Origin of the sequence: Paenibacillus tundrae (assembly GCF_036884255.1) — a bacterium.
Classification (GTDB): domain Bacteria; phylum Bacillota; class Bacilli; order Paenibacillales; family Paenibacillaceae; genus Paenibacillus.
On sequence record NZ_CP145605.1, the window covers coordinates 265,515 to 307,500 of the forward strand.

Below are 41,986 nucleotides of genomic sequence, written 5' to 3' on the forward strand. Positions count from 1 at the left end.
TCAAATTTCATCTTTCCTTTCCAATACAAAAAGTGGAATTTCCAGTCTAATACCTATATCGGCAAGGCATTCCTTTTTTTAAACCATTGTTTAAATATTTGTGGGAAGTTATATTGTAAGCGCAAACAAAAATCTGTAGCCATGAGCAAACATGTCAGGTATACTGGGGTTAATATTCAACTACCACCAAACGAAAAAGCAATCTAATGTATCCATAATCAAGGGGATATCCTACTTGGGTTAAGCGCTATACTTAACGCGTTATTCCCCTAGCATACTTATTATTTTACTCCATGGGAGAGGAAAGTGGCATTTCATGACAACCTATTTCAGTGAACCACAGAGCATGTACTATCGTTTCGGGGATGATCAGGATCAGGTATTGAAAGTGCTGGCTGAGCGATATATCGGAGCCAATGCCCAAGCTGATTTCGTATATCGTTTATTTCAGAAGTCGGGCATTATGCAGAATGATAAAGGCTTGTATGATCTGAATTTAGGTAAACGCTTTCCAGAAGCCGAGAAAGGGCAGACGGTTTACGCTGCAGCGCTCGTCTGGGGGGATGAAGACCGTAACCTGGATGTACTTATCCGGTGTTATGGCCCCGTTCGATTTTATTTTAATGAGCAACTCGTGTACCGCTCTACCGTTATAGATGAGATTACCCCAGACGCAACGGTGAAATTGGGAATTGATATTAAACCAGGCTGGAATACGTTGTTGTTACAAATGAGCTGCACCCCTGCTGGTTTTGGTTGTCAATTCGGATCTGACGAGGGTAAGGTGCGCATTCTGAATGTACTTTCTCCTTTTGAAGAAAGACTGGGGCAGGCAGGCTGGGTATATTCCAATCTCTCTAACCAAGATATCTCGTTAACACTCCATCCATCTGGTGGTGGGCAAACTGCGCTGAATTTAATAGGAAAAGAACAGGATACGGGGCTGACGTGGTTCCCTAACCCAGAATGGTCTGAAGCACAACAAGCCATGCCTGCTCTGGAGCGTATATATGGACATCTCCCTGGTCACCGGGTGTATGCAAGAACTCATCTGAACAATAGCGATGCGACAGGAGCAAAGGTTCAACTATCGGGAGTCTGCTCTGGTCCAATTCAAGTGTGGCACCAAGGTGAGGAAGTGATCCGGCTCTCCGAAGCAGGTTCATTTACGGAGGAAGTGCATGCTTCTTTTGGACGGAGCGAATTGTTGGTGTGCAGTGAATGTAGCGATGCAGAGACGCCATGGCAATTTACATTAACTGCCTCGGTAAATGGCAAAGAATTAAAGTTCGAACTGCCGCAGCGAGTACACGGCGTATCTGGAGAATCATGGTTATATGCTGGGCCGTTCAAGGCTGGGGCTGAACCAGCGGCGCAGGATATGAACCGATTCGATCGGGTATATGTTACGGGAACAACAGAGCCATCCCCATCTCATCCTTCATTAGAAGAGAAAACGTATTGGCGGTTGGATCGACCAGATGCTTGGGTTCGTCCGTACTATGAGAATGCGATGCTTAGCAATAAGTGGACGGTAGGTAGCGTGACCAACTATGGACGTTGGGATTATCCACTTGGTGTAACCGTGTATGGCTTGTTACAAGCTGGCCGTCATTTACAGCGACCGGATATTACGCGGTATGCGGCTGAACATGTGCGGACATGTACTCGGATGTACGAATATTCGTTGTGGGATCGGGAGCAGTACGGATTCCCTTCAGTGAACCAACAGCTGGTGATGCTCAAGATGTTGGACAATTGTGGTTCGTTTGGCTCAGCTATGCTGGAAGCATATTCAGAGCATCAGGAACCGACAGCTTTGCCGATTGCTGCGCGGATTGCTGATTTTATGTTATCTCGATTGGAACGCCAGGAGGATGGTGCTTTTTACCGCGAGTGTACTGGGGAATATGCCGAGAACACGATGTGGGCGGACGATCTGTATATGAGTACACCGTTTCTGGTTCGTTATGCCCGCTTGACGGGAAATACAGCAGCTCTGGATGAGGCGGCTACACAGTTTTTGTTATACCGAAAGTATCTATTTATGTCTGATTACAAAATCATGTCCCATGTATATGACTTCAAATATGGGCAAGCAACACGAGTACCGTGGGGGCGGGGAAATGGTTGGACACTATTCTCGTTAACGGAGGTGCTGGAGGCTCTTCCTGAAGGGCATGCGGATCGCCCAGCTTTGATTGATTTTTATAATGAACTATGTGAGGGGTATGCTGCACTTCAAGACCCGAGCGGGTTATGGCACCAGGTATTGAATGATGCAGATACGTATCTGGAGGCATCGTGTACAGCTATGTTTACCTACGGATTTTCCCGAGGCGTTCGATTTGGATGGTTCCGTCATCCTGAACGTTATATTGTAGCGGCGGAGCAGGCATGGAGTGGGTTAACGAAGTATGCGATTGACCGTCAAGGTAATGTACATGGGGTATGTAGTGGATCGAGATACGCATTCACAGCAGAGTATTACAACAAGGATCTCCTGACAGTCACCAACGACAACCATGGGATTGGAATTATGATGCTGGCGGGTACAGAGTTAGCGCGAATGAAAGAGCATTTGCGTCAATCTGCTGCGAGTCAGACGAAGACCGCACTGCATTCCTAGTTGTTGAAGTGATACGTGGTATGTATCTCTGGGTACTATCTCAGATTATGTGCTCCGTGTAGCTCTATATGTTCTTTCTAGCCTGGTTACGGATTCTCTATTGGAGATCGGTGATCAGGCTATTTTTATAAAATAATTGACAAATTGTTCCATTGGTTGATATGATGCTTCCAACACGATTTAGATTTATAAATCGATTTAAACGCCGATTTAATTACTATATAGATTGACTAGACATTTACACAAGAACGAAGAGGACGGAAACAACGTGAAGAAGCGGAGCATTCGCCTTTATCCCCGGATTTTCCCCTTTGGAAAAGGGAATCAGAAAAATCTGGGGATAACAGCGATCGGAAGGTTGTTCTGTCATCGGAGTGGTCAGTGTGAATCTTTTTAGTTCAATTTATATAGTTTAATTACTGCTTTAATTTTCACATTATGAAGGTTATAGAGGTGAACGACCATGTCAGACGAAGCATTGCAGCCGATGGATATCACATTGGAGCAACAGAAGATTATTTCGCATCCGTTCCGGGTTGAGATCATTATTTTGTTGTCCGAGCAGCCGATGACGTCCAAGCAAGTGGCAGACCGGTTGGATAAAGATCCTGGTACAACGTATTATCACATCCAGCAATTGTTTAAGCATGAGATTTTGGAGTTGGTACATACGGAGGTTTCGAGAGGAATTGTTGAGAAATTTTACAGAGCCAAAGCGACGTTGTTTCGAGTCAATGATTCAGAGCTTAAGGTGAAGCGACAATTTCGAGCTAAGCGTGATAACTACATCATGCTGTCGGAGGCAGAATTGGCTGCTTTAAGTGACGAAATCTCAGAGTTGTTCTACAAATATACACAGCAATCACTCACGTCTAAGCAAGACAGAACGGCGTACCAGATCAGTTTCGAAGCAAAAGAGTATGATGAGGGGGAGATCACTTGAGTACGCGTTTGTTCAATCGGAATTTTAATATTCTATTGTCTGGTATGTTCGTCAAAGGCATTGGAACGGGTGTGTACGAGGTGGCTGGCATGCTGCTTGTCCTTGCAATCAGCGGCAATGTATTTTATTCAGGATTAGCCTATTTTGCGATCAGTGCTGCGGATTGCTTAGGCTTTCTAATTGCCCCCTTTGCCAATTACGTATCGTACAAAAAAAGTCTCGTGTTCTGTGAATTTCTAAAGTCAGCCTTATTGTTCTCGATTCCGCTCTTTGCTGTATTATTTGGATTGAACGTATTTTATTGCATTCTCGTATTGTTCATCGTAGCGATGATCTCACAGTTTACCTACCCCGTAGAATCTACAGTCATCCCCAATATCGTACCTCAAGATCGCCTGGTACAGGCTAACTCTTATCTGAACACACTCCGGGAGAGTATGAATATCGTATTTCTCGCTGTTGCGGGCATTTTGGTTGCAGTCATCGGTCCCGTGCAGGCGATTCTTATCACAGCTATATGCCATTTATGTACGTCCTTAATTTACACCCTGTATCGCTTTAATTTTCAAAATACGGATGGGAATGAACAGCCTCAGATCAGTAAATGGCTGCAAAATTACAAACAAGACTTCATGGCTGGAATCCGTTATATCACAGGTTCATCGATTATCCCTCATCTAGTCGTTGCTTGCTTCTTCGTTAACTTTTTCATTGCTGCGATGTTTGCCACACTTCCGGCATTTGCCCTGATGCAAGGTGGGAGTGAATCCTACTATGGGTATTATATGGCGGCAATGTCCGTAGGGCTGTTATGTGGAGCGATCATTACACCGCGTGTTGGTAAATTCCCTTTTGGCAAGCTCACCGTGCTCTGCGGCGTATCTTCAGGATTATTGTGGATCGGTGCAAGCCTGTTGCCGGTAATCCCATCTATTGCACTCTATGGCGCAGGATTTGTAACGATTGGAATTTTCAATGTACTGATGTTCTCCGCAATTCAAAGACAGATCGAAACTTCAATGATCGGTAGAGTCATTACCGTTGTATCCAGTGCCGCAGCGTTTAGTATGCCGATTGGAGCTTTGGTGGGTGGAGCGATTGGTTCGATAAGCCCTCTGTATTCCATTTTACTTGGTGGCATTGCGATGGTGATCTTTGGCATGTATTGGCTCGTTAGCGGTGTGCTTCGGAAGTTACCATCCATTGATCAGCTAGAATTATCAGAAACAGCAGCTACTCCAACCTCGTATCATGAACCTGTGAAGGATGCACATGCTTAATCAGGTCTAATATCATTTATCTTCATGGTTCGAAAAAACGGGATACTCTGAACACGAATGATAAGTCAATTGCGAGTAAAATGTAAAATTAAGTAATCAATAATATAAATTTGTAATTTTCTATTTCAATTATAGCAAAATATGGTTACAATAGCTTAAAGATATATTTGTATATTATTTCAAATAAATCTTATAGAGTGCATCGTTGATGTTTGATGTACTCTGGTGTGCATATGAAAGTAATTGTGAATGCACTTATGAATGCACAAGGGAATTTTCGATGTTTCTGTAGAGTAGTCGTAGTCTTCGATGCTAAGTAGTCATGAATCACATAACTAGGTATGGTGAAGGGGAGAGATGTTTTTGTACACTCAACGTGAAATGCCAGATAAAACCGCTCAGCACAGAAGACACTATCAGGAAGTCGAATTATGGGAGAACGTCGAAGAGAAGGACTGGAATGATTGGATATGGCAACTGACCAATACAATCAAAACTGTGGATCAACTCAAGAAAGTTATTCGTCTAACACCGGATGAAGAAGAAGGTGTTCGGATTTCCGCGCAGACAATTCCACTCAATATTACGCCTTATTATGCTATGTTAATGGATCCAGACAACCCCGATTGCCCTATTCGTAAGCAGAGTGTTCCGATATCCCAAGAGATGAAGATGATGAGTTACGACCTCGAAGATCCTCTTGCGGAAGATGATGATTCACCGGTTCCAGGGCTAACCCATCGTTATCCTGACCGGGTTCTATTCCTCATTACCAATCAATGCTCGATGTATTGCCGTTATTGCACGCGAAGACGATTCTCTGGTCAGATCGGCATGGGAGTTCCCAAGAAACAGATGGAAGATGCGATCGCTTATATTCGTAATACACCAGCTGTACGCGATGTGCTTCTATCTGGAGGCGACGGATTGCTGGTCAATGACAAAATTCTAGAGTACATCATCAGTGAGCTACGCAAAATTCCACATGTCGAGATCATTCGAATCGGCACGAGAGCCCCAGTTGTATTTCCACAGCGCATTACCGAGAATCTGTGCAACATGCTTAAGAAATACCATCCTATCTGGCTTAACACCCACTTTAATACACCTATTGAAATTACAGAGGAAGCCAGAAGAGCCTGTGAGATGTTAGCAGATGCAGGTGTTCCATTAGGCAATCAGTCGGTATTACTCAAAGGAATCAACGATAGCAGCCATATTATGAAGAAACTAAATCTGGACCTCGTTAAGATGCGAGTTCGTCCTTACTATATGTATCAATGCGACTTATCGGAGGGAATTGGTCATTTTCGGACAACGATCTCCAAAGGAATTGAGATTATGGAATCGCTCAGAGGACATACTTCGGGTTATTCCGTACCTACCTTTGTGGTGGATGCTCCAGGCGGCGGTGGTAAAATTCCGGTTCAGCCTAATTACATCGTTTCTCAATCTCCTGGCAAAACCATTCTACGGAACTTTGAAGGCGTAATTACAGCCTACCCTGAGCCTCGCAACTACGAAGAGGGAACAGCAGATCGTTACTTTGATGCTTATTATGGCAATTCAGTTGCCTATCGAACCACAGGTGTCTCTAACTTTTACCACGGGGATGAACAGGAGAGTCTCGTTCCAGATGAGCTGGAGAGATATTCCAAGAGGGAAGCCTTTAGGAACAGTGGAGCTGAGACCTTGAAGGATAAACGAGAGAATCGTGATCGACTTAAGGAAAAGAAAATGAATAAAGATCTTCGTCCATCAGGCGAACATATCCTTGCTGATTAATGTCGGTAGATTTTAATGCAGATACCTCCATTCGTGTAATGGATCATCATAGTCAAGGGAGCGGATAGAGTTGATTTATTCTGAACGGAGCATCTCCTTTCTGGATGTGGATCATTCATTAATACAAGAGCTGCGGGGGATATGCCGGGCACAGGATACCTCTATGAGCATGATGATACTAGCAGCTGTACAGGTTCTCTTACATCGATATTCCGGTAAGGATGAGGTGGATATCGCCCTCATTTTCCCGCGGGATGAAGCAATGGATTACCCTTCGCTTTCTGGAGAGGATTTGAAGGATGTAATTTCGGTAAACACCGTTTTTACACCTGCGCTTCCCTTTTCGAAGCTATTAACTCAAATTCATGATCAATTTAGAAAGATTGCTGAACAAGCAAGCCTTTGCCTGGAGTCGTGGACAGAGGGGATGGCTACAACGGAGAAGTGTTCAGACAATTGGACGATGCGAGTATTTTTTAACATAGAGGATGCGCTAGGGTTAGTCAGAAAAGAGGAGAAGCAAGAAATTCAAGCTAATACGCTATCATCGCTTGAAGACTCGTTCTCCACTGAGCTGATATGGAGTATGACGGGGGCTTCATGTAACGTCCAGCTATTAAGTCATGGTAACACGGTTGATGAGGACAAGATAAACGGTATGCGTGATCATCTTGTATCGTTGCTTGCTCAGATTGCTGTGCAGCCTGACTTGGATGTAGATACCGTATCTTTTCTGACCCCATACGAGAAAGAACAGCTATTATCGGAGTGGTGTGCGCCGCACCTTGAGTTTCCTCAGGAGCAATGTGTGCATGAGCTTTTCGACCTTCAAGCCCAGAGCACACCGGATGCGATAGCGGTGGAATCACTGGATGCCCGCATGAGCTATCGTGAGCTTGCAGAGGCATCTAACCGGCTAGCGAATTATTTGGAGACCAGGGGTGTGGTTCCCGGCGATCATGTTGGCATATATGTGAGTCGATCCGTACATATGGCTGTGGCCAAGCTGGCTGTTCTGAAATGTGGTGGAGCCTATGTACCACTTGATATCAGTTACCCTGTAAGTCGGCTGGAATATATGGCTGGGCAAGCTGAGCTAGGATTTTTAATTATAGATGAGGCAGACCTCGAACTGGGAAGTGACGTAACCAAGATTCATTTAGGGATAGAACAGGACAGCATTGCTTCTCAAGCTATGACCTACCAACAGAGGGCACACGCTGATCTGCTTGCTTATGTTATTTTCACGTCGGGATCTACCGGATTTCCGAAGGGTGTGGCGATTCGTCACCGCTCATTGACCGGTTATCTGTACTCCATTATTCATGCCTTGGACATATCATCAGCAGATCGAGTTTTACAATTTGCACCGATTAGTTTTGATGCCACGATTGAAGAGATCTTTCCGTTCTGGCTGAGTGGTGCAACGGTTGTATTTGTCCCTGATCCATATCGCTATCCAGATTCAGCCTTTACAACATATATCATCGAACAGCACATCAGCGTATTAAGCTTACCTACTGCGTTCTGGCATAGTTGGGTTGAGGACTGCGGAGAATTCGGATTTCCTTTGCCTGATAACCTGCGCATGGTGCTGCTTAATGCCGAACAACCTTCTATGCTCATTTACGAAAAGTGGCTTCAGCTAGCCGGAGATCAGATCCGGTTGATCAATACGTATGGTCCCACAGAGGCAACGGTTACGACCACATTGTTTGACATGAGCCAGATGAAAGAGGATTATGGCCGCATTCCAGCAGGATACGCTATTCCTAACGCTCGGATGTATGTACTTGATGAGCGTCAGCAACTCATGCCACCTGGGTTTGCCGGGGAGCTTTACATCGGCGGAGAGGGCGTGGCGTATGGTTACTTGCAACAACCTGATCTGAATCGTTCTGTTTTTCTGGACAACCCTTTTGAACCGGGGTCTCGCATGTACAAGACGGGTGATCTAGTACGTTATCATCCCGATGGCTGTCTGGAGATCGTAGGTCGTATCGATAATCAGGTCAAAATTCGGGGATTCCGCATCGAGCTGGGTGAGATCGAAGCTTTATTATCCCAGCATCCTTTATTGAAGAATAATGTAGCGATGGTTCACGAATTTTCGCCGGATGATAAAAGGATTGTGCTCTATTATGTGCCCAGAATGCCCCATACTGGTGCAGTGAGTACAGAGGAACTATATGCTTTTTTGAAAGATCGCTTACCTGAGTATATGATTCCTTCCTTCTGGATTGAGCTAGACAGTATCCCATTGTTGCCTAATGGCAAGCTGGATCGAAAATCACTGCCATGGCCTGAGAGAAAACATGAGGATTCCTTGAAGCTAAACCCCTCGGAATATCGGCCTACGGAGCGACAGGTGCTTGCTATATGGTCTGATGTCCTTGGACTGAGTGAGATTGGGCTACATGATCCGTTTTTCATGCTTGGAGGGCATTCTCTATTAGCTACAAGAATTATTTCTCGTATTCGACAGTCCTATCCTATTGATATGACCATCGCAGAGTTCTTTGAGCGACCAACCATTGCGGGCTTATCAAAGCTTATTGATAGCAGACTGCTGAACGGTAACGAATCGGAGTTACGACCAGCGCTGCTACCCCAATCTAATTTAGCGAAGCCAGAGCCTTCTTTTGCCCAAAAGCGCTTCTGGTTCACACATCAGCTTCATCAGGATTCCTACAGTGATCATATGCCCTATGTATGGGATGTAAAAGGTTCACTGAATCTGGATGCACTGGAACGAGCAATTCATCAGATCCTATCACGGCATCAAATCCTTCGAAGTAAGTATCCGAATATCGGCGGAGAACCTGGTTATGCAACTGTACCTATAGCTGCTGACAATTCAATTCTTACGTATGAAGATAAAGTTATTACTCGTAGTGAATCCCTACAATGGATGGAGCAGGAGGTAATGCGCCCCTTCGATTTGACCTTAGGACAATTAGTTCGTATGCGTTTGTTCCGACTGGGGGAAGAGGAGTACCTGCTGTTCCTCAATATGCATCATATTGTATCTGATGAATGGTCCGTTCAGTTGTTTGTTAGGGAACTAGGTTTGCTGTACGGAGATTACCTGCTGGGCCGTCCTACGTCGCTTGAACCGTTAAAGGTGCAGTATGAAGACTATGCCCAGGTTCAGCGGCAATGGTTAAGTGGCGATGTTCTTCGCAGACATGAGGAATATTGGGTGAAGCAGTTAGCTAATCTGACGCCTTTATCCCTGCCTACAGATAGAAGTAAGTCTAAGCAGCAGAATAAGCGAAGTGGGAAAACACTTGCATTTCATATAGAAGATTCATTAAACAACGATTTGAAGCGTATATGTGAAACGGTAGAAACGACTTTGTATATGACGCTGTTATCTGCTTTCAACGTACTGTTGTATCGCTATACCTATCAGGAAGATATAGCGGTCGGTTCTCCTATTACGAATCGAAACTGGCCTGAGACCGAAGAGCTCATCGGACTTTTTGTGAATACACTTGTTCTCCGCACACATGTCTCGCCAGAGCAGTCATTCTTGGATTTGTTAGCACAGGTGAAGAAGGTATCCATTGAGGCTTATGCCCATCAGGAGTATCCATTCGAGCAACTAGTTGAGAAGCTGCAACCGGAACGGAAGAGAGAGACCTCACCACTCTTTCAAGTGTTTTTTGCACTTCATAACACGCCGGACGAAAAGGTGATTATGCCTAATCTCAATATGGAATTATACGAAATGGATTTTGGCATTGCTCAATTTGATCTATCCCTCACGTTTAAGGAAACCGAGCACGGATTAACGGGGGAATGGGTGTACGATACGGATCTGTTCCATGAAGCAACCATTGTAAGAATGAAGGATCATCTCGTAACACTGCTGGAGGCGGTTGTTGCACAACCTCAGCTCCAATTAAAAGATATTTCAATTCAGTCAGAAGCAGAGCATCAGCTTATGATTCAGGAGTGGAATCAGACGGAACGGAGCTTCCCGGGAAGAGTTGCATTGCCGGAATTGGTCAGTTTGCAGGCTATGCAGACGCCAGCTCAAACGGCGCTTACCTTTGGAGAAGACAGTATATCCTATCAGCAATTAGAGCGCTGGAGTAATCAACTAGCATTTCGATTGCTTGAGCATGTGCAGTCAGGTGACTGTGTCGCTCTGTATATGGAACGTTCCATGGAGATGATGGTTGGCATACTTGGGATTATGAAATCAGGCTGTGCTTATGTTCCTATTGATCCTGCTCTCCCGGCAGATCGGATTAGCTATATGTTAAGCGACAGTGGAGCCAGTCTCGTGTTATGTGATGGTTCGATGCAGGTTCCACAGGATTACGCAGGCCACATCATGTCAGTGCCGCCTATGGAAACGAATCAAAAGGATGAGGAACGTCTTTCATTCACGAACCTGCAGGATTTGGCTTATATCATGTATACCTCGGGTTCGACAGGCAGACCTAAGGGTGTGGAAATCACCCATGAAGCACTTGCTAACTTTGCACATAGCATGATTCGACTGCTTGATTTCAAGGCTGGAGATCGCATTGCTGCGCTAACGACCGTATCATTTGACATATTTGCTCTAGAGGCACTCGTGCCCCTTATTGCTGGAATGGAAGTAGCTCTAGCTTCAGGTAGAGAGCAGACGGATGTTCATGCGCTGAACCAGTTCCTAGCGCGCACGTCACCAGACTGGATGCAGCTTACGCCTTCACGTCTGCAACAGATATGGGTGGATGAGCAGATGGAACAACGGTTAAGTGGAATGACCGGAATTATGCTAGGCGGGGAAGCACTACCGATGGCTCTGCTGCAACAATTACAAAGTCGATTTCAAGGCAAAATCTTCAACCTTTATGGCCCTACAGAAACCACAGTCTGGTCGCTTGCTCGTGATCTGACACATGCAGATACCGTAGATTTGGGTCAGCCGATTGATAATACAGAACTGTATATTCTTGATCCGTATTTGAATCCGGTTCCGATCGGAGTAGCTGGGGAGCTGCATATCGGAGGAAAAGGGCTTGCACGAGGGTATCACAACTTGGAACAGCTCACTTCCGAGAAGTTTATTGCACATCCCTATAGATCGGGAGGACGTGTCTACAAGACGGGTGACCTAGCCAAATATCGTGCAGACGGACATGTGGAATATTTGGGGAGAGCCGATTATCAGGTGAAAGTTAGGGGCTTCCGCATCGAGCTGCATGAGATCGAGCAGTACATGCACCAGCATGCTGCCGTGGATTCCATGGTGGTCACTGTGAACGAAGCGGTGCCTGGAGACAAACAGCTCGTAGGTTATTTTGTAGTCAAAAGTGGATTGCAGGTTACGGTGTCTGAGCTAAGAGAGTTCGCACGCCAATCACTACCTTACTATATGATCCCGACACTTTGGGTCGAGCTGGAGTCTATGCCGCTCTCGCCAAGTGGCAAAATTAATCGTAAAGCATTGCCGGAACCTGATGACTCTCATGTTACGCCTTCGAATGATTATGTTGAACCAACCACAGATTTGGAGGCAATGCTATGCCAGATATGTGCTAATGTGCTGTCACTGGAACAAGTGGGAATCCATGATCACTTTTTTGAGATCGGCGGACATTCGTTGAAGCTTACACAATTCCTGTTCCAGGTAGAGCAGGCTTGCCATATCTCGATTCCGCTGGGTGATATTTTTGACCATCCTACCGTCCATGAACTGGCAACATATATCGAGGAAACGCACCCTGACTGGCAATTGACGTCAAAACCGCTCACAGCAATTCAACGCGAGGAAACTGCGGATATCGTTGTGGATGCATTAACCGAGAAGGAAGTCGAGGAATTACTCGCAGCTCTATTAGAGGAGGATCAGCATCTTGGATAAAATTGAAACCTCAATGGAACAAAAGAGAGAGCTACTCAAAGCGCTTTTGCAAAAGAAAGGGGAGAAGAAGTACTTCCCACTTTCATATACACAGCAGCGAATCTGGTTCATACATCAATTCGACCCTGTGAATGTCGGTTATAACATTTCATTAAACTGGCGTATTCGTGGTTCATTGGATTGGCAGGTGCTTGAGCAGTGTTTTCAGGTGATTGTGGATCGCCATGATTCGCTCCGTGCTACGTTTCACAATATGAATGGTCAAGTCGTTCAATCGATTCAGCCTCAGCTGCAGTTCAAGTTGGAACGATTATCTCTAGATAAGGAACAAGAGATGGAACAGGCTATCATGGAGCGTGTGGAGCAGGAGAAGAATCGTGTCTTCGATCTTGGACAAGGTCCGTTGTTCAGGGCTGCTGTTCTCCCGGTTGGCGAGAATGATTATGTACTACTCGTCAATATGCATCACATCATATCCGATGGCTGGTCGATCCGTCTGTTGTCCGAGGAGTTAACAACGCTGTACTCCGCGATGGCAAAGGGAAGTTCGTATACACTTGCACCGCTCGATATCAAATACAGTGATTATGTGGTCTGGCAACGAGACTGGCTACAGAGTGAGCAGGCAAGTGAACAGCTGCAGTTCTGGAAGGAGCGGTTAGACGGTGTACAGATGTTGCAGCTTCCAACTGACTTCCCTCGCCCTTCTGTGCAGACGTATCGGGGAGATCATGCTAGATTTAGCCTGTCATCTACATTGGAGAGGTCTCTCCAGCACTACAGTCGTGAGCACAAAGTGACACTCTACATGATTTTTCTATCTGCGTTCAAAACCCTAATATACCGTTACAGCCAGCAGGAAGACATTGCTGTAGGTACACCTATTGCCAATCGGGTACGACAGGAAGTCACACCTCTCATTGGATCGTTTGTGAATACACTCGTTATGCGAACGCGGCTTCAGGGAAACACAAGTTTTGCTGAAGTGGTGCAGCAAGTGAAGAACGAGGCAATGTTAGCTTACAAAAATCAGGATTTACCGTTCGAGAAGCTGGTTGAGGAGCTTCATCCCGATCGAGATCCGGGTGTATCTCCACTGTTTCAAGTGTTGTTCACGATGGAAGAGAACGATGATGTCACTCTACAGTTGGATACGCTTGAGGTGGGTGCAATAGAGGTGAATTGGAGAACGTCTTTGTTTGATCTGTCACTGACGATGGAGCAGAATCAGGACGGACTTCGTGGCTTATTCGAATATAATACCGACCTGTTTCATGAGGAAACGGTGGCCCGCATGGTAGGTCATTTCCAGCGACTTCTGGAACAGGCTATGGCTAATCCAGAGCAGACGTTGGATCAGTTTGAGCTATTGTCTGCCCCAGAACGCCAGCAGCTACTGGTCAATTGGAATGAGACGGATCAAGCCTATGACTGGAGCTGTCTTGTGCACCAGCTGGTAGAAGAGCAAGCGGCTAAAGCACCCGAAGCACTCGCTGCAACGGACAAGGATCGGCAGATCACGTATGGTGAGCTAAATGAACGGGCGAATGTCTTGGCGCACACTCTCCGTAATCGGGGTGCACGTCCGGGGAGTTATGTAGGAGTCTGCACGGATCGTTCCGTTGACTGGTTAGTTGGCATGCTTGGGGTGTTCAAATCAGGAGCCTGCTATGTGCCGCTAGATCCGACCTATCCTGAGGAACGACTGGTTTATATGATGGCGGATGCAAACGTCCCGCTGTTGGTGACCCATTCGCAAGTGCTGACCCGGTTAACCGTAGAGCCATCGGTTGAGGTGCTCTGTTTGGATCAGGAATCGGAATGGGGGATATTGGATAGCGGCGAGAACGGTGAAATCAGTGAGAACAGTAAGAACAGTAAGAACAGTGAGTACAGAGCTAATCCGGAGCCGTGGGCAACCGCGCAAGATCCAGCCTATGTGATCTATACGTCGGGTTCTACAGGACAGCCTAAGGGCGCAATCCTTCGTCATCAAGGCTTGCTGAACGTTGTTTTGTGGCACCAGGGTCGGTTTGGGACAAGCCCGGCAGACCGCGGTGCTCAGATCGCGCGGATGGGCTTTGACGCTTCCTTGCTGGAAACCTGGCCGCTGCTCTGCTCCGGAGGCAGTGTGCACCTGATGGAGCAAGAGATCGTGCTGAACCCCGAGGGATTGCAACACTGGTTGCTGGATCACCAGATCACCTTGAGCTGCTTCCTGCCTCCAGTGGTCGCAGAGCAGTTGCTGCCGCTGACCTGGCCGCAGGATAGGGCATTGCGAGCACTGCTCGCAGGGGGTGAACGACTGCAAATGCGTCCACCAGCGCATCTCACCTTTGATTACGTGAATATCTATGGGCCAACGGAATGTACGATTCTCAGCACTGTTTCTACGGTGGAGGCGGAGGATGGTAGCTTCACCCCTCCATCGATTGGTGGAGCACTTCCGAATACACAATTGTACGTATTGGATGCCCACCAGAATCCAGTACCTCGCGGGGTACCAGGAGAGTTGTACATTGGCGGTGTTGGGGTCGCTATCGGGTACTTGAACCGGGAGGAGCTGAATGCCGAGAAGTTTGTGGCACATCCGTTTCGGTCAGGGGAGCGTTTGTATCGAACGGGTGACTTAGTGAAATACAACCCGGATGCCACCTTGAGCTATATCGGTCGTGCGGATCATCAGGTGAAAATCCGGGGATTCCGCATCGAATTAGGTGAGATCGAGTCGGTGTTAGTGGGTCATCCAGCGGTGCATAGCGTCATTGTACAGGCACGGGAGATCGGCGAAACAGGGAAGCAACTGGTCGCCTACATTGCAACTCAGCCGGAAGCCTCCCGTGGCAAAGCCAATGCTGTCCTTGTCAATGAGCTGCGCGAATATATGAAGCCGAAGCTGCCGCAATTCATGTTGCCTGCGGCATGGGTGGTACTAGATCAATTCCCTGTAACACCAAACGGCAAGGTGGATCGGAAAGCCCTGCCTGAACCAACGCCGAGTGAGCTGTATAGTGCACAGGACTATGTGGCTCCGCGTCATCCGGTGGAAGAGATGCTGGCGGGAATCTGGTCGGACGTGCTGGGGTTACAGCGAATTGGTGCGCATGATCATTTCTTCGAGCTCGGGGGTCATTCCCTCTTAGCCACCCAGATCGTATCTAGGGTGAAAAAGCTGTTTGGCATTGAGTATCCACTTGCCCAAGTCTTTCAACGTCCGATGCTCTCTCAGATGGCGAAGTCCATTCGTGAGATTCAGGAAATTCAGGAAGAACGAATTGCTCCTGAAGAGATTGTTAGGGTTTCTCGGGAGCGGGAATTGCCATTGTCCTATGCACAGCAACGGATGTGGTTCTTTGAACAGATGTATCCAGGCAATCGCAGTTATCATATCCCTTCCCTTTGGCGGATTCATGGTCAGTTGCGACCAGATCTGCTTGAGAATAGCTTAGCGAAATTGATACAGCGGCATGAATCGCTCCGTACCTGTTTTTTATCTGGATCAAACGGAGATCCGATGCAGCACATTTTACCGACATTACCTTCTGTGTTTACTTATCTGGATTGGCAGGATCATTCTAACCCGCTTGAACAGGCACTTCACAGGATTGATGAAGATCGCGATCAAGCCTTTTCACTGCAGGCAGGCCCGCTGCTGGGCGCATTGTTAATACAGATTGCACCGCAAGAATATCTGTTTAGTGTGACGATGCACCATATTATATCGGATGGCTGGTCGATGAGTATTTTTGCCCGGGAATTGGGTGAAATATATTCGGCTTTGAATGATTCGGATGTATCCGGTGGGTCGAGTAATGCAGTAGAACGGGTGCTGCCAGAGCTACCTATTCAATATGCTGACTTCGCGGTGTGGCAACGAAAGTGGATTGCGGATGGAATATTAGAACAACAGATGCAGTACTGGAGGCAGCAATTACAGGGGGTATCTGTACTGCAGTTGCCGACAGATTACCCGCGTCCTGCTGTGCAGACATTTGAGGGAGCGGCGGAGCGTTTCACGCTAGCACCTTCTCTACTTCAATCCTTGCAGCAGCTAAGCCGCCGTGAAGGAGTCACGTTATACATGCTGTTGCTGTCAGCGTGGAATGTGCTCTTATACCGTTATAGCCAGCAAGAGGATATTACGGTGGGTACACCGATTGCGAATCGGAACCAGGAGGCAACGGAGGGGTTGATCGGTTTCTTTGCGAATACACTCGTGATGCGTGCACATCTGTCGGATGATTTACGTTTCCGAGAGTTGTTGTCCCAAGTGAAGGAAATGGCACTGGGTGCCTACATGCATCAAGATGTACCGTTTGAGAAGCTCGTAAGCGAACTCCAGCCTGATCGGGAACCGAGCTACACTCCGCTGTTCCAAGTATTTTTTGCATTACAGAATGCCCCTGGAGACGATATCCGACTTCCGGACATGAAGGTAACTTCGGTAGAGCAGGCAAGCACAACTGCATTATTCGACCTGTCTCTGATTATGGAGGAAAGCGGCGAAGGTATATCGGGAGAATTGATCTACAATACAGGATTGTTCGATCAGCAGAGCATCCAGCGGATGGTAGGGCATCTACACATTTTACTGGAAGGTATCTCAAGTGCGCCGGAACAGGTTATTAGCCAGCTACCTTTGTTATCCAAGGAAGAAGAGAATCTTCTGTTAGTGGAATGGAATCAAACTGAGCGGGATTATTCCCTTGAGCAATGTGTACATGAACTATTCGAGATGCATGCGGCGAGTGCACCTGATCAACTGGCAGTAGCTTACTTGAATGACCAGTTAAGTTATGGAGAGATGAACCGTAAAGCGAATCAACTGGCTCATGAGCTTCGTAGACGAGGCGTTGTTCCTGGTACCAATGTAGGTGTCTATATTGATCGTTCTCCCGAATGGCTGACTGCGATGGTTGCTGTATTCAAATCCGGAGGATGTTACGTTCCACTCGATCCGAGTTATCCCGAAGGAAGACTGGAATATATGATGCAGGATGCTCGTGTTCCACTACTGATTACACAGTCTGTTCTGATGGATCGTTTGCAATGGACGGCAGAAACGATCTGTATTGATCAGGAGGAAACGTGGCTCAGGAGTGGTCATGACAACAATCCTTCAATAACGACAACGCCGGATGATGCAGCCTATATCATCTACACATCAGGCTCGACGGGTCTGCCCAAAGGTGTCGTGCTCAAGCATCGCGGTCTCCTCAATGTTGCACGTTGGCATCACGAACGGTATGGCGTAACCCCGCGTGATCGCGCCGCACAAGCTGCGCGGATGGGCTTCGACGCCTCGATTCTAGAGGTCTGGCCATTCCTAAGCGCTGGGGCGAGTATTCATATTTTGGAGCAGGATATCGTAGCGGATGCAGAGGCGATTCGAGAGCGGATTCATGCCGAAGGTATTACCCGTTGCTTCTTATCTCCTATTATTGCAGAACAGCTCTTGGATCAACGCTGGCCGTCCCATGGATCACTGCGCACAATGATGACTGGTGGGGATCGGCTTCAGGTTCAACCGCCAGCCGGTCTGCCCTTTGAATATACGAACCATTATGGCCCAACAGAATATACCATTCTCTGTACAGCAGGAACGGTAGCTCCGAAGAAGGCAGACACGCTGAATGTGGCTCCTTCCATCGGAAGTGTTCTGCCTAATACCGAGTTATACGTGCTGGATCGCCAGCGAAATTTGGTACCGGTGGGTGTACCGGGTGAATTGTATATCGGTGGTGTAGGACTGGCCTTCGGTTATCTCAACCGCGAAGAGCTAACAGCAGAGGCATTTATTCCACATCCGTTCAAGGCTGGAGAGCGTCTGTATCGAACGGGAGATCTGGTTCGTTATCGAACAGATGCTACATTGGAATTTGTTGGACGGGCAGATCACCAGGTGAAGCTTCGTGGCTTTCGAATTGAACTGGGTGAGGTTGAGTCCGTGTTGGCAGGGCATCCAGCCGTGAATTCTGCCATCGTGCAGGTAAGAGAGACTGCAGGTACAGGCAGACAATTGGTCGCTTATTTTACATTACAGGGTGAGCAGGAGCAGATGGTGTCAGAGCTTCGGAACTATATGAAGCAAAAGCTGCCACAGTATATGATCCCAGCCGCTTGGGTTCATCTTGATGAGTTGCCTCTTACACCGAATGGAAAGGTAGACCGCAAAGCATTACCTGAACCGAATACACAAGAGAATGACAATAAGGAGAATCATGTAACGCCTCGTACACCTGTCGAAGAAGTGCTGTGCGAGATCTGGAGTGAGGTTCTGGGAGTTACACAGATCGGTGTGGAAGATAATTTCTTCGAACTGGGCGGTGACTCTATTGTCAGTATCCAGATGATTTTCAAAGCGAATGAGCGTGGCATTGCTCTCAAAAATCAGCAGGTCTTCCTCTACCCTACCATCGCCGAACTTGCTGTTCGAGCTGGGGAGGTACGGAGCTTAAATGAAGATCAGGGATCGGTTACTGGAACAGCGCCGTTAACTCCGATCCAGGAATGGTTTTTTGCACAACAACATGCGAGTCCGAATCACTGGAACCAGTCCGTGGTGATCAAGGTAGGAGAGCCATTGCAGCTGGATATCCTGCACCAGACGCTAGAGCTGCTGGAATCCCATCACGATGCATTGCGTATGACGTTCAGCTTGGATGACCGACAACAAGTATGGACACAGACCTGCCGTGACTCGGGTACCGAGGTACAACTTACGATTCGAGATTTATCTCATGTACAGGATACGGATATTCAAACGACCGTAACGTCTGAATTGAATCAGATTCAGTCCAGCCTGGATATTGAAGCGGGTCCATTGTGGCAGTCCCTTTACATGCGTATGGGTTCCACGCGGTCAGATCTACTGGCAATCGTCATTCACCATCTGGTCGTGGACAGTGTATCGTGGAGAATTTTGATGGAGGATCTGGAGAATATCTACACGAAGCTGGCGTCTCAGCAGAAAGTACGTCTTCCGTTAAAAACGACGTCGTACCTGAAATGGTCAGAGCGATTGGCCGATTATGCAAATCATAACATTCCCGAACATGTTGAGCAGTACTGGGCAAATGTTAGTGAGCAGGTTAAGCGTCATGAATTCCAGCTTAAATTAGACGATGCACAGGGTAGCAATCAGGTAGCAGATACAACAGTTGTCCTCAGAACGTTGAAGATGGAGCCAACTACTGTATTGCGAGAAGAAGTTACTCGGCAGTTGCATGTTCAGGTTAATGAGGTTCTATTTGCTGCTTTTGCCAGCACGTTAGCGAATTGGAGTGCAAGCGACCACGTATGGATTCATCTTGAAGGGCATGGCCGTGAAGAGATCGCCGAGGATCTGAACCTGAACCGTACGATTGGATGGTTTACCAGCATGTATCCTGTGTACGTGAATCTCAGCGGTGTTCATCAAGTAGACGGACTGATCAAGCATGTTCAGGAGCAGCTTCTCGGTATTCCGAACAAAGGCATGGATTATGGCATTTTGCGCTACCTGAAGCGCCATCCGGTGTTAAATCAGAATGCTGTAGCACCTATAGCGAGCTTCAATTATCTGGGTCAATATCAGACGTCCGGCAAATATTCCGGGTTCGAGGAAACGGAAGAATATACGAGTCTTGACTGGGGTTCAGACAATGAACGAGGTCATTTGATTGATGTAGTGTGCTGGATATCAGGTGGAGAACTTCATTTGAAATGGATGTATAGCAGTCGTCAATTTTCAACGAGTAGCGTAGAGAGAGCAGCAGATTATTTTAATGAAGTGATTCAAGAGGCGGTGGCACTTGTCCAACATACCGGAATGGTGAACAAGCTATCCCAAGTGCTCCAAGATAACCAATTATCCGAATTCGAACTGGAGAGTATTGCAAACGAACTAGAGGAGGAGTACTGACCGTGAAGAACAAAGATGTTGTCGATATCTATCCTCTGTCGCCGATCCAACAGGGAATGCTATTCCATTCCCTGTACGATCAGGGTATACAGGCTAACGATACGTACCTTACTCAGATCAATCTTGAAGTGGAGGGTTCACTGAACCTGGGCGTGATGGAGGAAGCTTGGAACATTTTGATTGAGCGGCACTCGGTTTTCAGAACCCGATTTCTATGGAATAGCACAGCAGAACCTTTGCAGGCTGTATATCGCCAGGCACGGATCACACTTGAACGGCATGATTGGCAAGCGCTTGAAACTTCAGACAGAGAAGCTGCTCTGGCACGTTTTCTTACCGAGGATCAGGAGCGAGGTATTGACCTAAAAAAGGTTCCTTTAATGCGTGTATCCCTCATTCAGTGGGAAGAAGAACGCTACAATATGGTGTGGATGTGCCACCATCTGTTATTTGACGGGTGGAGCTTCTCTGTAGTACAGGCAGAGTTGCTTCACATATATCAATCATTGGTACGTGGGCAACATATGCAGTTACCAGAGGTGCGTCCTTATAGAGACTTCATTCAGTGGCTTCGAAATCAGGATGCTGGGGCGGCTGAGACGTTCTGGAAACAGGAGTTACAGGGCTTTGATTCACCGACGCAGCTCGGAATGAACCTTGGCGGAAGTGCGGAAGAAGAGACTTTATCTGCTCAGCATGACTTAACCATTCCAGAGGAGTACACTACTGCGATCAAAAAACTAGCTACAGAGAGCCGTATCACGGTGAACACCGTGCTTCAAGGTGCCTGGGCTCTTATGCTGAGCCGGTACAGTCAGGAATCGGACGTGCTGTTTGGCGTAACCAGCTCAGGACGTGGAGTAGAGCTTGAAGGCGCTGAGCATATGGTAGGCCTCTTCATTAATACGTTACCATTACGTATCCAAGTAGATGGAGAGCAGGTCGTTCGTGAATGGCTTCAATCTGTCCATCGTAGACAGTCGACTATTAGACAGTATGAGCATACCTCTCTCGTAGATATTCGTAACTGGAGCGCCGTACCGCAGGATCAACCGTTATTCGAGACATTGTTTGTTTTTGAGAATTATCCTACACCGATTGACGACCAGCCAGGTGAGGAATTGGTAAGGATTACGGAAATCAAGGCTGCGGAGAAAACGAACTTCCCGATCACCGTATCTCTCTCACCCGCAGAGTCGGAGTTACATATGAAGGTGATGTATAAAAGCGACCGATTTGATGCCGAATGGATCGAGCGTTTATCCGGTCATTTCATGGAACTGCTGCGCCAAATGGCGGCAACGCCGGATCGTTCACTTGCTCAGTTAGGCATGGTGACTGCTGCAGAACGCCAGCAGCTACTGGTCGATTGGAATGAGACGGATCAAGCCTATGATTGGAGCTGTCTTGTGCACCAGCTGGTGGAAGAGCAAGCGGCTAAAGCGCCCGAAGCACTCGCTGCAACGGACAAGGATCGGCAGATCACGTATGGTGAGCTAAATGAACGGGCGAATGTCTTGGCGCACACTCTCCGTAATCGGGGTGCACGTCCGGGGAGTTATGTAGGAGTCTGCACGGAGCGTTCCGTTGACTGGTTAGTTGGCATGCTTGGGGTGTTCAAATCAGGAGCCTGCTATGTGCCGCTAGACCCGACCTATCCTGAGGAACGACTGGCTTATATGATGGCAGATGCAAACGTCCCGCTGTTGGTGACCCATTCGCAAGTGCTGACCCGGTTAACCGTAGAGCCATCGGTAGAGGTGCTCTGTTTGGATCAGGAATCGGAATGGGGTACGTGGAGTAGCGTCGAGAACGGTGAAATCAGTGAATACAGAGCTAATCCAGAGCCATGGGCGACTGCACAAGATCCGGCTTATGTGATCTATACGTCGGGTTCTACAGGACAGCCTAAGGGCGCAATCCTTCGTCATCAAGGCTTGCTGAACGTTGTTCTGTGGCACCAGGGTCGGTTTGGGACAAGCCCCGCAGACCGCGGTGCTCAGATCGCGCGGATGGGCTTCGATGCTTCCTTGCTGGAGACTTGGCCGCTGCTCTGCTCCGGAGGCAGTGTGCATCTGATGGAGCAAGAGATTGTGCTGAACCCCGAGGGATTGCAACACTGGTTGCTGGATCACCAGATTACCTTGAGCTGCTTCCTGCCTCCAGTGGTGGCAGAGCAGCTGCTGCCGCTTACCTGGCCGCAGGATGGGGCATTGCGAGCACTGCTCGCAGGGGGTGAACGACTGCAGATGCGTCCACCAGCGCATCTCACCTTCGATTACGTGAATATCTATGGGCCAACGGAATGTACGATTCTCAGCACCGTGTCTACGGTGGAGGCGGAGGATGGTAGCTTCACCCCTCCATCGATTGGTGGAGCACTTCCGAATACGCAATTGTACGTATTGGATGCCCACCAGAATCCAGTACCTCGCGGGGTACCCGGGGAGTTGTACATTGGCGGTGTTGGGGTCGCTATCGGGTACTTGAACCGGGAGGAGCTGAATGCCGAGAAGTTTGTGGCACATCCGTTTCGGTCAGGGGAGAGTTTGTATCGAACGGGTGACTTAGTGAAATACAACCCGGATGCCACCTTGAGCTACATCGGTCGTGCGGATCATCAGGTGAAAATCCGGGGATTCCGCATCGAATTAGGTGAGATCGAGTCGGTGTTAGTGGGTCATCCAGCGGTGCATAGCGTCATTGTACAGGCACGGGAGATCGGTGAAACAGGGAAGCAACTGGTCGCCTACATTGCAACTCAGCCGGAAGCCTCCCGTGGCAAAGCCAATGCTGTCCTTGTCAATGAGCTGCGCGAATATATGAAGCCGAAGCTGCCACAATTCATGTTGCCTGCGGCATGGGTGGTACTGGATCAATTCCCTGTGACGCCAAACGGCAAGGTGGATCGGAAAGCCCTGCCTGAACCAACGCCGAGTGAGCTGTATAGTGCACAGGACTATGTGGCTCCGCGTCATCCGGTGGAAGAGATGCTGGCGGGAATCTGGTCGGACGTGCTGGGGTTACAGCGAATTGGTGCGCATGATCATTTCTTCGAGCTTGGGGGTCATTCCCTCTTAGCCACCCAGATCGTATCTAGGCTGAAGAAGCTGTTTGGCATTGAGTATCCACTTGCCCAAGTCTTCCAACGTCCGGTGCTTTCCCAGATGGCGAAGCGGATTCAGGAACTTCACAGTACCGAAGGTGGGCAGGATGTTGCTGCGACATCCAGTATGGTGGATGTCACACGTGAACAGAATGTACCGTTATCCTTTGCACAGCAGCGGATGTGGTTCTTCGAGCAAATGTATCCAGGAAACCGAAATTATCATATTCCTTCCCTCTGGCGTCTGAATGGTTCTGTTCAACGGGAGGTACTGGAGCGCAGCATCCATGATCTGATCCAAAGGCATGAGTCACTACGAACGTACTTTCTTTCGGGAGAAGGAAACGAACCGCTACAAGTGGTGCAGCCTGAGATCCCGTCGGTGCTGACCTATATGGATCTGCAAAATCACCCGGATGCTCTCCAACAAGCAATGAATTGGATTACAGATGAAGGAGACCGGGAGTTCTCGCTGCGTCAGGGTCCGTTGCTGCGTGCCGCTTTAATTCAGCTAGCACCTCAAGAGTACGTGCTGGGGGTGACTATGCACCATATCATTTCCGATGGATGGTCTATGGGTGTCTTCATCCGTGAGTTGAGTGCATTATACACAGCTCATTTGCTCGGAGAGGCTGCGCCTCTTGCAGAACTTCCGATTCAATATGCAGATTATGCGATCTGGCAGCGGAAGTGGCTTGGTGAAGGTGTGATGGATCGCCAACTAGACTATTGGAGACAGCAACTACAGGATGTGTCCATTCTTCAATTGCCAACGGATTATCCACGTCCGGCTGCTCAGACATTTGAAGGGGCAACGGAACGATTCCATATTGCAGAGTCCCTTCTGGCTGAATTGAAGAAGCTGACTCGCCGTGAAGGTACGACGTTATATATGACACTTTTATCTGCATGGAAGATTCTACTGCACCGGTATACCCAACAGGAGGATATTGCCGTGGGTACGCCGATTGCCAACCGGAATCAGGAGGAGACCGAAGGGTTGATTGGCTTCTTCGCCAATACACTTGTACTCCGATCTCAATTTGCAGGGAACATGAGCTTCCGCCAATTGCTAAACCAAGTGAAGGAAACAGCGCTACAGGCTTATATGCATCAGGATGTTCCTTTTGAGAAGCTAGTTGAAGAATTGCAGCCTGATCGAGATACCGGTCATACGCCATTATTTCAAGTACTCTTTACTTTGCAAAATACACCTGCAGATGAATTCAGTATTCCTGATGTTCATGTGCATTCCATTGAGCTTCAGGGGAATACAGCACTGTTTGATCTTTCTCTTATTATGGAGGAGAAGGAGCAAGGGCTGGGTGGTGACCTGATCTATAATACGGCTTTGTTTGCTGGCGCAGGAATGAAGCGACTCGTACAGCATTTTCACATTTTGTTAGAAGGAATTGTGGCGAGTCCGGATCAAGCAATGAATGAGCTTCCACTTCTATCCAAGGAAGAACAGCATCAGCTCATTGTTGAATGGAATCAGAACCAACGTGATTATTCCTGGGAACGTTGCGTTCACGAACTGTTTGAAGCACAAGCCGCTACAGCACCTGATGCGATTGCCGTGTCGGACGGAGACGAGCAGCTACGTTATGGGGAATTAAACCATAAGGCGAATCAACTGGCTCATGAGCTGCGTAACAGGGGTGCTAGACGGGGAATGAATGTCGGCGTTTGCATGGAGCGTTCTACAGACTGGCTGATTGCCATGATCGCTGTATTCAAATCTGGTGCATGCTATGTACCGCTGGATCCAACCTATCCAGAGGATCGGCTTCGTTTCATCATGGAGGATGCCCAAGTAGGGATACTGATTACAGGAAAGACCCTTATGCATCAGCCTTCGGCAACTGTATCTGAAGTCATCTACGTAGATCAAAGTGAACCATGGATGCAGGGGAATCACGGAAATCCTGTGCCAGCATCCACTGCCGATGACATTGCTTATATTATTTATACCTCAGGTTCAACGGGCAAACCGAAGGGAGCTATGCTGAAACACAAAGGGTTGCTAAATGTGATCTTCTGGCATCACGAACGCTTCGGTATTACACCTGCGGATCGAAGTGCGCAGGTTTCGCGGATGGGTTTTGATGCTTCGTTGCTGGAGGTGTGGCCGTTCCTCACCGCGGGTGCCAGTGTTCATTTGATGGAGCAGGAAGTTGTTATGGATGCACAGGTATTACAACAGTGGTTTCTGTCCAAAGGCATCACGATAGGGTGTTTTTTGCCACCGGTTATTGCCGAGCAATTGCTTGATTTAACGTGGCGTCAGGACGGTGTATTCCGGTCTATTATGGTTGGTGGAGACCGTCTTCAGCTTCGTCCACCTGCAGATCTTCCGTTCGAATATATCAATATTTATGGGCCAACCGAGTGTACTATCTTTAGTACCGAAGGGCGTGTGGCTAGTCGAGAGACCAATAATCAAGCTCCATCCATTGGGTGGGGATTGCCGAATATCACGTTGTATGTGTTAGATCCACAGCTTCATCCGGTTCCGATTGGTGTTCCAGGAGAGTTGTACATTGGTGGAGTTGGGGTTGCTGCCGGTTATCTGAACCGTGAAGCGTTAACTGCCGAGAAGTTTATCCCGCATCCATTCCAGGTTGGAGAGAGACTGTACCGGACAGGGGATTTGGTGAAATTGAATGAAGATGCTTCCCTTGAATTTGTCAGCCGGGTAGATCATCAGGTGCAGATTCGAGGGTTCCGGATAGAGCTTGGGGAGATTGAGTCTGTTATATCGAGCCATCCATCCGTGCAGGCAGCTCTCGTACTGGTGAAAGAAACCAAGCAGCACGGTTCGCAATTGGTCGCTTATTTGACGGGAAGGGATACTCAGGTTCCTGTTATTGAGGATATAAGAGAACATGTCAAACGCAAGCTTCCGCACTTTATGATTCCATCGGCATGGGTGGTGATGGATGAGTTCCCATTGACTCCGAACCGGAAGTTAGATCGCAAAGCGTTACCTGATCCAGTTGGTGATGAGGCTTATGGCGTGAAGGAATACGTCGCTCCCCAGAGCCAGACGGAACAGGTGATTGCCGAAATTTGGACAGAGGTATTAGGTGTATCCAGAGTAGGGATTCATGATGACTTCTTTGCACTTGGGGGACATTCGCTCCTTGCTGTACAGATGATCTCCAGATTGAATGCCAGACAGGGCACTGACGCCAAGTTAGCCGATTTATTTGGTCAGCCGATTCTACAAGCGTTCGCAGGTAAGGTAGAGCAACAACCTCCTGCCTCCAGCACACTTACTCCGATCAAACGGATATCACGGAAAGCCCAAACTGTTCAGCCTTAAAGTGTACGTTCGAAAAGTCCGCCAAAGCGGACTTTTTGAATAACCTTTTAAACCTAGCGACAGGAGGAACTGTATTGAATACACATCTGAGCGATGAAGTGCATGATGATGTCTACGTTTTTCCACTATCCTTTGCCCAGCAGAGACTATGGTTTATTCAACAGCTTGACCCGGATAGCTCCGCTTATCATATGAATTCGTTATGGAGACTAGAAGGGGAGCTTGACCTAGAGGTGCTCCAACGCAGTGTTCAAGAATTGGTCGATAGGCATGAATCGCTGAGGACGTTTTTTCGAGAAGAAGAAGGAACGGCTGTCCAATGTGTGGCGGAACGTCTACGTGTGTGTGTCGATGTTATTGAATTAGCTCATGCAGATGAGCAGGCTGCTGTGGAGTGGGTATCAAGAAGAGCGGCTGATGCTTACGAGATGTCGGAGGGTCCACTGTTCAGAGCGGTATTAATCCCGTTAGAGCGAAAGCCTAAGAAGTTCGTTTTCTCAATCATGATGCATCATATTATCTCTGATGGCTGGTCCATGAATGTACTCATGAATGAATTGAGGGCTCTTTACAGTGCGTTCCTTCATCATCAGCCTTCACCTCTCCCGGATCTACCCTTACAGTATGTGGATTATACGATGTGGCAACGTGAACTATTAGAAGGAACATTATTAGACACCCAGTTGGACTATTGGAAAAATAAACTCAGGGGAGCCGAAGTGCTTCAGCTTCCAACCGATGCACCTAAACTTCCTTTTCAGTCTGCCCGTGGCGGAAAACTGGAATTTACCGTTGATTCATCTCTGATTCAATCGTTAAGACAAATAGCTCAACAAGAAGGCGCAACGCTATATATGGCTATGTTAACAGCCTTTAAGCTACTACTCCAGCGGTATAGTGGGCAAGTTGATATTTCGGTGGGTACAGTGAATACGAATCGAAATCGAGAGGAACTCGAAGGGGTATTCGGCTTTTTTGCCAATACACTTGTTATTCGTTCGCTGCTTTCTGCGGACACCAGTTTCAGATCGCATTTGCGGCAGGTGAAGCAGAATACGATTGAGGCTTATGCCCATCAGGATGTTCCTTTTGAGAAAATAGTAGAGGCACTGCAGCCGGATCGTTCTATGACCGATAATGCGCTGTTTCAGGTTTTTTTCAGCATGGCATCCTTTGCCGAGGCATCGATCGATATGGCAGGTGTATCGATGGTTGAGCTTGAACCGGAGGTCGATACGGTCTCCTTTGACCTGACGTTAAGCCTGCAGGAGCAGGGCAATTGTGTAAAAGGTACTTTTTTATATCATGCTGATCTATTTAAAGAGGCGACCGTAGGTAGAATGGCTGATAGTTTTGGCGTGTTGTTACAGAGTATTGTTCATTCTCCTAATGAGGCAGTCGGTCATCTCCCTATACTATCTGAGCATGAATTGCATAAGCAGCTTGTGGAATGGAATGATACGGAGCGTGATGTGCCAGAGATCAGCATTCATGAGTTGTGGCAGCAAAAGGTGAACGAAACTCCGGATGCACTAGCCGTGACGTGTGGTGCAGTGCAACTAACCTATATTCAATTGAATCAGCAAGCCAATCAATTGGCGAGGTATATGCAGGAACGTGGTGTGCGTGAACATGATCTTGTAGGAATATGTCTCGACAAATCTGTTCAGATGGTTGTATCCATTCTGGCTGTTCTCAAAGCAGGTGCAGCTTATGTGCCTATAGATCCTAGTTACCCTCCAGAGCGATTGTCTTACATGCTTCAGGACGCTAGTCCACATACGATGGTGATCAACAGTGCTGGTCTGGAGCAGCTATCAATGGATTCAATGAACATCATTTGTCTGGACCGTGAGTACGAGCAGATTAGTCTGGAGTCTACCAAGGATATAGAATCTACGGTGGCTTCCGACAGCATGGCGTATGTGATCTATACCTCAGGTTCAACAGGGAAACCGAAGGGGGTAATGATTGCTCATCGGGGTGTTGTTAATCTAGCGCTCGACAATATCGAAACCTTCGCAGTGACACCTGCGGATCATGTTATGCAGTTTGCATCATTCAGCTTCGACGGATCGGTGTTCGAGACGATGACGGCTCTATTGTCTGGGGCAAGTCTTCATATCTATCAGCGCGGTGAAGATCTGGGGGCATTTTTGCAAAGACAGCATATTACATTCGGGGCATTCCCACCCTCTGTTCTTGCCACATTGGAGGAAGAAGAGGTTGCGAATCTACGTGTGATGATTGTAGCTGGGGAGAAGTGTCCCGCAGAGCTGATTGAAAAATATAACCAACATAACCGGATGTATAATTCATATGGTCCGTCTGAATCAACCGTAGCAGCCACGGTATATCAATACCGAGTGGAACAGCCGGATTCCATCGGACGACCGATTACCAATAGTCGTGTATATATATTGGATCAGTATCTCCAACCTGTACCTGTTGGTGTGCAGGGTGAGATCTACATCGCTGGTCGGGGACTAGCTCTTGGGTATCTGAATAAACCTGATTTAACCGCTGAACGTTTCGTAGAGTCCCGCCTTCATACGACTGAGCGGCTGTACAAGACCGGTGATCTGGGACGTTATTATATGGATGGAAGTATTCAATTCTTAGGAAGAACCGATTATCAGGTGAAAATTCGTGGATTTCGGATTGAACTCGGTGAGGTGGAAGCAACGCTCGCAGAGCATCCCTATGTGGATGAGGTGTTGGTGGATGCGCGAGCCAATCATCTGGGAGATCAGACATTGGTTGCTTACCTGGTGCTTAAAGAAAATTATGCGTGGGATTATGGACCGCTGGAGAAGTATGCACAGGAGCGATTACCTGTTCATATGGTGCCAAGCCATTGGGTGTTTGTTCCAGAATTCCCGCTCACGCCGAATAATAAAATTGACCGTAAAGCATTGGCCGACCCTGTATGGGAAGATGGAGCTACGATGGATACAGAGCTAACCCAAGAAGAGGCGCGGTTACGTGACTTATGGGTGGAGGTACTCGGGTCAGGCAACCCGATTGGGTCGAGTAGCAATTTCTTTAAGTTAGGTGGGCATTCGTTGAAAGCCATGCAGTTGATTAGCAAAATCAATAAATCGTATGGCGTGCAACTGGCAGTGAAGCAGCTGTTCATGTACCCAACATTGTCTCAATTGGCAGTCAGTATTCAGAAAGGGATCATCCACGAGACGAATCAGATTCGTGTTCCTTTGCAGGCAGGAAGAGGGGAGAAAACCCTCTTTGTGATCCACCCCCAAGGTGGGGATGTGCTTGGTTATCTGGATCTGGTACGTCAATTGGAGGATGATGTAACGGTCTATGGCTTACAGGCTCGAGGGTATAACTCGGAAGAGACACCTTTAACGACAATTGAAGATATGGCTCAAGCCTATCTGCAAGAAATGGATCAGGTTCAATCCCATGGACCATATCATATCTTAGGTTGGTCATTCGGCGGTTACATTGCAGTAGAGATCACCCGACTGCTGGAACAACGAGGAGATGAAGTGGCACTATTGGGTATCGTCGATGTCCCTGCTGAAGCGATAAAAGCAGGAGCAGACTCTCGATCCACCTCAGTTCCATCGCTCAGCATGTGTGCGGCAACACAACTTGGATTGACCATGGAAATGCTGGATGGCGAGGTCGAGGAACATGATCTGGCGCAGATCTATGCACTTGCCAAGAAGTGGAACAGGCTTCCGCCAGGTTTGACAATGGAGCAGATGACCCGCAATGCACGCATTATGGTTGTGAACCAGAGAGCGATTGAGAAGTATATATTGAAAGGTAAACTACGGACTGATATTCATCTATGGTATGCTTCGCAACCGACAGACACGCATCAAGTTATTCATCCCTCGGGGTGGCATGGTTTGAGTCTGGGCAAGGTGTATGCACAGGAATTGGCGTGTAATCATTTTACGATTGTAACCACTCCATATGTCCATGTTATCGCGGAAAGGTTGAATCATTTTGTTATGATGGTGCACTCGTGAGCATCAGGTAGATTAGGATACTCAGAATCCTGTAAGGTATCTTAGCTATTATTGAATACACTAGATAAATAGAGAATTTTGAGATAATAGATTCCTAGAACCTATGTAATCCATAGTTATCATTCAATTTCACTAAGTCACCTAAGTCACCTAAATAACCTAAATCACCTGAATTATCTCAATTAATCTCAATTACCAGAGATATTCATAGCCCCTTAGTATTTCCTACGGCGGTTGTGGGTATCTTTGTTTTTCTTTTTCGGTGACCTGTCTCTTGAAAATGCCTTGAACCTATTGATTAAATGAACCTGCTATAATACCATATCCATGAAGATTAACCTCCACCTAAATACACATGCTGATCTTATCAGAGATGCAGAAGCTCATGTGTGATTCAAAATTCCACTTGGTATAACAACCCCTTACTTTTTTGACAGGAAAGCTTACTTTTGTTTATGTCATGTGCGGCAATGGATCGTTACAATAGATTTTGTAAGCGATTTCATAAATGCAAAAGGGGAGGAATTTCATTCATGATGATCACGAAAAAGTGGGTAACCCTGTTCTGCCTGTCCCTGTTATTGTTCGCTACAGCCTGTTCTGGAGGGTCTTCCGGTACAACGGCTTCTTCTAATGAAGGAGGCAAAGGAGATACCTCAGGTAAGATTGAACTTCGTATGACCTGGTGGGGATCACAGACCAGACATGATCTAACAACCAAAGTGATCAAATTGTTTGAAGAGAAGCATCCGGGCATCACCATTAAACCTGAATATTCAGGCTGGGATGGTTATTTTGATAAGTTAACCACACAGGTAGCGGGTTCTAACGCCCCAGATATCGTACAGATGGATTACGCGTTTCTGACGGATTTTGCTCGGCGTGGTGCCTTGCTTGACCTGACTCCGTATGCAGATAGCCAAGAGCTACGGACTAAGGATCATGATCAGAGTATGATCACAGCCGGATCGATTGATGATAAATTGTACGCAATTACCTTAGGAGTCAACGCACCAGGTGTTATTTATGATGCTACCGTATTCCAGGAGTTAGGTATTGAAGAGCCTCAGGAGAGCTGGACATGGAAGGACTTTGAAGATATTGCGACTAAGATTGCTGCAGCCAAAGGGGATGGATTCTACGGTTCTGCAGATATTTCTGGAGCAACGAATATGTTTGAGGTATTTATCCGGCAAACGGGAAAAGGATTGTTTGACGGAGGCACAATCACAGCGACGAATGAGGAGTTACAACAGTGGTTTGAGATGTGGGCTGCCCTACGTGAGAGTGGAGGCGCAACTTCTGCGGAGGTGACGGCTTCCACAACGAATGCACTGGAGACAAGGCCGATTTCACTCGGAACAGCGGCAATGGATTTTGCATGGTCTAACCAATTGCTGACGTTCCAGCAGGTGAACAAAAATCAGGATCACAAGCTCGCCATCCAAGTACTTCCTCACGGCGAGAATGAAAAGCAAATCGGCGAATACCTGAAACCAGGTCAATTTCTCTCCGGTTATGCCAAAACGAAACATCCAAAGGAAGTCGCCATGTTCATTGACTTTATGGTAAATGACCCAGAGGCAACGGCAATTCTAGGCTCAGAACGTGGTGTGCCAGTTAACGCAAGCATTCGTGAGCAGATGCAGCCAACTTTGCCAGAAGCAGAACAAACTATTTTCCAATTCATTGATACCGTATCGAAGCATTCCAGTGAGATTGACCCGCCATACCCGCAAGGATTCGCTGAGGTGGACACAAGCTTCAAGAGCACAAGCGAGCAGATTGCCTTTGGCCAGGGCAGCATGCAGGATGTCATTGCCCAGTTTATCGAAGGTGCCAAAGCTACGCTTGGATCGAGTCAATAACGAGTGAAGCTGATCCAGACTTTCTAATTCTGCGGGGAGGTTGCGATAAGATGACTACATCACAGGTCAGTCAAGCTCGAATCGAGAATGTAGCCACCCGGCGAGTGAAACGAAGATACGCACATAACGGAGCTGCCCTTCTGTTTCTCGCCCCATGGCTTGTTGGATTGTTATTTCTGACCCTAGGTCCCATGCTGGTATCGTTGTATATTTCGTTTACCGATTATAGTATCCTGGCCGCCCCTTCCTGGGTCGGTCTGGACAACTACATTACGATGTTTACATCAGATAAGCTGTTTATCCAGTCGCTCAAGGTCACGTTTACGTATGTTGCCGTATCGGTACCGGTCAAGCTTATTTTCGCATTACTTGTCGCCATGCTGCTCAACAAAGGCATACGTGGACTCGGCATTTACCGAACAGTGTATTACATCCCGACGCTGCTTGGAGGCAGTGTGGCGATTGCCATGTTATGGCGCAAAATGCTAGGCGGCGATGGGTTGCTTAACGGTGTGCTTGCCATGTTGGGCATTAAAGCCCCAGATTGGGTTGCTAATCCGAAGTATGCACTATATTCAATCGTACTGTTATCCGTATGGCAGTTCGGTTCATCCATGATTATTTTCTTAGCAGGCTTGAAGCAGATTCCACCTGAGTATGATGAAGCTTCAGCAGTAGACGGTGCGGGGCCTTTACGGAGATTCTTCTATATAACACTGCCGATCCTATCACCTGTCATCTTCTTCAATCTTGTCATGCAACTCATCACATCCTTTCAGTCATTCACACAGGCCTTCGTTATTAGTAACGGTAGTGGAGGACCGGTGAATTCAACTTTAATGTACTCTCTGTACTTATACAAAAAAGGGTTCTCCTTTTTTCAAATGGGCTATGCCTCCGCAATGGCATGGGTATTGGTTGTTCTGATTGGGATATTTACATTGCTGGTATTCCGCAGCAGCAAGCTGTGGGTGCACTATGAGGATGGTGGGAAATCATGATCGGACAACGTAATTCCGTTACTTGGGTGGTTGCCAAACATGTGCTGATCTCAGGCATCGCTTTTGTTATGTTGTACCCCATCCTCTGGATGCTGGGCAGTTCGTTCAAGCCAGGACATATGATCTTTACGGAAACCTGGTTTTGGCCGAAGGAATGGAACTGGCAAAATTATATGACTGGATGGTCTGGAATCCAGGGCAATCCATTCTCGCGCTTTTTGACCAACTCCATCGTGCTGTCGCTGGGTGCTGTGCTCGGGAATGTGATCTCCTGCTCCATGGCAGCATATGCCTTTGCCCGGCTGAACTTTCGTTTCAAAGCGATCTGCTTCGGCTTGATGCTCATGACGATTATGTTGCCGCATCATGTCACGCTGATCCCACAATATATCCTTTTTAATCACCTAGAGTGGGTGAATACGTATCTACCTCTCGTTGTGCCCAAATGGCTGGCAACGGATGCGTTCTTCATTTTCCTCATGGTTCAGTTCTTTCGGGGGCTTCCCAAAGAACTGGATGAGGCGGCAACTATTGATGGATGTGGCCCAGTGAGAATATACACCAAAATCATTATTCCACTTGCGTTTCCAGCACTGGTTACCACGATGATATTTACATTCTTATGGACATGGGACGACTTCTTCAGTCAGTTGATCTATCTAAGTGATGTAAGTAAATACACGGTGCCGCTAGGTCTGCGTCTGTTCCTGGATTCCAGTTCCCAATCGGATTGGGGCCCGATGTTTGCCATGTCAGTGCTATCACTAGTGCCGTGTTTTATCGTATTTATCGTGTGCCAGAAGTACTTCGTGGAAGGAATCGCAACCTCCGGGCTTAAAGGGTAACTCCAAGACGAAAGAGTGATTCCATGAGGAAACGAGCATTATCCAGATGGTTTAACCAGAAGCTGCAACAAAGCAAGCTCTCCACGTTGATGGTGACTTGCTTTATTGCATTTAACCTGTTGCTGGTGTCTGTCATTGTGTGGTTGGCGTATCAATCCTTCTCCGCAGTCACGTTTACCGAGATTAGCAAGGCGCGGTTAGCGCTTCTTAATGAGAGCACCCGTCGAGGATTTGATTTTATAACAGGAGTGACGGGCACTGCATACTCACTTACCAGCAACAGAGAGCTGTCTGCTCTCTTGGAGACGTCTGGCAAAGGACGATTGACCCAAATTCATCAGCGTCGCGAAGTCTCCAAAATACTGGATCATACGGTTGTCGTTAGCGAGGGAATTACGTCGGTGGAGCTGTACACGGATGCATTTAACGGTGTGGCGATAACAACTGAGGATCGGATCTACCCAGTGAATACAATTGCTGATTCCGAATGGTTTGTGGCGCTGGAGCAAGCTGATGGAGCCTGGGTGCCGCTTAGGGAAAATGAGTCTGGCCACTCGCTGATCGGATATGCTCAGCGGATCTTTAACAGCCGTGGTAACACTGTAGCTTATGTTCTTATTCGGTTAAGTCGTGCCGATATTGTGCGCCGATTCGCAGATATGCCCATGGTGTTGGATGGCCAGGTACTGCTGGTCGATACCGCGGGTAACGTGATTATGCATATGGGTGATTCTGCACCTGAGGACCAGGCTTCTTCCACAGTATCTGCACAGAACGTTATACCGCTAGTCGACAGTGCCTGGATTCAAGAGCATGCCGAGCGTGGAGATGACGGATTCGAAGTTGTATCCGGGCAATCTGGTAGCGCGCAGCTTGTACTGTATTCCCGCCCAGCGATGCTTCAATGGCGTCTGGTACAGACCATCCCTGTTCATATGCTGTTATCTCCAGTTAGAGAGGCAGGGTGGAAAGTGCTTGCGATTGCAGTGACAGGTCTGCTGTGTTCAGCGATACTTGCATGTTTATTCGTGCGGCGAATAGTTCACCCGATTCGCCAATTGATCAAACGAATGCGGCAATTAGAGAAGGGTGACTTTGAGACCCGGGTACAGCTCTCATTTACGGAGGAATATGCTCATTTAGCATATGGTTTTAACCATATGGCATCCCAACTGACAACGCTGATGGAGCAGGTGAGGGAAGAGAGTCGTGCCAAACGGGCAGCACAGACAGGTTTACTTGAAGCACAGATCAAACCTCATTTTCTGTACAATACACTCGATATGATCCATTGGCGTGCACTTGATTATGAAGCGAAGGATATCAGTCGTATGATTGTACAGCTTAGCAAGCTACTGCGAATCGGACTGAGTGGGGGGCGGTTGTTTATTCACGTGCGAGATGAACTAGAACATGCCCGTTGTTATGTTAGCATTCAGTCAGAACGATTACCGTTCTCCATCGATTATCAGGAAAGGATCGACCCGCGGGTTAGAGGGTATTACATTCCGAAGATTATTTTGCAGCCCTTTATTGAGAATGCCGTGATCCACGGACATCCTAAGGAAGACATGCTGCGAATTCGAGTGCATATTCATGAAGAGACTGGAGAGGAAGGAACCCGAGTTCCATCAGGTATCGTAATTCGCATTTTAGATAATGGGCAAGGCTTGCCGGAAGGCTGGAGGATGGAAGATACGTCTGGAATAGGCGTACACAATGTACATCAGCGAATCCAGCTTTACTGCGGGGCGCATTACGGGGTTCGTATAGGTGCTGGTGAGCTCGGTGGAGTCGAAGTGATCATTACGTTGCCGCGCATCGAAACCGAAGAGCAGCTAAATCAGTGGTTGGGTGGTGAAAACAAATGAAGACGATCATGCTCGTAGACGATGACCCTCATATTATCAAAGCCTTAACAGAACACATTCATTGGTCTTCCCTCGGTCTTCGTATTGCCGGAACAGCTTCCAACGGGTTAGATGCGCTGGAACTATTTCATCGTCTGCATCCTGATCTAGTGATGACGGATGTGTATCTGCCTGGAATGACAGGGCTTGAGGTGACGCAAGCATTGCGAAAGGAACATCCTCATCTGCCGATTATCATTCTGAGTGGATACGACGAATTTGAGAATGCCCGAGCAGCTATGCGCTGGGGAGTGAATCACTTTTTGCTAAAGCCTGCAGAGGTAGAGGAGATTGAGTCTGTGCTGCGTGATGTATTGCTGGAGCAGGATGTACGGGAGCGGCATGAGCGGCTAGAGCGGACATACAAACAGGAGATAGGAAGAGTACTTCCCTATTTGCGCAAACACTTTCTGCATGAATTGTTAACGACGCGGTATCGAGCAGACGAGCTGCCAGATGAACGTATAAGTTATGTAGGGATTCGTAAGGGTTCCCCAGTACGCGCCATCAGCCTACAACTTAATCGACCTGGATTTCTAACGCGGATGAAAGAGCGCGATTGGCAGTTGCTACGCTATGGGGCAGCGGACATTATTCAGGAGACGGTTAAGGAGCAGGTTCCGCATATGCCTGACTGTCAGATCGAAATTGTGGACTATTCCGATCGCGTATTTGTGCTGCTGTTATTCGCCGAGAATGGCTACCTTGAACAGGTTCAATCCCTCGTGGAGCGGATGATCGATCAGATTTTCACATATCTCAAGTTAGAATTGAGTGCTGGGATTGGGAGTGTGAAGGGTCACCTGTGCGAGGTGATGGATTCTTATCTAGAGAGTAGGGAAGCGCTGGAAGCGGCAGAATTTCAGGGAGGCAGACGTGTCTATCGTTATCAATCGTCAGAGGGAGTAGAGTCTAGTGTGACAGATTATTCGCTTTTGCTGCGACAATGGAATGAAGCGTGGGTGGATATTCGGCCTGATCTGGCAGAAGAGGTATGTATGGCACCATATTCGTAGTATGCTGGATGGAGGGAGCTGTAATGGGATTCAGGATGTGCAGGTTGTGGCGGTGAGTCTGTTTGATACGCTGATTCATAGTTGGAATCGACATTATCCGATGCTGGCGCCTCCGCTCGCCATGAGTGATTTTTTGCAAGAAATTCAATCGAAGTATGCTCTGCAGAATCTGATAAGCTGGCTAGACGACATTATTCATAATTGGCTGGAGCAGACAAGGAAGGAGATGGGCGAGAAGAAGAGCAATAAACTCGTAGAACAGGTCAAGCGATACGTGGAATTGCATTACGCTGAAGAGATCAGCTTTGAAGCGATCGCTAAGGGTCTGTTTGTGCATCCTAAATATCTGAGCCAGTTATTTAAAAGGGTGAGTGGAGAAAACTTTGTGAGTTATCTGAACGGCTATCGTGTCCAGAAGGCAATGGAACTGTTGCAGTCGGGGAATTACATGGTATATGAAGTGAGTGAGATGACGGGATTCCGGAATGCGACATATTTTAGCCAGGTGTTCAAAATGCTCACAGGTAAGAGTCCATCAGAAGTCGGATAGCGTGTGCAAATGACGAATGTAAATATAGTGGAGAGGAAGGGTTATTTTTTATGATTCTTGAACAGCAGGTATTTAACGTAAAAGGAATGAACTATTCGATCAGATCGGCAGAGGAAAAAGATGCTGGTGAATTATCCTCACTTCGTGTGCAGATTGATGGCGAAACCGAGAATATGGATCGTGAGCAGGGTGAAGCGTACATTGATGAGGCAGAATTTGCGGGTATCATCCGAGTGGATGCACACAAGCCAAGAAACCTATTTCTCGTGGCTGTGGTACAAGATCGAATTGTAGGCTATGCGAGATGTGAGGGAGTGGACTTACAACGTTCTGCTCACAAGGTTGAATTCGGCGTATGTGTTGCGAGAGAATTCTGGGGGTACGGGATAGGGAAGAAGCTATTGGAGATATCTATTCATTGGGCAGATACGACGGGTATCGAGAAAATGGCGTTGAACGTGTTAGGTACAAACGATAAAGCAGTAGAACTTTATAAGAAAGTAGGTTTTGAAGTCGAAGGAATGATGAGGAGAGATCGATTGCATGCAGACGGGAAGTTCTATGACACTATTGTAATGGGTAGGTTTAGATCTCGAGCGTAAGAGTGAGTCTGCTAGAAATGAGAAGGTAACGGGATGTGTGTATTGGAAGTAAGAGAAAGTGAAGTCTAGTAGGGTCTATTATAGTAAGAGTAAAGTGTATTGAAGTAGAGTGGTCTAGTGGGGGGATGATTCGTTCGACCTGGTCTAGCTTAGTTCAGATTAATGTGAGAAAAGTGTGCTTCTTCTATTATTGTCTCTTTTACCTCTATAATGAGGATTATATGGTGAGTATGTAGTGATCATTAGGTAGAGATATATTAGTGGATTAAGTTAATAGGTTTTGTTACGAGGATTATATTAAAATAGAGATTGAGAATGTCATTGAAGGGTAATACGATAGAACACTCTTAAATAACTAGTAGGCGTATATCTATTAATATAGGCTGAACAAGAGATGTTTAGGTACATGTGATCTCGGATCTAGTTGAGAGCAAGCGAAGCGGAACTAGACTCAAAACTCAAAAGATAAATAAATTTAAAAAAAGAGTTGCATTAATTAAATCAGCATGGTATATTCTAATTCCAGCCAAGAAAACACGAGAAACACGGTGCGGCAAGCAAACAAAATAAGCTTCGAAAGAAACTTAAAAAAAGAGCTTGCAAAGTTGGTTCGGATGTGATAAGATATAAAAGTTGCTGACGAGAACGAATGTCGGCGCTGAAATAAGTTTGATCTTTGAAAACTGAACAACGAGTGAGTAACGATCTTGCTTGCAAGATCGACGCTGAGAAATTGGTACATGTCTTCGGACTGGATGATTTCGAAGCACAATTGAGATTTTTAATCTCGTCAGATTCAAAATGAGCTAATCGCTCTTTTCAATACTTTATTGGAGAGTTTGATCCTGGCTCAGGACGAACGCTGGCGGCATGCCTAATACATGCAAGTCGAGCGGACTTGAAGAGAAGCTTGCTTCTCTGATAGTTAGCGGCGGACGGGTGAGTAACACGTAGGCAACCTGCCCTCAAGCTTGGGACAACTACCGGAAACGGTAGCTAATACCGAATACTTGTTTTCTTCGCCTGAAGGAAACTGGAAAGATGGAGCAATCTATCACTTGAGGATGGGCCTGCGGCGCATTAGCTAGTTGGTGAGGTAACGGCTCACCAAGGCGACGATGCGTAGCCGACCTGAGAGGGTGATCGGCCACACTGGGACTGAGACACGGCCCAGACTCCTACGGGAGGCAGCAGTAGGGAATCTTCCGCAATGGGCGAAAGCCTGACGGAGCAATGCCGCGTGAGTGATGAAGGTTTTCGGATCGTAAAGCTCTGTTGCCAGGGAAGAACGCTCAGGAGAGTAACTGCTCCTGAGGTGACGGTACCTGAGAAGAAAGCCCCGGCTAACTACGTGCCAGCAGCCGCGGTAATACGTAGGGGGCAAGCGTTGTCCGGAATTATTGGGCGTAAAGCGCGCGCAGGCGGTCATTTAAGTCTGGTGTTTAATCCCGGGGCTCAACCCCGGATCGCACTGGAAACTGGGTGACTTGAGTGCAGAAGAGGAGAGTGGAATTCCACGTGTAGCGGTGAAATGCGTAGATATGTGGAGGAACACCAGTGGCGAAGGCGACTCTCTGGGCTGTAACTGACGCTGAGGCGCGAAAGCGTGGGGAGCAAACAGGATTAGATACCCTGGTAGTCCACGCCGTAAACGATGAGTGCTAGGTGTTAGGGGTTTCGATACCCTTGGTGCCGAAGTTAACACATTAAGCACTCCGCCTGGGGAGTACGGTCGCAAGACTGAAACTCAAAGGAATTGACGGGGACCCGCACAAGCAGTGGAGTATGTGGTTTAATTCGAAGCAACGCGAAGAACCTTACCAGGTCTTGACATCTGAATGACCGGTGCAGAGATGTACCTTTCCTTCGGGACATTCAAGACAGGTGGTGCATGGTTGTCGTCAGCTCGTGTCGTGAGATGTTGGGTTAAGTCCCGCAACGAGCGCAACCCTTATATTTAGTTGCCAGCATTTCGGATGGGCACTCTAGATAGACTGCCGGTGACAAACCGGAGGAAGGTGGGGATGACGTCAAATCATCATGCCCCTTATGACCTGGGCTACACACGTACTACAATGGCCGGTACAACGGGCTGCGAAACCGCGAGGTGGAGCCAATCCCAACAAAGCCGGTCTCAGTTCGGATTGCAGGCTGCAACTCGCCTGCATGAAGTCGGAATTGCTAGTAATCGCGGATCAGCATGCCGCGGTGAATACGTTCCCGGGTCTTGTACACACCGCCCGTCACACCACGAGAGTTTATAACACCCGAAGTCGGTGGGGTAACCGCAAGGAGCCAGCCGCCGAAGGTGGGATAGATGATTGGGGTGAAGTCGTAACAAGGTAGCCGTATCGGAAGGTGCGGCTGGATCACCTCCTTTCTATGGAGAATCGTTTCCCGAGTGGAAACATTCAAATATGCAGCTTAGCTGCAAACTACTCACTCGTTGCTCAGTTTTGAGAGCTCAAACTCTCAAACAGCTTGCTTTTGCATGGAGCTTGTTCTTTGAAAACTAGATATCGAAACGAACGAAAATGCGAATTAGAACATTCCTTTAAGCTGATCTTGTGTAAACAAGTGAAGTGTTTTATAAGGTAGACTGCTGGAGCGAGTGATCGAAATGGAACGACTTTTGGCTTTGCGCAAGCAAAACAAGGGAAGCGACAGCTCGAACACGAGCGAATGGTTAAGCTACTAAGAGCACACGGAGGATGCCTAGGCGCTAGGAGCCGATGAAGGACGTGGCGAACAACGAAACTGCCTCGGGGAGCTGTAAGCAAGCTTTGATCCGGGGGTGTCCGAATGGGGAAACCCAGCTGGGGTAATTTCCAGTTACTCTTGTCTGAATACATAGGGCAAGTAGAGGCATACCAGGGGAACTGAAACATCTAAGTACCTTGAGGAAGAGAAAACAATAGTGATTCCGTCAGTAGCGGCGAGCGAACGCGGAGAAGCCCAAACCAAAGAGCTTGCTCTTTGGGGTTGTGGGACGTCTCACATGGAGTTACAAAGGAACCGGTTAAACGAAGAGGTCTGGAAAGGCCCGCCAAAGAAGGTAAAAGCCCTGTAATTGAAAGTCTGTTCCCTCCGAGACGGATCCCGAGTAGTGCGGGGCACGTGAAACCCCGTATGAATCCGGCAGGACCATCTGCCAAGGCTAAATACTTCCTAGCGACCGATAGTGAAGCAGTACCGTGAGGGAAAGGTGAAAAGCACCCCGGAAGGGGAGTGAAATAGAACCTGAAACCGTGTGCTTACAAAAAGTCAGAGCCCGTTTTAGGGGTGATGGCGTGCCTTTTGTAGAATGAACCGGCGAGTTACGTTCCCGTGCAAGGTTAAGGTGAAGAGCC

16 protein-coding genes and 2 rRNA genes (2 of these 18 only partly in view) are annotated in these 41,986 nt (G+C 47.6%); 17 read left to right on the top strand and 1 reads right to left on the bottom strand.

Annotation, left to right across the window (positions count from 1 at the left end; translation table 11 throughout):
• Nucleotides 1-4, bottom strand: partial view of a methyl-accepting chemotaxis protein gene (locus V6W81_RS01235; RefSeq protein WP_338541310.1) — the beginning only. It extends 824 nt beyond the left edge of the window; only the first 4 of its 828 coding nucleotides appear in the window; the start codon lies at nt 2-4; its stop codon lies beyond the left edge, outside the window.
• Between the two features lie 312 nt (nt 5-316).
• On the opposite strand from V6W81_RS01235, the gene V6W81_RS01240 reads away from it, so the two are divergent.
• The 17 genes from V6W81_RS01240 to V6W81_RS01320 all read left to right on the top strand — a co-directional run.
• Nucleotides 317-2,629: a glycoside hydrolase family 88/105 protein gene (locus V6W81_RS01240; RefSeq protein ID WP_338541311.1), complete on the top strand. Its 2,313-nt coding sequence runs from the start codon at nt 317-319 to the stop codon at nt 2,627-2,629.
• Nucleotides 2,630-3,092: 463 nt separating this feature from the next.
• Complete coding sequence (locus tag V6W81_RS01245; protein WP_145052117.1) at nt 3,093-3,572, top strand: ArsR/SmtB family transcription factor; 480 nt, start codon at nt 3,093-3,095, stop codon at nt 3,570-3,572.
• Nucleotides 3,569-4,852, top strand: a complete 1,284-nt coding sequence (locus V6W81_RS01250; RefSeq protein ID WP_338541312.1) for an MFS transporter — start codon at nt 3,569-3,571, stop codon at nt 4,850-4,852. The genes V6W81_RS01245 and V6W81_RS01250 overlap by 4 nt, the downstream gene beginning before the upstream one ends.
• Before the next feature lie 381 nt (nt 4,853-5,233).
• Nucleotides 5,234-6,637 (top strand): lysine 2,3-aminomutase, encoded by a 1,404-nt coding sequence (gene ablA, locus V6W81_RS01255; RefSeq protein WP_145052172.1) that lies wholly within the window; start codon nt 5,234-5,236, stop codon nt 6,635-6,637.
• 70 nt (nt 6,638-6,707) lie between these two features.
• Nucleotides 6,708-12,503 carry an amino acid adenylation domain-containing protein gene (locus tag V6W81_RS01260; protein ID WP_338541313.1) on the top strand — a complete coding sequence of 1,932 codons (5,796 nt, stop codon included), beginning with the start codon at nt 6,708-6,710 and terminating at the stop codon, nt 12,501-12,503.
• Complete coding sequence (locus V6W81_RS01265) at nt 12,496-20,406, top strand: amino acid adenylation domain-containing protein (protein WP_338541314.1); 7,911 nt, start codon at nt 12,496-12,498, stop codon at nt 20,404-20,406. Before V6W81_RS01260 ends, V6W81_RS01265 begins: the two co-directional genes overlap by 8 nt.
• A gap of 2 nt (nt 20,407-20,408) precedes the next feature.
• Complete coding sequence (locus tag V6W81_RS01270; RefSeq protein ID WP_338541315.1) at nt 20,409-26,840, top strand: amino acid adenylation domain-containing protein; 6,432 nt, start codon at nt 20,409-20,411, stop codon at nt 26,838-26,840.
• 74 nt (nt 26,841-26,914) lie between these two features.
• On the top strand, nt 26,915-30,844 hold the full coding sequence (locus V6W81_RS01275) for a non-ribosomal peptide synthetase (protein WP_338541316.1): 3,930 nt from the start codon (nt 26,915-26,917) through the stop codon (nt 30,842-30,844).
• A 533-nt stretch (nt 30,845-31,377) separates the two neighbouring features.
• Nucleotides 31,378-32,712 carry an ABC transporter substrate-binding protein gene (locus tag V6W81_RS01280; protein ID WP_338541317.1) on the top strand — a complete coding sequence of 445 codons (1,335 nt, stop codon included), beginning with the start codon at nt 31,378-31,380 and terminating at the stop codon, nt 32,710-32,712.
• 50 nt (nt 32,713-32,762) lie between these two features.
• Nucleotides 32,763-33,713: a carbohydrate ABC transporter permease gene (locus V6W81_RS01285; RefSeq protein ID WP_338541318.1), complete on the top strand. Its 951-nt coding sequence runs from the start codon at nt 32,763-32,765 to the stop codon at nt 33,711-33,713.
• Nucleotides 33,710-34,558, top strand: a complete 849-nt coding sequence (locus tag V6W81_RS01290) for a carbohydrate ABC transporter permease (protein ID WP_145052136.1) — start codon at nt 33,710-33,712, stop codon at nt 34,556-34,558. The genes V6W81_RS01285 and V6W81_RS01290 overlap by 4 nt, the downstream gene beginning before the upstream one ends.
• A gap of 23 nt (nt 34,559-34,581) precedes the next feature.
• Entirely contained in the window at nt 34,582-36,429 is a 1,848-nt protein-coding gene (locus V6W81_RS01295) for a cache domain-containing sensor histidine kinase (protein ID WP_338541319.1), read from the top strand.
• Entirely contained in the window at nt 36,426-37,484 is a 1,059-nt protein-coding gene (locus tag V6W81_RS01300) for a response regulator (protein WP_338541320.1), read from the top strand. Before V6W81_RS01295 ends, V6W81_RS01300 begins: the two co-directional genes overlap by 4 nt.
• A 46-nt stretch (nt 37,485-37,530) precedes the next feature.
• Nucleotides 37,531-38,034, top strand: a complete 504-nt coding sequence (locus V6W81_RS01305) for a helix-turn-helix transcriptional regulator (RefSeq protein WP_338541321.1) — start codon at nt 37,531-37,533, stop codon at nt 38,032-38,034.
• Between the two features lie 50 nt (nt 38,035-38,084).
• Complete coding sequence (locus V6W81_RS01310) at nt 38,085-38,636, top strand: GNAT family N-acetyltransferase (protein WP_338541322.1); 552 nt, start codon at nt 38,085-38,087, stop codon at nt 38,634-38,636.
• Between the two features lie 827 nt (nt 38,637-39,463).
• Nucleotides 39,464-41,016: ribosomal RNA gene (locus tag V6W81_RS01315) — 16S ribosomal RNA — on the top strand.
• A gap of 304 nt (nt 41,017-41,320) precedes the next feature.
• A 23S ribosomal RNA gene (locus V6W81_RS01320) occupies nt 41,321-41,986 on the top strand (it continues 2,260 nt past the right edge of the window).
• Together the 16S and 23S rRNA genes form the textbook arrangement of a ribosomal RNA operon.

What these genes read in the sequence shown, in the direction of transcription:
- V6W81_RS01240 (WP_338541311.1), top strand. Translation starts at nt 317, where the DNA reads ATGACAACCTATTTCAGTGAACCACAGAGCATGTACTATCGTTTCGGG.
- V6W81_RS01245 (WP_145052117.1), top strand. Translation starts at nt 3,093, where the DNA reads ATGTCAGACGAAGCATTGCAGCCGATGGATATCACATTGGAGCAACAG.
- ablA (WP_145052172.1), top strand. Translation starts at nt 5,234, where the DNA reads ATGCCAGATAAAACCGCTCAGCACAGAAGACACTATCAGGAAGTCGAA.
- V6W81_RS01280 (WP_338541317.1), top strand. Translation starts at nt 31,378, where the DNA reads ATGATGATCACGAAAAAGTGGGTAACCCTGTTCTGCCTGTCCCTGTTA.
- V6W81_RS01285 (WP_338541318.1), top strand. Translation starts at nt 32,763, where the DNA reads ATGACTACATCACAGGTCAGTCAAGCTCGAATCGAGAATGTAGCCACC.
- V6W81_RS01290 (WP_145052136.1), top strand. Translation starts at nt 33,710, where the DNA reads ATGATCGGACAACGTAATTCCGTTACTTGGGTGGTTGCCAAACATGTG.
- V6W81_RS01295 (WP_338541319.1), top strand. Translation starts at nt 34,582, where the DNA reads ATGAGGAAACGAGCATTATCCAGATGGTTTAACCAGAAGCTGCAACAA.
- V6W81_RS01300 (WP_338541320.1), top strand. Translation starts at nt 36,426, where the DNA reads ATGAAGACGATCATGCTCGTAGACGATGACCCTCATATTATCAAAGCC.
- V6W81_RS01310 (WP_338541322.1), top strand. Translation starts at nt 38,085, where the DNA reads ATGATTCTTGAACAGCAGGTATTTAACGTAAAAGGAATGAACTATTCG.